General features: G+C 45.8%; 58 protein-coding genes and 1 pseudogene (2 of these 59 cut by a window edge). 27 read left to right on the plus strand and 32 right to left on the minus strand.

What is annotated here, in order from left to right:
* The 3 genes from MD535_RS09640 to MD535_RS09650 all read left to right on the plus strand — a co-directional run.
* Window positions 1–947, plus strand: the 3' end of a protein-coding gene (locus MD535_RS09640; protein ID WP_265674661.1) for a PAS domain-containing hybrid sensor histidine kinase/response regulator. The gene continues 2,482 nt to the left of window position 1, outside the view; the window shows 947 of its 3,429 coding nt (coding positions 2,483–3,429); the start codon falls outside the window, past its left edge; its stop codon occupies window positions 945–947.
* A gap of 163 nt (window positions 948–1,110) precedes the next feature.
* Complete coding sequence (locus tag MD535_RS09645; protein ID WP_265674663.1) at window positions 1,111–1,443, plus strand: DUF3316 domain-containing protein; 333 nt, start codon at window positions 1,111–1,113, stop codon at window positions 1,441–1,443.
* Between the two features lie 155 nt (window positions 1,444–1,598).
* Window positions 1,599–1,934 carry a DUF3316 domain-containing protein gene (locus tag MD535_RS09650; RefSeq protein WP_250618717.1) on the plus strand — a complete coding sequence of 112 codons (336 nt, stop codon included), beginning with the start codon at window positions 1,599–1,601 and terminating at the stop codon, window positions 1,932–1,934.
* Window positions 1,935–2,035: 101 nt separating this feature from the next.
* On the opposite strand, the gene MD535_RS09655 is transcribed toward MD535_RS09650, so the two are convergent.
* Together MD535_RS09655 and MD535_RS09660 are read right to left on the minus strand one after the other, a co-directional pair.
* Window positions 2,036–3,739, minus strand: coding sequence for a sodium:solute symporter family protein (locus tag MD535_RS09655; RefSeq protein WP_265674665.1), 1,704 nt, complete (start codon window positions 3,737–3,739; stop codon window positions 2,036–2,038).
* Between the two features lie 10 nt (window positions 3,740–3,749).
* Complete coding sequence (locus MD535_RS09660; RefSeq protein ID WP_250618715.1) at window positions 3,750–4,016, minus strand: DUF4212 domain-containing protein; 267 nt, start codon at window positions 4,014–4,016, stop codon at window positions 3,750–3,752.
* A gap of 333 nt (window positions 4,017–4,349) precedes the next feature.
* Here MD535_RS09660 and MD535_RS09665 point away from each other — a divergent pair, with 333 nt between their 5' ends.
* Window positions 4,350–6,080 carry a potassium/proton antiporter gene (locus MD535_RS09665; RefSeq protein ID WP_265674666.1) on the plus strand — a complete coding sequence of 577 codons (1,731 nt, stop codon included), beginning with the start codon at window positions 4,350–4,352 and terminating at the stop codon, window positions 6,078–6,080.
* 97 nt (window positions 6,081–6,177) lie between these two features.
* On the opposite strand, the gene MD535_RS09670 is transcribed toward MD535_RS09665, so the two are convergent.
* The 4 genes from MD535_RS09670 to aspA all read right to left on the minus strand — a co-directional run bounded on the left by MD535_RS09670 (window position 6,178) and on the right by aspA (window position 11,765).
* Window positions 6,178–6,807: a response regulator transcription factor gene (locus tag MD535_RS09670; protein WP_265674668.1), complete on the minus strand. Its 630-nt coding sequence runs from the start codon at window positions 6,805–6,807 to the stop codon at window positions 6,178–6,180.
* A 99-nt stretch (window positions 6,808–6,906) separates the two neighbouring features.
* Complete coding sequence (locus MD535_RS09675; protein ID WP_265674903.1) at window positions 6,907–8,694, minus strand: protein-disulfide reductase DsbD; 1,788 nt, start codon at window positions 8,692–8,694, stop codon at window positions 6,907–6,909.
* A 158-nt stretch (window positions 8,695–8,852) separates the two neighbouring features.
* A complete protein-coding gene (locus tag MD535_RS09680; protein ID WP_265674670.1) occupies window positions 8,853–10,163 on the minus strand; it encodes an anaerobic C4-dicarboxylate transporter in 1,311 nt (436 codons plus the stop codon).
* Between the two features lie 150 nt (window positions 10,164–10,313).
* A complete protein-coding gene (gene aspA / locus MD535_RS09685; RefSeq protein WP_265674672.1) occupies window positions 10,314–11,765 on the minus strand; it encodes an aspartate ammonia-lyase in 1,452 nt (483 codons plus the stop codon).
* Between the two features lie 348 nt (window positions 11,766–12,113).
* Between aspA and MD535_RS09690 the strand changes: the two genes are divergently transcribed.
* Genes MD535_RS09690 through mutM form a run of 3 tightly spaced genes read left to right on the plus strand, consistent with a single transcriptional unit; the run spans window position 12,114 to window position 14,046 of the window.
* A complete protein-coding gene (locus MD535_RS09690) occupies window positions 12,114–12,632 on the plus strand; it encodes an FxsA family protein (RefSeq protein ID WP_265674673.1) in 519 nt (172 codons plus the stop codon).
* 6 nt (window positions 12,633–12,638) lie between these two features.
* Window positions 12,639–13,187 carry a hypothetical protein gene (locus MD535_RS09695; protein WP_265674674.1) on the plus strand — a complete coding sequence of 183 codons (549 nt, stop codon included), beginning with the start codon at window positions 12,639–12,641 and terminating at the stop codon, window positions 13,185–13,187.
* A gap of 46 nt (window positions 13,188–13,233) precedes the next feature.
* Complete coding sequence (gene mutM / locus MD535_RS09700) at window positions 13,234–14,046, plus strand: bifunctional DNA-formamidopyrimidine glycosylase/DNA-(apurinic or apyrimidinic site) lyase (RefSeq protein WP_265674675.1); 813 nt, start codon at window positions 13,234–13,236, stop codon at window positions 14,044–14,046.
* Between the two features lie 104 nt (window positions 14,047–14,150).
* On the opposite strand, the gene lpxM is transcribed toward mutM, so the two are convergent.
* From lpxM to coaBC, 4 genes are all read right to left on the minus strand, one after another.
* Complete coding sequence (gene lpxM, locus MD535_RS09705; RefSeq protein ID WP_265674677.1) at window positions 14,151–15,101, minus strand: lauroyl-Kdo(2)-lipid IV(A) myristoyltransferase; 951 nt, start codon at window positions 15,099–15,101, stop codon at window positions 14,151–14,153.
* A gap of 7 nt (window positions 15,102–15,108) precedes the next feature.
* Window positions 15,109–16,050, minus strand: a complete 942-nt coding sequence (lpxL, locus tag MD535_RS09710; protein WP_265674679.1) for an LpxL/LpxP family Kdo(2)-lipid IV(A) lauroyl/palmitoleoyl acyltransferase — start codon at window positions 16,048–16,050, stop codon at window positions 15,109–15,111.
* A 5-nt stretch (window positions 16,051–16,055) separates the two neighbouring features.
* Window positions 16,056–16,646: a nucleoid occlusion factor SlmA gene (gene slmA / locus MD535_RS09715; RefSeq protein WP_250618704.1), complete on the minus strand. Its 591-nt coding sequence runs from the start codon at window positions 16,644–16,646 to the stop codon at window positions 16,056–16,058.
* 257 nt (window positions 16,647–16,903) lie between these two features.
* Window positions 16,904–18,115: a bifunctional phosphopantothenoylcysteine decarboxylase/phosphopantothenate--cysteine ligase CoaBC gene (gene coaBC / locus MD535_RS09720; RefSeq protein ID WP_265674682.1), complete on the minus strand. Its 1,212-nt coding sequence runs from the start codon at window positions 18,113–18,115 to the stop codon at window positions 16,904–16,906.
* Window positions 18,116–18,328: 213 nt separating this feature from the next.
* Here coaBC and radC point away from each other — a divergent pair, with 213 nt between their 5' ends.
* From radC to rpmG, 3 genes are all read left to right on the plus strand, one after another.
* A complete protein-coding gene (gene radC / locus MD535_RS09725; protein ID WP_265674684.1) occupies window positions 18,329–19,003 on the plus strand; it encodes a RadC family protein in 675 nt (224 codons plus the stop codon).
* Window positions 19,004–19,299: 296 nt separating this feature from the next.
* Complete coding sequence (rpmB, locus tag MD535_RS09730) at window positions 19,300–19,536, plus strand: 50S ribosomal protein L28 (protein ID WP_076589033.1); 237 nt, start codon at window positions 19,300–19,302, stop codon at window positions 19,534–19,536.
* Between the two features lie 14 nt (window positions 19,537–19,550).
* Entirely contained in the window at window positions 19,551–19,718 is a 168-nt protein-coding gene (rpmG, locus tag MD535_RS09735) for a 50S ribosomal protein L33 (RefSeq protein ID WP_002535344.1), read from the plus strand.
* 114 nt (window positions 19,719–19,832) lie between these two features.
* On the opposite strand, the gene MD535_RS09740 is transcribed toward rpmG, so the two are convergent.
* The 4 genes from MD535_RS09740 to MD535_RS09755 all read right to left on the minus strand — a co-directional run bounded on the left by MD535_RS09740 (window position 19,833) and on the right by MD535_RS09755 (window position 23,783).
* On the minus strand, window positions 19,833–20,309 hold the full coding sequence (locus tag MD535_RS09740; RefSeq protein WP_265674856.1) for a tRNA (cytidine(34)-2'-O)-methyltransferase: 477 nt from the start codon (window positions 20,307–20,309) through the stop codon (window positions 19,833–19,835).
* 185 nt (window positions 20,310–20,494) lie between these two features.
* Window positions 20,495–21,619 (minus strand): M14 family metallopeptidase, encoded by a 1,125-nt coding sequence (locus tag MD535_RS09745; RefSeq protein ID WP_265674857.1) that lies wholly within the window; start codon window positions 21,617–21,619, stop codon window positions 20,495–20,497.
* A gap of 89 nt (window positions 21,620–21,708) precedes the next feature.
* On the minus strand, window positions 21,709–23,097 hold the full coding sequence (cpxA, locus tag MD535_RS09750; protein ID WP_265674858.1) for an envelope stress sensor histidine kinase CpxA: 1,389 nt from the start codon (window positions 23,095–23,097) through the stop codon (window positions 21,709–21,711).
* 2 nt (window positions 23,098–23,099) lie between these two features.
* Window positions 23,100–23,783, minus strand: coding sequence for a response regulator (locus tag MD535_RS09755; RefSeq protein WP_265674859.1), 684 nt, complete (start codon window positions 23,781–23,783; stop codon window positions 23,100–23,102).
* 183 nt (window positions 23,784–23,966) lie between these two features.
* On the opposite strand from MD535_RS09755, the gene MD535_RS09760 reads away from it, so the two are divergent.
* The 3 genes from MD535_RS09760 (at window position 23,967) to pfkA (ending at window position 26,763) form a co-directional block, all read left to right on the plus strand.
* Entirely contained in the window at window positions 23,967–24,470 is a 504-nt protein-coding gene (locus MD535_RS09760; RefSeq protein WP_265674860.1) for a CpxP family protein, read from the plus strand.
* A 134-nt stretch (window positions 24,471–24,604) separates the two neighbouring features.
* Window positions 24,605–25,513 carry a CDF family cation-efflux transporter FieF gene (gene fieF, locus MD535_RS09765; protein ID WP_265674861.1) on the plus strand — a complete coding sequence of 303 codons (909 nt, stop codon included), beginning with the start codon at window positions 24,605–24,607 and terminating at the stop codon, window positions 25,511–25,513.
* Window positions 25,514–25,800: 287 nt separating this feature from the next.
* Complete coding sequence (gene pfkA, locus MD535_RS09770) at window positions 25,801–26,763, plus strand: 6-phosphofructokinase (RefSeq protein ID WP_265674862.1); 963 nt, start codon at window positions 25,801–25,803, stop codon at window positions 26,761–26,763.
* A gap of 160 nt (window positions 26,764–26,923) precedes the next feature.
* On the opposite strand, the gene tpiA is transcribed toward pfkA, so the two are convergent.
* Window positions 26,924–27,694 (minus strand): triose-phosphate isomerase, encoded by a 771-nt coding sequence (gene tpiA, locus MD535_RS09775; RefSeq protein WP_250618694.1) that lies wholly within the window; start codon window positions 27,692–27,694, stop codon window positions 26,924–26,926.
* A 243-nt stretch (window positions 27,695–27,937) separates the two neighbouring features.
* Here tpiA and MD535_RS09780 point away from each other — a divergent pair, with 243 nt between their 5' ends.
* A complete protein-coding gene (locus MD535_RS09780) occupies window positions 27,938–28,285 on the plus strand; it encodes a 5-carboxymethyl-2-hydroxymuconate Delta-isomerase (RefSeq protein WP_250618693.1) in 348 nt (115 codons plus the stop codon).
* A gap of 14 nt (window positions 28,286–28,299) precedes the next feature.
* Complete coding sequence (locus MD535_RS09785) at window positions 28,300–28,725, plus strand: DUF805 domain-containing protein (protein ID WP_265674863.1); 426 nt, start codon at window positions 28,300–28,302, stop codon at window positions 28,723–28,725.
* An 81-nt stretch (window positions 28,726–28,806) separates the two neighbouring features.
* Here the strand turns inward: MD535_RS09785 and MD535_RS09790 are convergent, their stop codons facing one another.
* The 3 genes from MD535_RS09790 to glpX form a co-directional block, all read right to left on the minus strand.
* A complete protein-coding gene (locus tag MD535_RS09790) occupies window positions 28,807–29,136 on the minus strand; it encodes a DUF3135 domain-containing protein (protein WP_265674864.1) in 330 nt (109 codons plus the stop codon).
* 115 nt (window positions 29,137–29,251) lie between these two features.
* Window positions 29,252–29,869 carry a helix-turn-helix transcriptional regulator gene (locus MD535_RS09795; RefSeq protein ID WP_265674865.1) on the minus strand — a complete coding sequence of 206 codons (618 nt, stop codon included), beginning with the start codon at window positions 29,867–29,869 and terminating at the stop codon, window positions 29,252–29,254.
* A gap of 146 nt (window positions 29,870–30,015) precedes the next feature.
* Window positions 30,016–31,023, minus strand: coding sequence for a class II fructose-bisphosphatase (gene glpX / locus MD535_RS09800; protein ID WP_265674866.1), 1,008 nt, complete (start codon window positions 31,021–31,023; stop codon window positions 30,016–30,018).
* A 336-nt stretch (window positions 31,024–31,359) separates the two neighbouring features.
* On the opposite strand from glpX, the gene zapB reads away from it, so the two are divergent.
* The 3 genes from zapB (at window position 31,360) to MD535_RS09815 (ending at window position 33,506) form a co-directional block, all read left to right on the plus strand.
* Window positions 31,360–31,602: a cell division protein ZapB gene (zapB, locus tag MD535_RS09805; RefSeq protein WP_250618688.1), complete on the plus strand. Its 243-nt coding sequence runs from the start codon at window positions 31,360–31,362 to the stop codon at window positions 31,600–31,602.
* A gap of 151 nt (window positions 31,603–31,753) precedes the next feature.
* A complete protein-coding gene (locus MD535_RS09810; protein ID WP_265674867.1) occupies window positions 31,754–32,398 on the plus strand; it encodes a TetR/AcrR family transcriptional regulator in 645 nt (214 codons plus the stop codon).
* Between the two features lie 118 nt (window positions 32,399–32,516).
* Entirely contained in the window at window positions 32,517–33,506 is a 990-nt protein-coding gene (locus MD535_RS09815; RefSeq protein WP_265674868.1) for a DHH family phosphoesterase, read from the plus strand.
* A 53-nt stretch (window positions 33,507–33,559) separates the two neighbouring features.
* On the opposite strand, the gene MD535_RS09820 is transcribed toward MD535_RS09815, so the two are convergent.
* On the minus strand, window positions 33,560–34,690 hold the full coding sequence (locus tag MD535_RS09820) for a murein hydrolase activator EnvC family protein (protein WP_265674869.1): 1,131 nt from the start codon (window positions 34,688–34,690) through the stop codon (window positions 33,560–33,562).
* Between the two features lie 125 nt (window positions 34,691–34,815).
* Window positions 34,816–36,348: a 2,3-bisphosphoglycerate-independent phosphoglycerate mutase gene (gene gpmM, locus MD535_RS09825; RefSeq protein ID WP_265674870.1), complete on the minus strand. Its 1,533-nt coding sequence runs from the start codon at window positions 36,346–36,348 to the stop codon at window positions 34,816–34,818.
* Between the two features lie 384 nt (window positions 36,349–36,732).
* Here gpmM and MD535_RS09830 point away from each other — a divergent pair, with 384 nt between their 5' ends.
* The 4 genes from MD535_RS09830 to cysE all read left to right on the plus strand — a co-directional run bounded on the left by MD535_RS09830 (window position 36,733) and on the right by cysE (window position 39,937).
* Entirely contained in the window at window positions 36,733–37,167 is a 435-nt protein-coding gene (locus tag MD535_RS09830; RefSeq protein WP_265674871.1) for a rhodanese-like domain-containing protein, read from the plus strand.
* 161 nt (window positions 37,168–37,328) lie between these two features.
* Complete coding sequence (secB, locus tag MD535_RS09835; protein WP_265674872.1) at window positions 37,329–37,796, plus strand: protein-export chaperone SecB; 468 nt, start codon at window positions 37,329–37,331, stop codon at window positions 37,794–37,796.
* A gap of 168 nt (window positions 37,797–37,964) precedes the next feature.
* Window positions 37,965–38,987: an NAD(P)H-dependent glycerol-3-phosphate dehydrogenase gene (gene gpsA, locus MD535_RS09840; RefSeq protein WP_265674873.1), complete on the plus strand. Its 1,023-nt coding sequence runs from the start codon at window positions 37,965–37,967 to the stop codon at window positions 38,985–38,987.
* A gap of 128 nt (window positions 38,988–39,115) precedes the next feature.
* Entirely contained in the window at window positions 39,116–39,937 is an 822-nt protein-coding gene (gene cysE / locus MD535_RS09845) for a serine O-acetyltransferase (protein ID WP_265674874.1), read from the plus strand.
* A gap of 50 nt (window positions 39,938–39,987) precedes the next feature.
* Here the strand turns inward: cysE and MD535_RS09850 are convergent, their stop codons facing one another.
* Window positions 39,988–41,325 carry an MATE family efflux transporter gene (locus MD535_RS09850; RefSeq protein ID WP_265674875.1) on the minus strand — a complete coding sequence of 446 codons (1,338 nt, stop codon included), beginning with the start codon at window positions 41,323–41,325 and terminating at the stop codon, window positions 39,988–39,990.
* Window positions 41,326–41,558: 233 nt separating this feature from the next.
* Between MD535_RS09850 and MD535_RS09855 the strand changes: the two genes are divergently transcribed.
* From MD535_RS09855 to MD535_RS09865, 3 genes are all read left to right on the plus strand, one after another.
* Window positions 41,559–41,849 (plus strand): co-chaperone GroES, encoded by a 291-nt coding sequence (locus MD535_RS09855; RefSeq protein WP_102471149.1) that lies wholly within the window; start codon window positions 41,559–41,561, stop codon window positions 41,847–41,849.
* Window positions 41,850–41,918: 69 nt separating this feature from the next.
* Entirely contained in the window at window positions 41,919–43,556 is a 1,638-nt protein-coding gene (groL, locus tag MD535_RS09860; protein WP_250618679.1) for a chaperonin GroEL, read from the plus strand.
* A 186-nt stretch (window positions 43,557–43,742) separates the two neighbouring features.
* On the plus strand, window positions 43,743–44,309 hold the full coding sequence (locus MD535_RS09865; RefSeq protein ID WP_265674876.1) for a VC2662 family protein: 567 nt from the start codon (window positions 43,743–43,745) through the stop codon (window positions 44,307–44,309).
* A 100-nt stretch (window positions 44,310–44,409) separates the two neighbouring features.
* Here MD535_RS09865 and MD535_RS09870 read toward each other — a convergent pair.
* Window positions 44,410–44,884 (minus strand): annotated as a pseudogene (locus MD535_RS09870) (MgtC/SapB family protein).
* 80 nt (window positions 44,885–44,964) lie between these two features.
* Window positions 44,965–45,987, minus strand: coding sequence for an EF-P beta-lysylation protein EpmB (epmB, locus tag MD535_RS09875; RefSeq protein WP_265674877.1), 1,023 nt, complete (start codon window positions 45,985–45,987; stop codon window positions 44,965–44,967).
* A 34-nt stretch (window positions 45,988–46,021) separates the two neighbouring features.
* Between epmB and efp the strand changes: the two genes are divergently transcribed.
* The gene (efp, locus tag MD535_RS09880; RefSeq protein WP_250618675.1) at window positions 46,022–46,588 is read left to right on the plus strand and encodes an elongation factor P; all 567 of its coding nucleotides are present in this window, start codon (window positions 46,022–46,024) and stop codon (window positions 46,586–46,588) included.
* An 83-nt stretch (window positions 46,589–46,671) separates the two neighbouring features.
* Here the strand turns inward: efp and MD535_RS09885 are convergent, their stop codons facing one another.
* The 5 genes from MD535_RS09885 to frdA form a co-directional block, all read right to left on the minus strand.
* Window positions 46,672–47,367, minus strand: a complete 696-nt coding sequence (locus tag MD535_RS09885) for a VV20781 family protein (protein WP_265674878.1) — start codon at window positions 47,365–47,367, stop codon at window positions 46,672–46,674.
* Window positions 47,368–47,519: 152 nt separating this feature from the next.
* Window positions 47,520–47,882 carry a fumarate reductase subunit FrdD gene (gene frdD / locus MD535_RS09890; protein ID WP_265674879.1) on the minus strand — a complete coding sequence of 121 codons (363 nt, stop codon included), beginning with the start codon at window positions 47,880–47,882 and terminating at the stop codon, window positions 47,520–47,522.
* A gap of 10 nt (window positions 47,883–47,892) precedes the next feature.
* Entirely contained in the window at window positions 47,893–48,276 is a 384-nt protein-coding gene (frdC, locus tag MD535_RS09895) for a fumarate reductase subunit FrdC (protein WP_250618672.1), read from the minus strand.
* Between the two features lie 2 nt (window positions 48,277–48,278).
* A complete protein-coding gene (locus MD535_RS09900) occupies window positions 48,279–49,037 on the minus strand; it encodes a succinate dehydrogenase/fumarate reductase iron-sulfur subunit (RefSeq protein ID WP_250618671.1) in 759 nt (252 codons plus the stop codon).
* The gene (gene frdA / locus MD535_RS09905) at window positions 49,037–50,854 is read right to left on the minus strand and encodes a fumarate reductase (quinol) flavoprotein subunit (protein WP_265674880.1); all 1,818 of its coding nucleotides are present in this window, start codon (window positions 50,852–50,854) and stop codon (window positions 49,037–49,039) included. The genes MD535_RS09900 and frdA overlap by 1 nt, the downstream gene beginning before the upstream one ends.
* Before the next feature lie 248 nt (window positions 50,855–51,102).
* Here frdA and epmA point away from each other — a divergent pair, with 248 nt between their 5' ends.
* Window positions 51,103–52,074 carry an elongation factor P--(R)-beta-lysine ligase gene (epmA, locus tag MD535_RS09910; protein ID WP_265674904.1) on the plus strand — a complete coding sequence of 324 codons (972 nt, stop codon included), beginning with the start codon at window positions 51,103–51,105 and terminating at the stop codon, window positions 52,072–52,074.
* A gap of 25 nt (window positions 52,075–52,099) precedes the next feature.
* On the opposite strand, the gene MD535_RS09915 is transcribed toward epmA, so the two are convergent.
* The 4 genes from MD535_RS09915 to rsgA form a co-directional block, all read right to left on the minus strand.
* Window positions 52,100–52,993, minus strand: a complete 894-nt coding sequence (locus MD535_RS09915) for a DMT family transporter (RefSeq protein ID WP_265674881.1) — start codon at window positions 52,991–52,993, stop codon at window positions 52,100–52,102.
* Window positions 52,994–53,127: 134 nt separating this feature from the next.
* On the minus strand, window positions 53,128–54,543 hold the full coding sequence (locus MD535_RS09920; RefSeq protein WP_265674882.1) for an SLC13 family permease: 1,416 nt from the start codon (window positions 54,541–54,543) through the stop codon (window positions 53,128–53,130).
* A 226-nt stretch (window positions 54,544–54,769) separates the two neighbouring features.
* Complete coding sequence (gene asd / locus MD535_RS09925) at window positions 54,770–55,642, minus strand: archaetidylserine decarboxylase (protein ID WP_265674883.1); 873 nt, start codon at window positions 55,640–55,642, stop codon at window positions 54,770–54,772.
* Window positions 55,643–55,794: 152 nt separating this feature from the next.
* Window positions 55,795–56,801 carry the 3' portion of a small ribosomal subunit biogenesis GTPase RsgA gene (gene rsgA, locus MD535_RS09930; protein ID WP_265674884.1) on the minus strand. The gene runs 52 nt beyond the window's last position, so the window shows 1,007 of its 1,059 coding nt (coding positions 53–1,059); the start codon falls outside the window, past its right edge; the stop codon is at window positions 55,795–55,797.

The raw sequence follows: 56,801 nt of genomic DNA on the forward strand, positions 1-56,801 counted from the left end.
CGCACATTGAAAGTGCGCTCGGCGCCGCAGAAGAGTTGATAGGTGATTTATTAGATATCTCTCGTTTGGAGTCGGGGAAGTTGCAAACGAAGGTGCGTGGCTTTGAGCTTTCAGAAGTCTTTGAGACATTAAAAGCTGAGTTCAGTGCCATTTCTGTTGGCCAGAATATTCGTTTTTCGGTGGTGTCATCGGGTTTGATTGTTAAGTCGGATCCGAAATTATTGCGTCGAGTACTGCAGAACTTTCTTACCAATGCTTTTCGCTATAACCCCGAGGGGAAAGTGGTGTTGGGCGCGAGACGAGTCAATGGTCGAGTGAGAATTGATGTCTGGGATGATGGTATTGGCATTCCAGAAGATAAACAGAAAGAAATTTTTGACGAGTTTTCTCGCGTTGATCAGGCTCGAGCTGATCAAGGGCTAGGGTTAGGGCTTGCTATTTCTAGGGGGATAGCCCGAGTTCTTAACCATCAGATTTCTATGCAGTCATGGCAAGATAAGGGCAGTGTATTCTCGATAACGTTAGATAAAGCGAGTGATGTTGAGCCGGTATTAAAGCCTGTGACAACGGCGCCACATGCTGCACTTCAGCATCTTAAAGTGCTTTGTGTTGATAACGAACAAGACATTCTTGTGGGTATGGAGAGCTTATTAGCGCGCTGGGGGTGTGATGTTAGAACCGCGCTCGATTTGGTCGGTAGCCTCAAACATCTGGAAGATGATTGGTTACCGGATGTGATTTTCTCGGACTATCGTTTAGACAATGGCCGTACAGGCTTAGAGGTGTTACAGCAATGTCGTCTGCGGTTAGGAGACTCATTTAAAGGCGTGATTATTAGCGCCGATCGTACTGAAACTATGCTTGAAGGCATTAAATCTAATGGCTTTAGCTTTTTGCCAAAACCGGTTAAACCCCTCAAATTAAGGGCGATGCTCAATCGTACCTAGTCAGATGAAAGTGATGGAAAGCATTAATGTCATGATTGTGTTGTTAAGTTTTCCATTGCTTTACCTTATATAACGCTTCCTTTACATAGCTTGACAGACGCTTTACATCAGGTGAGTTACGCTAGAGTCCTCTTCAAACACGTCAGTTAGAAAAGGTGAATATATGAAAAAGCGATTAGTTGTAGCGTGTGTTGCGCTTATGTCTGGAAGTGTATTCGCAGGAAGCGATATTGGTAATAGCAAGTTGGAAACCGAAGCATTTTCCAGCAAGCAGAAAGCCTATGAGGCTGGCTACCAGTTGGTTGATGAACTTAATGAGATGTCTAGTGGTGCTTTGGCGCATCAATTCAAGCTGAATGCTCACAGTGACAACATCCAAGATGTTGAATTAAAAAACACTGAAATATTAGTTCAAGAATTCTCCGAAAAACAAGGAACTATAAAGTATCGCGCTCAGGTGAATGTCAGTTATCAATATGACGCGAAAGATAGTTAGTCCTGTTCAGGTCTTATCTTAGGAAAAGGCAATATAATAGAGTGGCAAAAACAGGTTTATTCTCAATATCACCAAGATTAAACGAGAATACGAACTGTTATTTGACGCACTATCTTTATCTCTAATGAGAATTTAGTAAGTAATGAGGTGTCATCATGAATAAACTAGCATTAATTACCGCGTCTTTGGTTCTATCATCTACAGCAATGGCGACCACAACATCACTGGTTGGTGATGTCGACTTACATTCAGAAGGCTTTAGCACTAAACAGCAAGCTTATGATGCAGGCTTTCAGATGGTGAATGATTTGAAAGCGATGCCTTCGACGGATTTAGTTTATAAGTTGAGAGTGCATGAAGGCGATTTATTGCGAAACAGTGTCCAAGTTGACGATGCGCAGATCACCGTGCAGGAATATGCAGAAAATCGCGGTGAAATTAAGTACCGAGCGATTATCGATGTTGAGTATTCGTATAAAGAGCGCTCATAGCGGTTTACTTACCGTTTAGGTGACGGCCTGCGAGTCGCGTAAAAAAGACCAATGCGTACGCATTGGTCTTTTCTTCTTTAGCCAACGAGTAAACGTTGTTATTAGTGGTCGTGGGCCTCACCAGCACCTTTCGGGTAACGGATAGACTCAACCATTTCTTGTACATCTTCAGGTACTTCAGCCGTGAACTTGTTCACTACGATAGAGACAACAAAGTTTAGACACATACCCAGTGTACCGATGCCTTCTGGGCTGATACCAAACCACCAGTTTTCTGGTGTGCTTGCGGCTGGGTTGATGAACTTGAAGTAAATGATGTAGCTTGCTGTGAAGGCAATACCTGACAACATACCGGCAATTGCGCCTTCCTTGTTCATCTTCTTGTAGAAGATACCTAGGATGATGGCAGGGAAGAAGGATGCTGCGGCTAAGCCGAAGGCAAACGCTACTACCTGTGCTACAAAGCCTGGTGGATTAATACCTAAGTAACCTGCACCTACAATCGCGACCATGGCTGCTAGACGAGCAGCTAATAGCTCCTGCTTGTCGGTCATGTTTGGCCTGAAGCCTTTCTTCAACAAGTCATGTGAAATTGACGTTGAGATGACCAATAACAAACCTGCGGCTGTTGATAGTGCGGCTGCTAGACCACCGGCTGCAAGTAGTGCTACAACCCAGTTTGGTAGTTTCGCGAGCTCTGGAGAAGCCAGAACGATGATGTCACGGTTAATCTTCATCTCGTTGCGTTCATCGCCCGAGTAGAACATTTTGCCATCGCCGTTCTTATCTTCCCAACCCACTAGGCCAGTACTTTCCCAGTTTTGATACCAACTTGGTGCTTCTGCTGCTGGTACCCCTTTCATATCAGGGCCATTAATCGTCTCAATCATATTGACTCGAGCGAAAGCGGCAACGCCTGGTGCAGTTGTATAAAGCAAAGAGATGAACAGTAGCGCCCAACCTGCTGAGATACGTGCATCACGTACGCGAGGTACAGTGAAGAAACGAATGATTACATGTGGCAGACCCGCAGTACCGACCATTAGAGCTGCACAGATGAAGAAGACATCGACCATGCTCTTGTTGCCTTCGGTATAGGCGGTGAACCCAAGCTCTTCAGTCAAGCCATCGAGCTTATCAAGTAAATAAACGTCTGTACCTGAGAGCGTTGACCCCATACCCACTTGTGGAAGTGGATTACCTGTCATCATGATAGAGGTAAAGATTGCTGGCACAAGGAAGGCGAAAATGAGGACACAGAATTGAGCTACCTGCGTATAAGTGATGCCTTTCATACCACCCAATACGGCATAGAAGAACACAATGCCCATACCAATGATGATGCCTAAGTTAATGTCTACTTCTAGGAAGCGGGAGAATACTACGCCCACCCCACGCATTTGACCTGCGACATAGGTAAATGAGACGAAGATGGCACAAAATACCGCAACCATACGCGCGGTTTTCGAGTAGTAACGTTCACCGATGAAATCAGGAACGGTAAACTGCCCGAATTTACGCAGATAAGGCGCTAAACATAGTGCGAGTAGTACATAACCACCTGTCCAACCCATCAAGTACACCGCACCGTCGTAGCCAACGAATGAGATGATACCTGCCATAGAAATGAACGAGGCTGCAGACATCCAGTCTGCTGCGGTAGCCATACCATTTGCGACGGGGTGAACACCACCACCAGCCACGTAAAATTCACTGGTCGAGCCTGCTCGAGCCCAGATTGCGATGCCGATATACAGTGCGAATGTAATACCGACGAGAATAAACGTCCAAGTTTGAATATCCATGTTCTAGCCTCTAGTCTTCCTGTACGTTGTATTTTTTGTCGAGCGCATTCATGCGAGCAACGTAAATAAATATCAGCGCCACGAAGGTGTATATCGAACCTTGTTGAGCAAACCAAAATCCTAGCTTGAAACCGCCAAATTGAATGGTGTTAAGGGCATCAACAAATAGAATGCCTGCGCCGTAAGATACGACGAACCAGATGGCGAGCAGCGTCCCCATGATTCCCAAGTTTTCCTTCCAGTAGGCTTGCGCATGTTCCGATGATTCGAACGCCATGGCTATCTCCTTATTAAGTGGTGTTAACGTAATGTTACGTTTAATAAGGTAGCAGGGTCGTAGCAAGAACTCTGTGCAACTTTAGTCGATCGAAAATAAGAAAGAAATGCATGAATAACAGATGGTTGACGTTATGGTTTGTTAAAAGTGTGATGTTAAATTGCTGTTAAATTAGCCAAAGGTCTAATATTTAACAGTATCAACAAGCCGAGAAAGTGACATTAAGTACACATTAATACACATGTGCTTAGCAAATTAGCTGAGTTGATACCTCACAATTGTGTTTTAATTGTCATGTTGGCAATAAGTTACATAAATCACGGAGAGTAATGAGTGGATGCAGATTCAATTAACAGCCTGTTTTTGACTGGAGCAGTACTTGTCGCATTAAGTGTGCTGTTTAGTCAGGTATCCGCAAAGCTGGGCGTACCGATCCTAGTGATGTTTTTAGGTGTCGGTATGTTGGCGGGAGAGGATGGTCCTGGGGGCATTTACTTCGATGATTATTCCATTACTTATTTAGTGAGTAACTTAGCATTAGCGGTTATTTTGCTTGATGGCGGCATGCGCACCCGCGTTGCCAGCTTTAGAGTGGCTTTTTGGCCTTCAATCACCATGGCAACGCTGGGCGTTGCTTGCACCACAACCTTGACCGGTTTGATGGCTATGTGGCTGTTTGACTTAGAGTTGCTGCAAGGCATTTTGGTGGGGGCCATTGTCGGCTCTACCGACGCCGCCGCTGTATTTTCTTTATTAAAAGGACGCCAACTCAATGAGCGTGTTGGCGCAACACTAGAAATTGAATCCGGAACTAACGATCCCATGGCGGTATTTTTAACCGTCACGCTTATTGCTGTGCTTGGTAGCTCAGGCATGGATTTGGGCGCGGCCTTCCTTATCAAAAGTTTTCTGATGCAATTTGGTATTGGGATTATTGTTGGTTTAGCGGGGGGCTGGTTACTGTGGAAGCTTGTTAACCGTACGCAATTGCACGAAGGGTTATATTCAATACTGGTGATTAGTGGTGGTGTGGCGTTACTGGCATTAGCCAATCACCTTGGTGGCAGTGGTATTTTGTCCATCTATCTTGTCGGGCTATTGCTGGGCAATAAGCCGACACGTTCACGTCACTCAATACTTAGTGTACTGGATGGTATGACTTGGTTAAGTCAGATTGTGATGTTTGTGGTGTTGGGTCTATTGGTAACCCCATCGAGCTTGGTCGACATTATGGTGCCGGGCTTTGCTTTAGCCTTTGGTATGATTTTCTTTGCGCGACCGATATCGGTTTGGCTAGGTTTATCTCTATTTAAGAGTTTCGGCGCTCGTGAAAAATGGTTTATTTCTTGGATTGGTTTACGTGGTGCGGTTCCCATCATTTTGGCTGTGTATCCGATGATGGCAGGTTTACCTAATGCTCAGCTCTATTTCAATATTGCTTTCTTTGTCGTATTGGTGTCACTGGTGGTGCAAGGTGGCACATTAATGAAAGCGGCAGCGTTAGCCAAAGTGGAACTCCCTCCTAAACCAGAACCTATCTCTCGCTCTGGCGTGGAAATTTTTCCGGCTAGTGAATGGGAGATGTTCATTTACAAGCTGAAGCCAGAAAAATGGTGTGTCGGTGAGCCGCTACGTAAATTAAAAATGCCAGAAGGAACTCGAATTGCCGCATTGTTCCGAGATAATCAGCTGCTGCATCCATCGGGCAGTACCGAGTTGCGAGCGAGTGATACTTTATGTGTATTAGCGCAAGATCAAAATTTAGATGCATTGAGTCTATTGTTTAGTGAAGCGCCAGAAGATGAAAGCCTTGCTCGGTTCTTTGGTGATTTTTTCCTTGATGCCACCGCGAAGCTGTCTGATGTGTCGACATTTTATGGGTTTGAATTCGAGGATATCGATGCGGATATGACGCTAAAAACGTTAGTTGAAAAAGAACTAGGTACTCAGCCCGTTTTGGGGGATAGCTTTGAGTGGCATGGACTGCAATGGGTGGTTGCTGCCATAGACGAAAATGAAGTGACGAAATTAGGACTTTGTTTGCCAGACGCACCTGACGAGTAGCGGTATTGTTTGAGTATCACTCTCGCACCTAAAACAAACGCTGGTGGATGACGTGTAAAGGGCCCCGACAAATCGATAATGATTGGTCGGGGCTTTTTTATTCGCTCGCCTCATTGAGTAAAATGACGGCTTGGGTTCGATTCTTTACGCCAAGCTTTCTGAAAATTGCCGTCATATGCGCTTTTATGGTGGCCTCTGAAACATTCAAATCATAGGCGATTTGTTTATTAAGCAAACCGTCTGACAGCATGCCCAACACCTTGTATTGTTGCGGTGTTAGTGTCGCAATTTTCTCTGCGAGGTCACTATAAGTCGCGTCATCAGACATTAGCTCGATAGGAAAATAGGGTTCACCGTCAAGTACTTGATTTAGAGCGCCGATGAGGACTTTCATATCGCTTGATTTAGGGATGAACCCAAACGCCCCATGCATTTTTACTTGCGAGACGATACTGGCTTCTTCGCTTGCTGAAATGACCACTATGGGGATGTCCGGGTGGTCGGCTCTAAGCTGAATTAGCCCTGACATGCCATTTGCGCCAGGCATTTTTAAGTCGAGTAAAATGAGATCCGGCTCTTCGCTTTTTTCAAGTAAGCCAAGTAGAGAAGACAATGAATCCGCTTCTAGCAGGTTGGCACCACTTATCGCCATATGCACTGATTGGAAAAGTGCATTTCTAAACAGCGGATGATCGTCAGCGATAATGATGGTGTACGTCGGTTCCATGTCATCTCAACTTTTTAATAAAATGTTAATACTATTATTGATTCTCTTGCGCCAGCAAACAATTAGCTCAATGCAAAACTCTGATGAGAATCGAGTTTTTTACTGAGTTAATTGGTTTTTTCTCAAGTGTTGCAAGAAATCTTCAGCTGGCACAAACCCTGTCAACCTTGCATTGGGTTGCGCTTGCCCTTGAGCGTCCCAAAATTCAATGGTCGGCAACCCTAAAACATTCATGGCTTTGAGCAGTTCAATATCTTGGGGTTGGTTTTTGGTGACATCCGCTTGCAGTAGCACAAAGTTATCTAATACCGACTCTACGGCAGGATCGTGGAAGGTGTACTTTTCAAACTCTTTACACGCGACGCACCAATCAGCATAGAAATCGAGCATGACAGGTTTGCCCGCTAGTTTTGCTTGTTCGAGTGCTTGATTGAGCTCGTTGATATTATTGACGCGCGTAAAGGTAATTTGTGCTTCATTCTGAACCGTGTCACCAAACCAATATTGCAAGGTGGGTTGAGCGGAGGCGAAGAGGCCAAGGATTGCAATAATGCCAACAAAGCTTTGCTTCCAACCACCAAACGTTAGCGAGTTTTTCTGATGGTATAGCCAGCCAAAGCCGATCACACCTAAACTAGACCATAGTATGGTTGCCCACAGCTCCGGTAGAATTCGTTCAAGTAAGAAAATCGGAGCAGCGAGTAAGACAAACCCAAACAACACTTTAACGCGGTCCATCCATCCGCCCGCTTTAGGTAGCAGTTTATTACCAAACACGGCAGCTGCGATCAGCGGAATACCCATTCCTAGTGCCAGCGCATAGAGAGCGACGCCACCAATTAGAAGATCACCACTTTGTGCGACGTAAAGTAAAGCGCCTGACAGAGGGGCGGTTGTGCACGGTGAGCAGACGAGCCCTGAGATGGCGCCCATTAAGAACACACCGAGTAAATTGCCTCCCTGCTGTTGATTACTCAGGCCGTTTAACCAAGTTTGAACTTTCGATGGTAATTGTATGGTATACAGGCCGAACATCGAGAGTGCGAGCGCGATAAAGAGCACACTAAGACCAATTAGGACATAAGGGTGTTGCATCGCGGCTTGAAATTGCATGCCAGCCGAAGCGACGACTAAGCCAAGCAAGGTATAGGTAAGCGCCATGCCTTGAACGTAGACAAAAGAAAGGCCGAGCGCTTGTTTTTGAGTACGTTTCCCTCCACCTAAGACAATACTGGTTAGTATCGGATACATAGGGAGCACGCAGGGCGTAAACGCGAGCCCAACACCGAGTAATAAAAACAGCGCTGGCGTCCACCAGACCTGTGAGAGTTTGCTGGTTAGGTCATTGTCTAATGCTGGCGCAGATATTGCGGACTCTGCGGGTGTCTTATTGATGACTTGAGTTGAGTTTGTTGCTGTAGCAGCATCATCGAAAGTAAATGGGGCAATATCAATGATACGAGTTTCCGGAGGGTAACAAAAGCCAGCTTTGGCACAACCTTGGTATTGAACAATCAGTTTGCCATCGGGTTGGTATGATTCCAGCGGCACCTGAATAAATAGCGGTTCAGTGTAAATGTTAACCTTGCCAAAAAACTCATCTTGGTAGGGCGTGCCATCTTCCATTTCAATGGTGCCAATAGTGATGTTATCACCACTGATCAGGATTCTATCTTGGTATAGGTAATAGTCGTCTTTGACCTGCCAGTCGATAAAAACACGTTGTCCTTGCTGATAATAATTAAGTGGAAATGCCTCATCTACCGGAACAAAGGTATTGTTTGATTTAGGTGTAAAGGCTAAATCGGAACCTTGTCCAAATTGTGCAAAGCTTGACCATGAGAAGGTCATAAGAGAGAGCAATACGAGCTTAACGAATATTCTTATCATAAGGCGTTACTTGTGAGTTCACGTTTGAGTTATCGAAAATTACTGAAAGTTATCTTAACCTAAGACAGGCAGATAGGAAGTTTTGTTTCAAGCAAGGATAAAAAAAGAGCAACGTAATGCGTTGCTCTTTTAAATGGAGGTAATGTCGGGAGTGCTTAGCCGATGAGTAGACCACCAAAAGCAAACCCAAGCGCGACAGCGGTACTAATCGTTGCGACACCTGGGATGAAAAACGGGTGGTTAAATACGTATTGACCAATACGTGTAGAGCCCGTGTCATCCATTTCTACCGCAGCCAGCAGCGTAGGGTAGGTTGGCAATACAAATAGTGCGCTCACCGCAGCAAAAGAAGCCACAGCGGTAAGTGGAGCAACACCAATCGCGAGTGCTGCTGGCATCAACGCGACGGTTGTTGCACCTTGAGAGTAAAGCAGCATCGAAGCAAAGAATAAGACTAGCGCTAGCATCCATGGGTAGTCTTGTAATAAGGCCCCTGCAAAGTCTTTAATTTCATCGACATGGGCATTGACGAATGTTGAACCTAACCACGCAACACCTAACACACAAACACACGCCGTCATACCGGAGCGGAATGTCGCCGCCGCAGGAATTTGCGAAGCATCGATCTTAGTAAATAACGTGATAGCGCCAGCGGCAGCCAACATGATGGTCATAATTGCTTCATTACGACCTAGTGCTGGATTTTCAATCAAACCTACTGAGCCGGAGATAGCCGCGGCATAACAAACCACAAATATGATGGCGGCTAAGAAAATATAGGTAGCCGTCTTTGCTGTCGGCAGAATATCGCGCTTTTGGGTCGTGTTGAGCTTAATCAGACCTTGAGCAAGGCGCTCTTGATAAACCGGATCATCTTTCAGTTCACTGCCCATGAAGTTGGCAACAAACGCACCGACCATACAGGCGATGAACGTTGTTGGGATACAAACCGCGAGCAGGGTTAGGTAATCGACGCCCATTGGTGCCAGCATGGCGGCAAATGCTACGACTGCGGCAGAGATCGGTGAAGCGGTGATGGCGATTTGCGACGCAACAACAGCAATTGACAGCGGGCGAGAAGGACGAACACCTTGGCCTTTTGCTACCTCAGCGATAACTGGCAATGTAGAGAAAGCGGTGTGACCCGTACCCGCGAGCAGTGTCATGAGGAAGGTGACGATGGGAGCGTAAAAGGTAATACGCTCGGGGTGTTTTCGTAAGAAGTTTTCTGCAATTTGTACTAACCAGTCCATACCGCCGGCCACTTGCATCGCCGCGATTGCGGTAATAACAGACATGATGATCAAGATAACATCAACGGGGATGTATGATTGGCTTGTAGGGACACCTAAAATGAGAGAAAGAGCGATGACACCAGCGCCCCCTGCTAAACCAATACCAATACCGCCGATACGTGCGCCCAAATAAATGAACAGTAGTACGACGGCGAGTTCTATAGCAACCATAGTAATTCCTCGAGTTATCGTTCGCTTAATCAATCCCAACAAGCATAGGCGGAAAGCGAACGGTTGTTTTGCGTTAAATCTGCATTGTTGAATGCGATGTGTTCGTAATAACCAGTAAAAAGGCCCCCTATAGGGAGCCTTAAGTAAACGTTATTCGTAGCGCTTGGCTTTATACTGAGGTTTCATCAGGTTGTCTACCGAGAAAATATCATCAAGCTCTTCTTCCGATAGAAGACCACGCTCAAGTACCACTTCTTTAACACTTTTACCGGTTTCTGCGCAGATTTTTCCGACGATATCGCCCTCGTGGTGACCGATGTAAGGGTTCAGATACGTTACGATACCAATTGAGTTATACACATAACTTTCACAGACTTCTTTATTCACCGTGATGCCATCAACACACTTGTCTCGTAAGTTTACACAGGCATTTTTTAGGATCTCTAAGGATTCAAACATGCTCTGTGCAATGACTGGTTCCATCACGTTGAGTTGCAGTTGTCCACCTTCAGCAGCAAACGAAATGGTATTGTCATTACCAAGGACTTTAAAGCACACTTGGTTTACCACCTCTGGAACAACTGGGTTTACTTTTGCTGGCATGATTGATGAACCAGCCTGCAGCTCTGGTAGGTTTAACTCGTTTAAGCCTGAGCGAGGGCCAGAAGAGAGCAGGCGAAGGTCATTACAGATTTTAGATAGCTTAACAGCTAAGCGTTTTAGGGCGCTGTGCGTCATTACGTAGGCACCACAGTCTGACGTTGCTTCAATCAAATCTTCTGCAGGTACACACTCAAGTCCGGTAACGCTGGATAGGTGCTTAACGGCTAATTCCTGATAACCCGGTGCTGCGTTAAGACCAGTACCAATTGCGGTTGCGCCCAGGTTAACCTCGAGCAAAAGCTTAGAGGTATAGTCAAGATTTTTAATTTCTTCGTTAAGCGTTACCGCCCAGGCGTGGAACTCTTGGCCCACCGTCATCGGCACAGCATCTTGTAGTTGAGTACGGCCCATTTTTAAGATACCAGAGAACTCTTGGCTCTTAGATTCGAATGCCCCTTTTAGGTATTCGATTGAGTCCATGAGTTTTTTCACGCTGTTGAAGACCGCGATACGGAAGCCCGTTGGGTAGGCGCAGTTGGTTGACTGACTTTTGTTTACGTGGTCGTTAGGGTTAATGAACTCGTATTGGCCTTTTTCTTTGCCCATTAATTCAAGGGCAACGTTAGCAATCACTTCATTAGTGTTCATGTTAACCGATGTACCCGCACCACCTTGGAAAACATCCGACGGGAATTGGTCCATGCATTTACCTGTTTCTAAGATCACATCACAGGCTTGAATAATGTACTGCGCCACATCTTTAGGTAAGACGCCTAGCTCACGGTTAGCCAGCGTTGCTGCCTTTTTCGTCATTACCATGCCGCGCACAAAATCAGGCACATCAGAGATAGTGGCATTGGAGATATTGAAGTTTTCAATCGCGCGTAGAGTATGAATGCCGTAATAAGCATCCGCTGGAACATGACGTTGACCTAATAGATCTTCTTCGATGCGAGTGGCTTTAGCCGCTGTGTTTGGAGCGAGGGTGGAAGTAGCCATACTTGGATCCTTAGATAATTGTTCTGCTTAGATTACAGGGTCTTTGCCATATCTGTTTTAAAGAATCCATTCGCCAGAATAATTGGCTGGTTATTACGTCCTGATTTATAGGAAACATATTACTCAAAGTGGCACATAAAAATAGTAGCTGGATCACCTTTTTAACCTAATTATTGCAGAAATCTTATCGATTGATGTGGGATGAGATGCGCATCAAATAATTATTTACCTACGCTTGGGTACATACCTTGTAAAACTATTTCTTTGGCAATACTAAGCAATGTGAGCGAATTATTTGTGGTTTGCTTCAATGTGGGCGTAAACTGACAGCAAACCAAGGAGGACACAGTGTTTCCGATATTATTATTACTCTTTATTTGTGTGCCAATTATTGAAATTGGCTTGTTTATTCAAGTGGGTGGCTTCTTAGGGCTATGGCCGACCATTGGCTTAGTTTTAATCACGGCTTTTGTTGGGGCGACATTAGTTCGTAGCCAAGGGCTACAAACGTTGATGTCGGTACAAACGCGCCTTCAGAAAGGTGAGATGCCAGCCCAGCAAATCGTGGAAGGCGTTATGCTTGCTGTGTCTGGTGTGCTGTTACTGACGCCAGGCTTCATGACGGATGCGATGGGAATGTTGGTGTTATTACCCGCCCCTCGTGCGGCCATTGCAAAATACTTGATGAGCAAAGTAGTGGTTAACACCATGCAAGGCGGTTTCCATCAAGGTCACGGTTCCCAAGGTGGCTTTCAGTCCCACGATCCGTTTCAGCGCGGTCCATTTGATGGTCAAGGGCAAGATAGCAATACGTTTGAAGGTGAATTCGAACGCAAAGATGACAACGATAGAAACAAGTTGAACTGACCGCTTATGTTAACTCGCTTTAAGCTGACTCGGCGACGTTGGAACAACGTTTTAATGATCGCCATTATTCTCTTTATGGGAGTGATGGCGGCACCAACGCTTATTAAGCAGTACCTTATCTCGCCGCAACCCCAGGCGTCCTCTCAAGAGCCGTCCTCTCAAGGGCAATGGTTGCCAGGGATGATTTTAAATCCTAACGATCGCGTCATCGAAATAAACGCGGCGGGGCTACAGCTCTATTTAGAGGGTGGGTCATCCTCGCTGGAGCAAGCTCAGTGGCTTGCTATCCCTGAGCGCTTTAATGACCAGGCGAATCAGTTGGTACTTAACTGGCAAGGGATCCGTGGCACGGTTGTTGATGAGCCTACTTTACAGCGCCTGAAACCTGCCCTTGAAAACCCAGTCACCATTGAAGTGTGGTATCAAGAAGCAGAGGAACCACAACGAGTTACGGCTTATCGACTGGATCAGTTTTGGTTAATGACTACGTATCAGCAAGAATGGGTCGCGGTAAGCTTTGATGAAGGTGATCTTCTACCACTTTACGCGAAGTAATAGCATGCGACGTAATAGCGAACAACAGAAATAAATAGAGGAATTTATGCCTGAGTTGCCAGAAGTAGAGGTTTCCCGCCTTGGTATTAGTCCGCATCTACTGAATCAAACTATTCAAGAAATCGTTGTTCGCAAGCGTCAGTTGCGCTGGATGATCCCGGAGGATATTCACCAGTTACATGGTGAAGCGATTTTAAATATTCGCCGTCGAGCCAAGTATTTGTTGATTGATACCGCGAAAGGTAGCGCCATTATTCATTTGGGGATGTCGGGGAGCTTACGAGTACTCGCTCATCCCCCATCTCCAGAAAAACATGATCACGTCGATTTAGTATTAAGCAATGGTAAAGTCATGCGTTATAACGATCCTCGTCGTTTTGGCGCATGGTTATGGTGCGCGCCTGGCGAGTCTCATGAGCTTTTGGACAATTGCGGACCAGAGCCACTAACCGATGATTTTTCTGCGCAGTGGATGATGGAGCGGGCTAAAAATAAGCGTGTGGCTGTGAAGACGTTTATCATGACCAATGCCAATGTGGTCGGTGTTGGTAATATTTATGCCAGTGAATCTTTGTTTAGCGCGGGTATCCATCCATTAACGGCGACTCATCGCTTGAAAATGTCCGATTGGCAACGACTTGTCAAAGAGATAAAAGCGATATTAGCCCAAGCCATTGCACAAGGTGGTACCACTCTAAAAGATTTCTCCCAAACAGACGGTAAGCCTGGGTACTTTGCTCAAGAGTTACTGGTTTATGGTCGTGCTGGTGAGCCTTGCAAGCGGTGTGGCGAGGAGATTAAAGAGCAAAAGATAGGTCAGAGAAACACCTTCTATTGTGAGCTCTGTCAGCCAGAGTGATGATGTGTGATATAGGGTGCCGAGAGGACTTGAACGCATGAGTATTTGATAAGACGAGACAAATAAAAAAGGGCTTACCGTTGATGACGGCAAGCCCTTTTTTGTTATTGGTAGATCCTAGAACCGTCTCTTTGGGTTTCCAGGAGATACAAATTCCACATGTATTGCTCTGGCCTTTCTTTAAGTAGATCTTCGATCGCCTTATTCATGGCGCGAGCATCTGATTCTTCATCACCTGTAGGGAAGCCTTCAATCGCCGGAAGGATGTGAACTTCATACTGGCTGGTTTTGTCGTTATAGGCGGGTAATACTGGCACTACTTTCGCTCGCGATAGCCGAGACATTTTACCAAAGCCTTTTAGCGTCGCTTTCTCTGTTGCAAAGAAAGGAACAAAAACCGAGTTTTGAGGACCATGGTCTTCGTCAGGCAGCCAATAGCCAATGTAGCCATCCTTGATAGAACGCACGAACGGTTTAACGCCAGCACTACGCGCAAAGATTCTTCCGCCATACTGCATGCGCTGTACGTGCATGAGCCAGTCGCCAATAGGGTTATTTTGTGGCTTCATAATGGTGGTGACTTTATGCCCTTGAGCAGCCAGCATGACAGCAGGGTAATCAACGGCCCACGCGTGTGGTGCCAATATGATGACGTTTTCTCCGGCATCAAGAAGGGGCAGTAAATTTTCTTCGCCGATCATCACACCACGACTTTGATTATGCTTAGTCGAACGCACCAAGAACTCAGAGTAACCCAATAAGTATTGCGCAGCCTTGGCAAAGGTTTCATCCACAATCGCTTGGATTTCTTGCTGCGACTTTTCTGGAAAGCACTTCTCTAGGTTAATACGGGCACGGCGTATGACTCGACCGTTCTTTTTAACAATGAATGTGGATAAGTAGCGAGCGAAGCGGTCGCGAGGTTTAGCCGGAATAAACGCCAGCAACGCCGCGAGCAGGACCCCTAACCATGTTCCCCAATGTTTAGGGTGTAGGAAAGACCATTGAAAACGCGGGTCATAGAGGTGCTTCTCAGTATTATTTTGGTTGCTCATAGCACCCCTATAGATAGCGAGAGTTAGTGAGTGAATGATCGGGAAGAGACTTAAAGCGTTTGTGCATCCATAACCATTGTTCTGGCGCTCGCAAGATAATCTCTTCAACATAGTGGTTCATGTAGGCTGCTGCGGCGACATCGTCTTTTCGGGGGTATTGATCTTCGATAGATTGACCTGCAATGATTTCATACTTGCCATCGGAATTTCGAAAGCCAGAGCCCGGAACAATGGCGCAGCGACTGGTGTGAGCCAATATGCTGGTACCTGTTGTTGTACAAGTTTCTTGCACCGCGAAAAAAGGCACAAATACCGATTTATTGTGACCATAATCTTGGTCTGGAAGATAAAAGAGACGATGACCTTGGCGCATAACCTTGATCATTTTCTTCAAATCGGTGCGGTAAATCAGTTGATTGCCGTTTCGTGTTCGTCCGCGATACTGAATGAATTCATAGGCAGGGTTGCTGTGTGGGCGATAAGCGCCATAGCCAGGTAACCCTAAAACGGCAAAAGCGCGGGCGGTAATTTCTAAATTAAGGGCGTGCACACAGCACAGCAGCACCCCTTTATTATTCGCTTCATGTTGTTTAAGAGCCGTGATGTCCTTGACGACGAGTAAGCGCTGAAAACGCCAAGTCGGCCAAAACCAAGTGATCCCCGTTTCAATTAACGCCATACCGGAGTTTTTGAAATTCTCTTCAATAAACTCATCCATCTCTTGCTGTGTTTTATCTGGAAAGGCTAACTCGAGGTTACGACGCGCAATATCGGCGCGCTTGCCGCCAAATCTCATACCAAATTTACCGATACCACGACCTAACCTAAAGAGTAAGGAGTAGGGCAGTACATTGACGATGAGGGCGAGTAAACCAAATCCGAACCAGACACCCCAGTGTTTTGGGTGCAATAAGGATAGAGTGAAATCGGGTTTCTTATCTATTTTCATAAGGGTTACTGTAATTGCAATTTTAGGAGTGCCCAATATTCATCAAAGGTTGCTGTTGGTGAATACTTAAAATCAGAGCGAACGAATCGGTTCAGGCTGCCTTCAACTTGACCAAGTAATTGCGCGGCGAGAATCTTATCATCAACAGGAAAGCTTTTTCCTTCGCGAATTTTGCGCTCACGCAAGATTTGACGTAAAGATGTCTCAATTCTTTCGTAGAGCTGATTGATACGATCGCGTAATCGTTCATTCTCAAACATCAGGGCATGACCGGAAAGTATACGGCTGAGTCCTGGGTTACGCTCGGAAAAAACCAAAATGAGCTGTAAAACGAGTTGAATACGGGTAAGGGTATCTTTTTCTTCGTCTAGGATGCGGTTAATGCGAGACATGAGCGATTCTTCAATGAACTCAATTAATCCCTCAAACATACGAGCCTTGCTTGGGAAATGACGATAGAGCGCCGCTTCAGACACACCTACTTGCTTAGCAAGTTTAGCGGTAGTGATGCGAGAGGTGCCTTCGTTTGACTCTAGCATTTGAGCTAGAGCTTGCAGGATTTCCTCTTTTCTATTCGACTTTCTCGTAACGGACATAAATCCTATTCCTTTTTGATTACAGCTTTGCCAATTGATCACAAAAAACCTTAAGTAGACGAAATAGTGTACCTAAGGTCATTTTATCCACGTAGGTTTAGATGCTAAATGATTGAGCTAGGTAACAATCTCTGTTCAATTCTCAAGCGTTATCTGATTGCAGAAATCACGCGCGCATCTGGCATAAACCGACGGGGTCAGCATGGGTTTTCGATTCAATGTGTCTTGCTAAGCTAACTATTCTAAATCGTGTATTGCTAATTCGTGCTCGACATTTGATCGGCAATCGTCAGTACAATGCTATGGCTGAGCGCGAGCTTGGTTGCGCAGCCTAGCGTGTGTTGACCACCATTCCAGTACACGGTAATCGTATTTGTGTCGCTATTAAAGCCTTGTCCTTCCACAGATACATCATTTGCACAAATCATATCCAGATTCTTACGTTTGAGCTTATCTAACGCGTACGCTTCGACATCTTGAGTTTCTGCGGCAAACCCAACGGTGAATGGTCGAGAGACTGATAACGCGGCAACGGCGGCGATGATATCAGGGTTTTTCACCATCGTAATTTGCATATCATTATTATCGGCAGTCTTCTTGATTTTCTGAGCGGCAATATCAACAGGTCGGTAGTCAGCAACGGCAGCGCATCCGATAAAGATATCGTGGCTGGTGGCTTGTGCCATGGCGGCTTGGTGCATGTCTTCAGCACTGACCACATTTATACGCTTAACACCATGTGGCGTTGTTATTGATACGGGGCCGGCAATAAGGGTGACGTCTGCGCCGAGCTGCTGGGCGGCTGAGGCTAATGCGAATCCCATTTTTCCAGAGCTATGGTTGGAAATATAGCGAACGGGGTCAATCGCTTCGCGGGTTGGACCTGCCGTTATTACAACAGATTTACCCGCTAAAGGTTTAGGGCTAAAAAATTGCTCGCATTGCTCGACGAGCTGCATTGGTTCTAGCATGCGACCTGGACCCACATCGCCACAGGCTTGTTCACCCGCAGCAGGACCCCAAATCATCATATTGCGACGAGCAAGTGTCGCGATGTTTTCTTGGGTCGCGACATTAAGATACATCTGTTGATTCATGGCTGGAGAGACGGCAATCGGAGCGTCAGTCGCCAAGACTAAAGTCGTCAGTAAATCATTCCCCATGCCAGCAGACATTCTGGCGATCAGATCAGCCGTCGCAGGGGCTAATAAAACCAAGTCAGCCCACTTTGCGAGTTCAATATGTCCCATTGATGCTTCGGCGGCTGGATCCAGCAAACTATAAGAGACAGGGCGACCAGAGACAGCTTGCATGGTGAGCGGAGTAATAAATTCTTTGGCTGCGTTTGTCATGACTACCTGAACTTGAGCACCTCGCTCAATGAGTCGACGAGTCAGCTCGGCACATTTATAAGCAGCGATACCGCCACTGATCCCAAGTAGTATTTTTTTTCCCGCCAACGTTTGCATAACTAGCTCCTTAAATTTAGCTGCGGCTAAGATAGCAAATGCGTCCGAATCTCGCTACTTTCAAGCATTTCTCACTCCTTGTTCAATATAAAGAAACATCATTATTACATCGAAATCGCGCTTATCTCGCGTCTGGGTCCTACCGGACTATCTTTCTAACGATGATTAGGAAATAACCGACATCTTCATTTATAGAATAAACAGGTGTCAGTTATGGGGCTCAAATCGTTGCCGCCGGAGTCACTTCCAAGAGAAAAGCTGCTTAAGCAGGGCAGTTCAGCGTTAACCGATGCTGAACTGCTTGCTATCTTTTTGCGAACCGGCATTAAGGGCACCAATGTGATTCAGTTATCTGACTCACTCATTAAGCGCTTTGGTTCATTGCGGGCGCTCTTTTCATCGTCTGCGGAAGACTTTTGTCAGCATAAAGGGTTGGGCGTTGCCAAGTATGTTCAATTGCAAGCGGTATTGGAAATGAGCAAGCGGTATCTGTCAGAGCAGATAGAGCGCGGCGATGCGTTGCAAAGTGCTGAACATACCAAGCATTATTTGACGTCCATGCTTCGAGATCGCCAGCGGGAAGCCTTCTACGTGCTGTTTTTGGATAATCAGCATCGCGTCATTGCTGATGAAGTGATGTTTGAGGGGACCATTAATGCCGCGTCAGTGTATCCGAGGGAGGTGGTTAAACGTGCACTTGCCCATAATGCTGCTGCGGTGATACTTGCCCATAACCATCCTTCTGGCATTGCTGAGCCTAGTCAAGCCGATCGGCGAATCACAAGAAGATTATCTGATGCATTGGGTTTAGTGGATATTAGAGTGTTAGACCATTTTGTGGTGGGAGAGGGGGAAGTGGTATCATTTGCGGAAAGAGGCTGGATTTGACCAGATTGGCGATGAAATTAACTTTTTATTGTAATATCTGTGAGACGGGTCTTTTGTTTTGATATTTTTCTGCTATTATTCGCGCACTAAAAGTATCATCTAACGCCAGCTCGCAGCAAAAAGATCAACAAATCCTAAAAAAGGATCTGTTCGGGTCTTGAGCAATGCATTGCAAGTTAGTATAATGCGCGACCTTTGATAGCCTTGTATGGGTATTCCATAATGGTAAGGCCTCTTGTATTTGAGGTTCGGCCACCAAGGTTGATATCGAGCTGAAACGATTTGGAGAGACATTCATGTCCCGAGTATGCCAAGTAACTGGTAAGCGTCCTGTAACGGGTAACAACCGTTCACACGCACGAAATGCTACTAAGCGTCGTTTTCTGCCGAACCTACAAACTCATCGTTTCTGGGTAGAAAGCGAAAAACGCTTTGTTAAACTACGTCTAACCGCTAAAGGTATGCGTATCATTGATAAGAAAGGCATCGATGCTGTTCTTGTTGACGTACGTGCCCGTGGCGAGAACGTTTAAGAGGAATTACGCAAATGGCTAAAGGCATTCGTGAGAAAATTCGTCTAGTATCTTCTGCAGGTACTGGTCACTTCTACACTACTGACAAAAACAAGCGTAACATGCCAGGTAAATTTGAGATCAAGAAATTTGATCCAGTTGTTCGCCAGCACGTTATGTACAAAGAAGCTAAAATCAAGTAATTGATTGGTTTCAATTTGTCATGTAATGAAAACCCAGCTTTTAGCTGGGTTTTTTATTGTCTGTAAGAAAGGCAACACCAGCGTGGTGCGTAGTCGTTACCTTTGTGTCAGCAATTAGCTTGCACCTTGAAAATCAAACTGACGCCATGCTTCGTAAGCGATAATCGCTACCGCATTGGATAAGTTTAGGCTTCGTGCATCAGGCATCATTGGGATGCGAATGCGCTGTTCCATAGGTAGGCTATCGATAAGATCTGCGGGCAACCCGCGAGTTTCTGGACCAAATAACAGCACGTCCCCTTTTTTAAAGTTAGCATCGGTATGATGTCCCGTCGTTTTTGTCGTACAGGCAAATATACGATGCTCAGGATTATGCTCATCTAAGTAAGCAATAAACGCGGCATAGTCTTTGTGTCGTTTTACGCGGGCTAAGTCATGGTAGTCCAAGCCTGCACGTCTTACTTTCTTCTCTTCAAGATCGAAGCCTAACGGTTCGATGAGATGTAAATTGGCTCCACAGTTGGCGCTCAGGCGGATTATATTACCAGTATTAGGGGCGATTTCTGGCTCGTAGAGTGCGATATCAAACATAACGTGACTGCTCACAATTTCTAAATATGGCGAGAGTATACCTTATGTGGTTGGCAATGTGTTCAAGGGCGGTGTATGAGAGTTCGCTGAATAAACAAAGTCGCTAAGGAGTGCTGAAAGCCCTATGCCAGTGGAGATGCACTGAGCATAGGGACATAGGGAGTTATTCGACTGAATTTAGCTCGTTAGATGCTGTCGCTCACTGCAAGGGTTGCAGCAAGCATATCGTGGCCAAAGATAACGCTGCGCTCTGGTGACCAGCCATAAAGAGGGTCAGGATAGCTATTGTTGTCCTTAAATGGCATTTCAATCGTGTACGATAAGCAGTGGAATTGCTCGGCTACCCAATTAGAGCCGACAGTCAGGTTCGCTTTGCCTGGTTCGTCTTTGTCGTAACCGATGTCATCTTGGAATTCCGGTGTTATCGTTAATAATGCTTGTTTGAAAGTGGCCTCTAGTTTGGCAAACGCGGCGTCGTAGCTAGGGATACCTTCAGAACCGGCAGCAAAATTATAAGGGATGGCTTCGTCACCATGGATATCGAGGAACATATCTACGCCAGTTTCTAGCATACGTTCACGAACCAAGAAGACTTCTGGACTCTGCTCCATTGAAGGGGTTTGCCACTCACGGTTGAGGTTAACCCCTGCTGCGTTAGTCCTTAGGTGTCCACGAATACTGCCATCTGGGTTCATATTCGGGACGACATACAGAACGGCTTTTTCTAGTAACGCTCGGCTCACAGTATCACTGTCATCAAGTAAGCGCTGGATCATACCTTCAATGAACCATTCCGCCATGCTTTCCCCAGGATGCTGACGGGCAATGACCCAGATTTTCTTTTTGCCTTCTTCTGGTTCACCAAAGGTCAGCAGGCTCATGTCGTTATTGTCTAACGTATGACCAAGCGTTTCTAGCGAGCAGTGGTGCGCACTTTGCGCCATATGCAGTAGATCTTGATGGCGGTCATAGGTGTATGGAGCAAAATAAGCAAAATAAATAGAGCCATGCTCAGGAATGACGTTGAATGAGAGCGTGTCGCCATCAAAGTCGGCGGGAATACGAAACCACTCTTCGCGATCATAAGACGCCACCACATCATAGCCTTTCCAGCCTTCAGGGTAGGCAGACTTAGCCAGATCAATCAGCTTAACGGTATGCGACTGCTCTGGTGTCGTTTCAAGGCGGAAGTGAAACCATTGATAGAATTCAGATTGGTTGTCATTGTTGATGCGCAGTTGAATGTCATCTTTGTGGTCAGCATTGACAACACATATGTTGCCACTATCGAAGTTACTAAAAATTTTCATTGGTTCTGATACCTTTTAGGCTAATCACTATCGGCGAGGCTATCACAAAGATAGCAGAATCTATATCGCTTGATGCCGCTATTTTTGTTTTAGGCCAGAGGCAGTTCTACACGCATTTTAAGCCCACCTAATGCGCTGCGAGAAGCCTCGATTTGACCGCTGTGTTGCAGTATGGCGCTTTGTGTAATGGCTAACCCAAGTCCCGTTCCCCCAGAGTCGCGGTCGCGCGCGGTAGAGACTCGATAGAAAGGTCGAAAAATATCGTTCAATTCATCTTCTGGAACGCCAGGTCCGTCATCTTCAACGGTGATCAGCAGACTCTCGGTATGTTGCTGAATATCGACATTAATCACGGTGTCGCCATAGCGAATCGCATTACGAATAATATTCTCAATGGCGCTCATCAGCAGTTTAGGGTTTCCGCATACGTAGGCTTCTGGAATAGCAGAAAACGTCAGGGCTTTATTCATTTGTTCAGCCTCAAACTGCGCATCATCTAATATGGCTTCCCATAGGCTACTTGCGGGTTGATTTTCCCGAACAATATGGCTGTCGGTATTCATTCTAGAAAGCTCGAGCAACTCGCAAATCATTTGTTCTAGACGTTGTGCTTCAGTATCTATTCTCGAAAGCTCCGAGCTTTCTCCCTGTTTACGAGTAGCCAAGGCTGTTGCCATGCGTAGGCGAGTTAAGGGAGAGCGTAATTCATGAGAGATATCAGACAATAACCGTTGCTGGCCTGAAATCATCTGGTTTACGGCTGCCACCATTTGGTTAAAGCTGGTCCCGGCTTGTTTAAATTCAGAAGTGCCTTTTTCTAAGCTAGGATCTGGCTTGAACTCCCCTTTCGCCACCCGTTTGGCCGCGCGCTCTAAGCGTCTGGCTGGTTGTGTCAGTGCCCATGCCAGCCACAGTAATAATGGTGTACTCACCGCCATAACAACGAGCAGCAGTTGGAATGGCTTATCAAACATTCGTAGTAGGAAGGGTGGTGGCTGGTTCCACTTTAAGCCAATGAATAATTGCAACTTTTGTTCGGCAAGAGTGACAGGCACTGGGCCGGCAAGCATATATTTACCATAGAGCTTTTGCATTGGCTTTTGTGGTGATTCTACCGAAGTGATGAAATTCTTCAGCGCTTTTATTTTAAAGTCTTCATGACGTTGAGTGCTTAAAATATTACCGTCCATATCTGCGAGAAATAGCCGAGGGCCATTAGTATTTCGGTGGCTGTTGGTTCGCGTGGGCGGTTTATCAAAGCGATAGATGATTTTGCCTAGGTTGTTTTGGCCATCGAAGCGGTTTTCGAGGTTATCACGTAATTTGTATAGCCGTTCTAGATGTTCCCCTTGAACTTCTCGAGCGACTCGAGGATCAAGGTGAGGTAATGAGAGAACGGCGATAAGTACCAACAACATGGTAAACCAGAAAATGGCAAAAATACGGCCATATAAACTGGTAAAATTAGGCAGCTTCATCGTTACTCCTTAACAAACAGGTAGCCTCGGCCACGCAGTGTTTTAATTCTAGGCTTACCATCTTGTTTTTCTGGTAATTTCTTTCTTAAGTTGGAGACGTGCATATCAACCGCACGGTCAAAAGCGGACAATCGTTTTCCTAAGACATCTAGACTGAGTGCCTCTTTTGTCAGGGTTTCACCGGGCTTTAAAACGAAGTAATGCAGCAGTGCAAATTCGGTACTAGTGAGCTCTATTGCTTGGCCTTGGCATGTGGCTTCTTGCTTGCCGGGGAAGACCTCAATGTCGTCGAAGCGCACGCAATCACGGCTCGGTTCTGCTTGGATGGATTGTGTTCGGCGCAAAATAGCCTTAATGCGTGCTAAAAGCTCTCGATCGCTAAAAGGTTTAGGAAGGTAATCATCGGCACCAAGTTCCAGACCAATCACCCGATCTATCTCTTCGCCTTTCGCTGTTAGCATTAGCACCGGTGTCTGCCATTGTTCTCGTAGTTTTTTCAACGTGTCCATACCATTGAGGCGCGGCATCATGACGTCCATTAATACAAGATCGATGTCGTGGTTCATCGCTTCCAATCCGGCTAAGCCGTCATTGGCCTCACTAACCTGAAACCCTTCAAAGCTTAATATGTCTTTTAACAGGCTTGTGAGTTCGGTGTCATCATCAATAATCAGAATATTCATCATGGGGCATCTCTTAAAAACTAACTGCGTGGTAATAATAATGCGTTAATTATTGTAAATATCTATCTTTACGATTCTTTACGCTCTACGTGCGTTGCTTTACGTACTAAGTTCTATTCTATACTCAAGCGCTGCAAAGCAAACGGATGCAAACGCAGCTATCTTCAAAAAACAAAGGTATTGATTATGAAATTAGCAAAAAAACTTGTTCTTGTAGCTGCGGTCCTTCCCCTTACTTTCGCAACCGCGAGTGCTTTAGCGTATGGCGGCAAAGGCGGCCATCATGGTAAAGGTGGTGAAGGTCAGTGTGGTGGTTTTGACCGTAAAGTGTTTAGCCAGCTTGATTTGACGGATGCGCAGAAAGAGCAAATGAAAGAGATGCGTCAATCCATGAAGTCAGAAATGAAGACGAAATTCAGCGAGAATGCAGCGACTAAAGCCTCAGAAATGCAGACCCGTCATCAAAAAATGCAAGACGTCGTCCTTGCTGATACGTTTGATGCTGCCGCAGCCAACGAACTTGCTTCTGAAATGGTCGCTACGCAAACCGAGCGTCGCGTTAAAATGATGGAAAAGCAACATGAGATGCTCAGCATCTTGACGCCAGAGCAAAAAGCTAAGCTTAAAGAAGTACAGCAAGAGCGCATGCAAAAGTGCGTAAGCAAAATGGAATCAAGAGCGGCAAAGTAACGCGATTTCTACTAATGGACTTCACTTAGCTTCGCTGTGGATATATTTTAAAAGTGGCCAATTGGCCACTTTTTCTATTTTTGTCACTAATAATAAGTATACTTGCGTCATGTTGAGCTAAAACGTCACGGAAGATGAAAAACAGTTACGCAAAACTCGTCACAATGGCAGCCTGGGCTGCAACCATCATTGCAACCCTTCTATTGATTACCAAAATTATCGTGTGGTGGACAACAGGCTCCGTGAGCTTGTTAGCTTCCGTGATTGATTCCTTATTGGATATAGCAGCCTCAGCCGTCAACTTAGTTGTCGTGCGGTATGCGCTTCAACCCGCAGATAAAGAGCATACTTTTGGTCACGGTAAGGCGGAGTCTCTCGCGGCGTTGGCGCAAGCGATGTTTATTTCCGGTTCAGCTTGCTTCCTTATCCTTAACGGGATTGACCATTTTTTCAGGCCAACCGAACTTCGCTCGCCAGAGTTAGGTATTTATGTCAGCCTCTTTGCTTTAGTAGTGACATCTGGGTTAGTGGCTTTTCAGCGCTACGTGGTTAAGAAAACAGGCAGTCAGGCCATCGCTGCTGATTCGTTACATTATCAAACTGATATTTATATGAATGCCGCTATCATGTTGGCACTTGGCCTGAGCTGGTATGGTATTGGTCAAGCTGACTCTGTGTTTGCGATCGGTATCGGTGTGTTTATTTTGGTTAGTGCGTTTAAAATGGCGTACACGGCGGTGCAATCGCTATTAGACCGACAGCTTCCCGAGGAAGAGTTACAACAAATCCGACAAGTGTGTACTGAGGTAGAAGGGGTGTTGGGTGTCCATCAGCTACGAACGCGTATGTCAGGCCCCGTTCGTTTTATTCAGTTACATCTTGAATTACATGATTTAATGCCATTGATCGAAGCGCATCGGATTGCCGATGAAGTTGAAGAAAGATTGATGTCTGCGTTTCCCGAAGCGGATGTCCTTATTCATCAGGACCCTTATTCTGTGGTCATTAAAGACGAAAAACAGCAGTTGGAAGCGGATTGGTAGAGTGGGGCTGAAGAGTGATAGATTGCCGTTGTGGCATAACGAAAATTGATTGTCTATTGTTAGAGCTCGTGATAAAAAAGTGCGATTCTGATGTGAATCAACACAATTTAGCCTATAAACTGTAATACTCTTACATAAGTAATAAAGTTACGTCGTCAATGTTTTGGGGAACAAGACGATTTTACGTAGCGGAAGCCATGTAAACGTAGCGAAAACAATAAGAATTCCGTATGTCGCGAAGTGCGCCATACTTAAATTGAAATTAGATTGCTAAATCGAGGGTGAGCATGATTAAGAAAATCGGTGTTTTGACAAGTGGTGGTGATGCACCAGGTATGAATGCTGCAGTGCGCGGTGTGGTTCGTACGGCTTTGTCAGAAGGCGTAGAAGTATACGGTGTTTACGACGGTTATTTAGGTCTTTATGAAGATCGCATTAAGAAACTAGATCGCTCTAGTGTTTCTGATGTTATTAACCGTGGCGGTACATTTCTAGGTTCTGCACGTTTCCCAGAATTTAAAGAAGTCGAAGTTCGCGAAAAAGCGATTGAAAACTTGAAGAAGCACGGTATTGAAGCGCTAGTGGTTGTTGGTGGCGATGGCTCTTACATGGGGGCGAAAAAACTGACTGAAATGGGTTATCCATGTATCGGTCTACCTGGCACCATTGATAATGATATTGCGGGTACAGATTACACGATTGGTTATCTGACAGCACTTAACACGGTTATTGACGCGATTGACCGTCTACGTGATACATCGTCTTCTCACCAACGCATCTCTATCGTAGAAATCATGGGGCGTCACTGTGGTGATTTGACTCTGATGTCTGCTATTGCAGGTGGCTGTGAGTACATTATTACACCTGAAACGGGTCTTGATAAAGAGCAGCTGATTAGCAATATTAAAGACGGTATTGCCAAAGGTAAGAAACATGCCATTATCGCGCTAACAGAGCTTATGATGGACGCGAATGATCTTGCTAAAGAAATCGAAGACGCGACAGGTCGTGAGACTCGTGCAACGGTTCTTGGTCATATTCAGCGTGGCGGTCGTCCTACAGCGTTTGACCGAGTACTCGCATCTCGCATGGGTAACTACGCGGTACACCTATTGATGGAAGGTCATGGTGGACGTTGTGTAGGGATCCAGAAAGAGGTTCTTGTTCATCACGATATTATTGATGCGATCGAGAACATGAAGCGCCCTGTACGCGATGATTTGTACAAGGTTGCTGAAGAGTTGTTCTAATCGATAGCTCACCAAAGAGTCATGTTCACTTCAATTTTTGGTGTGAACATGCTGTTGGAGAGTAATGATTGGACACAAAAAAAACCGCTGATTACTCAGCGGTTTTTTTTGTGTCTATCAATAGGTGATGTCGATGACGCTCACCTATTGAATAACAAACTTACGCTTTTGCTTTTGCCGCTGCTTTCGCGATAGCTGCAAAGCTTTTCGCGTCTAGTGCTGCGCCGCCAACTAGAGCACCATCGATGTCTGGTTGTGCAAAGTAAGCTTCAGCATTTTCTGGCTTAACAGAACCGCCGTATTGGATAACAACGTTCTTCGCCACTTCTTCGCTTTTTGCTGCGATGTGTGCACGGATAGAAGCGTGGATGCGTTGAGCATCATCAGCTGTTGCTGCTTTACCTGTACCGATAGCCCAGATTGGTTCGTACGCGATGATAGCACCGTTAAGCGCTTCAACACCTGAGTTGTTGATTACAGCATCGATTTGACGAGCACATACCGCTTCAGTTTCACCCGCTTCGTTTTGAGCTTCAGACTCACCGATACAGAAAACAGGTGTTAGACCATTTTCTTTTAGGAATGCGAATTTTTGAGCAATGAACTCGTCAGATTCGTTGTGGTATTGACGACGCTCAGAGTGGCCAATGATGATGTGAGTTGCGCCAAAATCTTTCAGCATTTCTGGAGACATATCACCAGTGAAAGCACCACTGTTGTTCACGTCAGTGTTTTGAGCACCAAGGATAATTGCGCTACCCGCGTCAGTTAGCGTACGCTCTGCAAGGTCAACGTAAAGTGCTGGTGGAGCAACGGCTACATCAACGCCAGTTACGCCTTCAAGTTCCGCATTAAGTGCAGTAAGCAGATCCGTGACCATTGCTTTGCTGCCATTGAGTTTCCAGTTACCCATAACTACAGGTTGACGCATAAGATTTTCTCCAAAATCAATGTTTTTAAAAGTACGAATGTAAAAAACAAACGTGAATACGAAAGAATATAACAGATTAATTCATGTAGATCATGATTCGAGTCATGACTTTCTCGCTTTCATGAATCGTAGTGAGTATGGCCATCATCGTGACTTGGTAAACAGAATAATAGATTAGTTCTCGGAATTTTCCTTTTAGCTTGCTATACCTTGTCGCTTAGTTCTCAATTCAAAGGAAAGATGATGCCAAATCTGGTAATGGAATATTCAAACACAGCGGATCAGCGCTTGAATATACAAGGCTTACTGGAGGACTTGCATCAAGTTACGCTACACTGTGGCTTGTTTGAAATGGACTCAGTTAAGTCTCGCTCTCTACGCTGTCATAATTGGCTTATTGGAGAACATGGTGACAGTGAAGATTTTGTACATATTAGCTTCGAGCTCCTATCGGGGCGAACGGAAGAGCAAAAGCGAGAGCTGTCGAGGAAGTTAATGGATGTCCTTAAACAACAAGCTGGGCATTTGAAGAGCTTAACGGTGAACATACGGGATATGGATAAGTCGTGTTTCCAAAAAATCAGTCAGTAAAGTGAGAATAGGTCATGTCGTTTAAATCACTGCTATTTTCGTCTCAAGGGCGAGTTGGGCGCAAAACGTTTTGGGTATGGAACGTTTGTTATTATTTGAGTATTGTGGGCTTTGCACAGGGTATGAACGTGCTAGCGCCTGGGGCTATCCATATTTTGTTACCCGCATTCTTGTTGGTTATCTTGATCCCCGATTTGCTGATCACCGCAAAGCGATGGCATGACCGTAATAAGTCGAGTTGGTGGTTGTTACTGAATATTCCTTTGGTGATAGGGCGCTTAAGTCTCCCCACTCTAGATCCTGCTACCGCAGCGCAACCTTCATTACTGCAAAACATGATTTCTTTAGCGGCGATTGGCTGTGGATTGTGGATCTTAGTTGAATGCGGATTCTTAAAAGGCACGTCGGGCGATAACCAGTTCGGTAAAGATCCTGTCTAAATACCGCGCTGGTTTAAATACCCATACAGTTTAATTACCCATACTCTTTAAATACTAAGAAGGAAGCATTCGCTTCCTTTTTTATCGCCAGTCTTCTTTCTTGTTGAACGGTAAAATGGTGGCTTTCGGTTGCTTTTTACTCAATTCACCATTGAGTGCCTGTGAGAACTTTACAAATTGTCGGAGCAGCTCTTGTCGTAATAGTACGTTGGCATGAATAGGGTTGCTAGCGCGTCTAAGCACTCGTTCAATGTGAGATTGTTGAGCTTGCAGTCGAGGCTGCATCTGTGTTGAACAAGACTCAATAAGCTCCTGACACAGGTTTTGACGTAAGCGACTGAGTTGTTCGGGATTGTGCTTTGCCATTGCGGCAAGTTCATCGAAAGAAGGTAGAGTAAGTGGATCAGCCATGATTCATCCTCATCTAGCATTGCTCCATGCATGTACAATGAGGTTAGGAGTTATTGATCAAAGTCACAGTTTAAATGTGAGTTGTCTCAATAATAAGACACAGGGCTCTGGGAGCTTATCGCTGAGTGAAACGATAGACGCAGCGTCGAGCACCAGAAACAATATGCTCATCACGTTCGACACGAGTATTTTCACCAACAAGAGACTGGAAGACATTGAGTTCGGATTGGCACAGGGCTTTGCATCGGCTCGCGGCTTTACAAATAGGGCAGTGATTTTCAATGAGAATAAAGCTGGAATGGTCTTTTTGATATTCTGCCATATAACCATCTTTCTCACGTAATTCGGTGAGTTTGATGATTTTACTTTCGAGATCGCTGAGTCCTATCAACTGCTCAGCGTAGTTAGCAAGGGTGATTAATTCACGCTCTTTTGCCACTTTTTCTAGCCCTTCGGAGCCGAAAACTGTCTCAATAGCATCAATGAATTGAACGGTAAGATCGGCGTGTCTATCGGAGAAGTTCGCATGACCTTTGTCTGTTAAAGACCAGTGACGGTTGGGGCGTCCGACTTTGACTTTCACATCTTCAATGTGCAGCAAACCGTCACTTTCAAGTGATTGAAGGTGTTGCCTAGCGCCCATTGTGGTGATGTTGAGTCGTTGTGCAACGTGCTTTGCTGTGACCGCACCTTCGCGCTTGATGATATCAATGATGTGGTCAGTTGCTTTCATGTCGTTGTCCGGTCGTTCAGGTGCAGTGAGAATCAATAACTGACGCTATTATGGCCGATAAGCTTTATAAAGCAAATTATTTACTATCAAGTGGATGGCAACAAAAAGCGCTGTCGTTGCAGCGCTTTTTTGTTACCCCATCGACACTACAGAATAATGCCTCTGATCTCAGGGTCTTTTCGCTCTAGGTAGTGGATAGACTTAATACGACGAATAGTACGACAACGGCCACGAATCAACAGTGTCTCAGTTGTAGCAATGTTACCTTGGCGTGTAATGCCTTCTAGAAGATCACCTTTAGTGATACCAGTCGCGGAGAAAACAACATTGTCACTACGAGCCATATCTTCCATTCGTAGTAAGACATTGGCTTCAACGCCCATCTCTTTACAGCGTTCTAACTCAAGCTCACCCGCTTTACGGTTTTCTTCGTTGTCGCCTTTGACCTCATGACGAGGAAGTAGGCGTGCGTGCATATCACCATCAAGTGCGCGAATAACTGCAGCCGATACCACGCCTTCAGGTGCGCCACCAATACAGTACATCACATCCACTTCACTGTCTGGCATACAGGTTAGAATCGACGCAGCCACATCACCATCAGGCACGGCAAAGACGCGAACACCCATAGCTTGCATTTCAGCAATAACGTTATCGTGTCTTGGTTTCGCGAGCGTGGTCACAACCAATGTGTCTAAAGGTTTACCGAGTGCAGCAGCAATATTGGTTAAATTATCGGTGAGTGACAGGTTTAGATCGATAGCCCCTTTAGCGCCAGGGCCGACAACCAGTTTCTCCATGTACATGTCAGGGGCTTTTAAAAAGCTGCCTTTTTCTCCAGCAGCAAGCACAGCCAAGGCATTTGACTGTCCCATTGCTGTCATGCGCGTACCTTCAATTGGATCTACCGCGATGTCAACGGCGTCGCCACCAATGCCAACCTGTTCACCAATGTACAGCATTGGTGCATCATCAATCTCACCTTCACCGATAACGATTTCACCACTGATGTCGGTTTTGTTCAGTAAGGTACGCATCACCTCAACGGCAGCCCCATCCGCAGCGTTTTTATCGCCACGCCCTAACCATTTATAACCAGCCAGAGCGGCACCTTCGGTAACTCGTGAAAAAGCCATCGCTAAATCGCGCTTCATATTGACTCCAATAGATGAAAGTTGACAAAAGAATTTACGGCGCGAATTTTAACATACCAAGAAGGAAACGTTTGCTTTTTTGTTTGATACTGCGCAAACCTGAGGGCGGTTAGTGGGTTATTTATCAAAATCGTCGTAGGAGACCTTGAATAATAAGGCTTAGTTGCGATCAGTCGGTATGGTTTAATTACCTCTTTTGTTAGTTTACGTCGTTTTTTTGACCGAATAGTGAAAAATCTGCAATATAGGGCGTGTCTATCTTCTCGAGGCTGAGTAGAATGGGGCAACGTAGAATGAAGCTATTTCATTACATAGAATTTAACAAGGTAGGCCGAGATGTCTTTTGAAGTACTGGAACAACTAGAAGCAAAAATTCAAACTGCAGTTGACACTATCGCTCTTCTTCAAATGGAAGTTGAAGAGTTGAAGGAAGAGAAAGTTCAACTGACTAGTCAAGCTGACGAGCTGCGTAGCAGCCGCGAAGAACTTGAGCAAAAGGCTGAAGTGATGCAGCGTGAGCATACGCAATGGCAAGAACGCATCCGTAACCTTCTTGGTAAAATGGACGAAGTAGAATAAATCGTCAGTCCCTTAGATTTGTGAAAAGCACTCCTTGTGAGTGCTTTTTTTGTATTCAGTTGGTCGAACCAGTCAGACTATTGCGATCTCACACTTTCGCTCACAAGTTGAACACGTATACTAGCGCAAAACAGGCAAAGGATAATTGAGAATGAAAACGCGTGATAAAATAGTGCATGCCGCCCTAGAGTTATTCAATTCAGACGGTGAACGTAATGTGACGACCAACCATATCGCTGCTTATATCGAAATCAGTCCTGGTAACCTGTATTACCACTTCAGCAACAAGCAAGAAATTGTGCGAGATATTTTTACGCTTTATTCTCAGGAGTTGATCGAGCGATTTACGCCCGTCCAGGGGCAGCAAGAAAGCTTAGCGTTGCTGAAGCATTACCTTAATTCGATTTTCACCCTTATGTGGAAGTACCGTTTTTTCTACGCGAACCTGCCTGAGATCTTACAGCGAGACGCAAAACTGCACGAAGAGTACATTGTGGTGCAAGAGAGGCTGCAAGGAAATTTAGTGAATATACTTCGTGCTTTTGTTGACCTTGAATTACTTTGCTTGAACGAAAAAGAACTCAAATCCATGGTGACGACATTACATATGATGGCTGTGGGGTGGCTGAGTTACCAATCCGCGATGTCTCCCAAGACTACGATCACCGAAGAGGTGATTCAGCAAGGGATGCTGCATATGATTAATGTAGTGAAACCAGTAGCGACACCGAAAGGTCAAGAGCAGCTCTCGTTGCTTGAAGATGGCGTGAAAATGATGGGTGGAGCGAATACCTAGTGATCGGCAACACGTCATTCACTCATGTCATATAGCCAATTCGTATTTCAATAAACCCTGCTGTCACAGTAGGGTTTATTGTTATTTAGAGCCAATATTTCAGATGAAAGGATGCAAGATGCACTACGACGTTTTTAATGGTGATGCGGATGGAATATTGTCGTTGTTACAACTGAGGTTATCAGATCCTAGACCCAGTGAGCTCATCTCCGGTATTAAACGTGATATTGCGTTGCTTGAGCGCGTCTCGCTCCAAAAGGCCAGTTCTGTAACCGTGCTTGATATCTCGATGGATAAAAATAGAGCTGCACTCAATGCACTGCTCACCCACCAGATCCCCGTCACCTATATTGACCACCATAAGGCGACAGAGCCACCAGAATCGGCGTATTTGACCAGCCATATCAATCTAGATGCGAATACCTGTACAGCCTTAATCGTCAATGACCAACTTGCAGACCAACACCGATTATGGGCGATCACGGCAGCGTATGGAGATAATATGATTGCCAGTGCGGAGTCATTGGCAGACAAAGAAAATCTCAACGATGTTGATAGGCGTTTCTTGCGCCAATTAGGCACTTTGGTTAACTATAATGGCTATGGAGAAAAGTTGGAGGATTTACACATTCCTCCGGTGGATTTATATAAGCAGCTATTACGCTATCGTACCCCTTTTGAATGCAGAGACGATACCCATTCCCCTTATTACTCCTTGTTAGCGGCATTTGAAAAAGATCAGTCGGCGCTGAGTCAAGCGACGACGTTATTTGATTCTGCCTCACTCCAAGTCGTGTCGTTACCTGCCACGGCGGCGGCAAGACGTATGTCAGGGACGTATATTAATGACCTTGCCAACCTCAACCCTTCGCGTGCGCATATTACTTTAGTCGAGCGAGATCTAAGAGGGGAGGATGATCAGGTTTGTTATACGGTGTCAGTGCGCGCGCCATTGAACAATAAGCAAGGCGCCGCTGCGATTTGTAGTCAATTTGATACTGGGGGCGGGAGAGAAGCCGCGGGTGGAATCAACCAGCTACCGCGAGCTTGTATTCAGCGACTTATTGATACGGTGCTCGCTTATTATCAAGTAAAAGAAGGGCAGTAAAAGAACGTCTGCCACGGACTATCAGTAAGGTTTGCCGGAACGACGCTACCGAACTAGCGTTTTAGCCAGCTTTTCGGGTTTTGAACTTTACTGTTGCGGCGAATCTCAAAATAGAGCGAGGCTCTGGATTGCCCACCTGTATCACCAGCCAGTGCGATGGTTTCTCCAGCGGCGACTTTGTCCCCTTCTTTTTTGAGTAGTGTTTGGTTGTAACCATAGAGTGTCATGTCACCTTTGCCGTGATCAAGCAATACAACTAGCCCATAGCCTCGTAAATAATCAGCAAAGACGACCGTGCCCGAATAAACCGACTTGATGGGTGTGCCGTATTTAGCTGAAATAACCATGCCTTTCCAGTTCGCTTGACCGGTTTGCTTGGTGCCAAAGTTATGTAAAACGCTGCCTTTGATTGGCCAGGGCAATTTGCCTTTTTGTCTGGCGAGTCCATCCATTGGCACTTGATTACGTTTGGCAGCCTTGGCGATCTCGGCTTTTAAGCGGGTCTCATTACGCTGCAATTCAGTTAAGTAGGTTTTATCACCGGAGATGCTTTTCTTAATCTTGCTGAGGGTGCTTTTTCGGCTACGTTGATTTTTCGCCAATGCATCGCGTTTGTCTTTTTGTTGCTGAAGCAGTTGCGCGATTTGGTTACGTTCTAATTCAAGGGCTCTTTCACTTTCAACAAGTTGTTGTTCCGTGGTGGAGAGTTGTTCTAATGTGTCGGCCCGAGCGGCAGCAAGATGTTGATAGTATTGACTGATGCGATCGTCATTGGAGTCGTTATTAAACATACTAGAGGTATTACGGTTTTGTTTGGTGATGTAATACGTCTGGACGAGCTCGGCTAATATTTTTTGCTGAATCTTTTTTTGTTCAGTGAGAGCAATAACACGCTGATGCAGGTTATCAATATTTTGGTTAGCGGTGGCCAATTGTGAGGTGGTAGATTGGATAGTCTTTTCAATGTTCGAGATACCAATTTCTTGCTCACGTAACGCCTTTTGCAGCTTATCTAACTCTTTTTGTTGTTGGCTTAACCCCTGCTGTTGACGCTTTATCTCGCTTTTTACTCCAGAAAGCTCATTTTGGCTTGCCGCGCTGTTTAGCGGTGTAATCGTAGCTGTAACCCCAATTATGAGAGTCGTAAGAACAACAAGGAAGGGCGTCTTGTGATTAGAGTGCATGTCGTATCCGCTGAGAGAAGAGGGCAAGTCCGTCTTAGGTCACTACTTTATTGAAAAGCGATAATAGGTGCAAGCATACAAAAACGCCGACGCATAAGCATCGGCGTTTTATCAGACTTGTGTCATTACTTTACAAGAATGTCGCCTGACATTTCAGCAGGAATGCTTATGCCTGTCATGGATAGCATGGTTGGTGCTAGGTCTGACAGTTTACCGCCTTCTTTGAACTCGATGTCCTTGTTACCAATATAGATAAGAGGAACTGGAAGGTTGGTATGAGCCGTGTGGGTGCCACCAGTGACTGGGTCAACCATCATTTCCGCATTACCATGGTCGGCAGTGATCAGCATTTGACCATCCACTTCTTTGATGGCTTCAACGATTTTCGCAACGCTTGCATCCAAAGCTTCAATCGCTTGTTCTGCGGCTTCGTAAACGCCAGTGTGACCAACCATATCTGCGTTTGGATAGTTACAGATGATAGTGTCGTATTTGCCTGACTTAATAGCAGCAACCATTTTCTCAGTCAGCTCTTCAGAGCTCATTTCTGGTTGTAGGTCATACGTCGCTACTTTTGGAGAAGCAACAAGCTGACGCTCTTCGCCGTCAAATTCGTTCTCAACACCACCATTGAAGAAGAAAGTCACGTGTGCGTACTTTTCTGTTTCAGAGATACGTAGCTGAGTCTTACCTTCTTTAGATAGCCACTCACCGTAGGTGTTTTCTAGCGATGCTGGTGGGAATGCGCAAAGCAGAGGAATATCGGCTGCGTATTGCGTTAGCATAACAAAGTCTACTGCTGGGAATACTTTACGCTCAAAGCCTTCAAAGGCAGGAACGAATGCACGCGTGATTTCACGAGCACGGTCAGCACGGTAGTTCATAAAGATAACTGCATCGCCATCAAGGATAGCCGCAGACTCTTGACCTTCAGCGCGTAGCTCAGTTGGCGCAACAAACTCATCGTTTTCTTCACGAGCGTAAGCCGCTTCTAAACCAGCAACCGCCGAGTCAAACGTGTAGGCACCTTCTGCTTGAGTAAGCAGGTCGTAGGCTTTTTCAACGCGATCCCAGTTGTTATCACGATCCATTGCGTAGTAACGACCAACAAGAGAAGCTACACGGCCTTTACCAAGCTCAGAAAACAGTGCTTCAAAGCGTTTGAGTGAACCTTCAGCACTGCGTGGTGGCGTATCACGACCATCTAGGAAGCAGTGTAGGTAGATTTTTTCAGCGCCACGCTCAGCCGCCATTTTAACAGCAGCGTAAATGTGGTCTTCGTGAGAGTGAACACCACCTGGAGACATTAGACCCATTAGGTGAACCGCTTTACCCGCCGCGATGGCTTTATCCATTGCAGCGGCTAGGATTTCGTTTTGACCAAATTCGCCATCAGCGATAGATTTAGTAATACGAGTGAGGTCTTGGTAGACCACTCGGCCAGCACCAATGTTGGTGTGACCCACTTCAGAGTTACCCATTTGACCATCTGGAAGACCGACGTCCATACCAGAAGCTGAAATAAGTGTACGTGGATTGTTTGCCCACAAGCCGTCCATTACTGGAGTTTTTGCGTTATTGATTGCGTTGCTTGCGTTATCTTCACGGTATCCCCAACCGTCAAGAATGACTAGAGCCATAGGCTTCTTAGCTGACATAGTTATAACCTCGTCGAATCTAAAATAACTTTACTGAAAACAAATTAGCGTAATTTTACTACACTTTTTAACCAAAACAGTAGTGGCAGATCAAATATTGTTTGTGATTACCGTAGCTTGTTTTCAGTTTTTTGAAAGTTAATTGCACACATTTGCTGTTGTAGTGAGGTAATCATAGATGCTAAACGTCATTGATTCCTTAAATGCTCAGCTATTAATAGCGCAGATGTGGTGATGTTGACCAATTGCTTTGCGCTATTGCTGCAATAGCGAAAGAGGGATCTCAATTATTTATTCGAAACAAGTTCCCCCCTCGCCAGAGGGCGGCGAAGCCGTTATACTCCTCGTCTGAATTTCATCTTCAACTAATTAAGAGCGCAAGCTATGCAAGAGTACTTAGATTTTTTACAACAAAATATGATCATGGCCGTGGTTTGGGCCGCCCTTTTTGTAGCTCTGATTGCTAACTTCGTGAAGTCTGCCAATGCCGCGTACAAAGAAGTTTCTGCAGCTCAGGTGACTCAAATGATGAACCATGACAGTGCACTCGTAGTGGATATTCGTTCAAAAGACGATTTCAAACGTGGTCACATTACGGATGCTGTCAACGTACTTCCTTCCGATATTAAAGCAGAATCAACGCCTAGCCTTGAAAACAAAAAATCAGACCCAATCATTGTGGTATGTAAGACGGGTCAAACGGCACAAGAGAGTGCAAACTTGCTCGCGAAGTCAGGTTTTGAACAGGTATATGTGCTGAAAGGCGGCCTGTCAGCTTGGAGCGAAGCAAACCTGCCGCTGATTAAAGGTAAGAAGTAACCCTAGTCATTGAGCGTTTTCGCGGCATTTCTTGCGTAGGGATGTGATAAATGCCACGGAATTAGCGGCTCGCCTAGTCATAAAACATTGGCTCGGCTAGTCTGCCAGACAACTCAAAAACGGTTTCGTTAATTTTAGACGTATTATAAAGGATATTCATCATGGCTGAAGCAGCACCTCAAGAAGCACAACAGAATTTCACAATTCAACGTATCTTCCTAAAAGATCTTTCTTTTGAAGCGCCAAACTCACCGGACATGTTTCAAAAAGAATGGAACCCAGATGTTAAGCTAGACCTAGACACGCAAAGCCGTGAACTAGGAGAAGGCGTTTACGAAGTGGTACTTCGTCTAACGGTGACGGTTAAGAATGCAGAAGACACAGCATTCCTTTGTGAAGTTCAGCAAGGTGGTATTTTCACAGCTGAGCAAATGGAAGCGGGCCAACTGGCACATTGCCTTGGCGCTTTCTGCCCGAACATTTTGTTCCCTTATGCTCGTGAAACTATCTCTAGCCTAACGATGAAAGGTACGTTCCCACAACTGAACCTAGCACCAGTTAACTTTGATGCATTGTTCATGAACTACCTTCAGCAGCAAGCTCAATCAGAAGAGCAAGCAGAAGCGTAATTCGCTGTTCGGCGCAGGGCGGTCGCTTTGCAAGAACTCGCAACCTTTTTGAAAATGCACAGCGCCTAGCGATGTGCATTTTTTATTTTCACGGTTAAGCTTTAGAAATGAAACTTTTTAGAGACTAAACGTTTAGCTGTGGCTTTCAAACTATGACGTGGTGGTGTTATGAGTAACGCATACGGGAAAGATATTTCAATGACAGTTATTGGCGCGGGATCCTACGGGACATCGCTAGCCATCTCTCTGGCACGAAACGGTGCAAACGTAGTCATCTGGGGGCACGATCCTGAACATATGGCTCGTCTAGAGGCCGATCGAGCGAACCATGACTTTTTGCCAGGAATAGACTTTCCTGAGTCACTCATTGTTGAATCCGATCTTCAAAAAGCGGTGCAAGCCAGCCAAGATTTACTGATTGTTGTTCCGAGCCATGTATTTGGTGTTGTGCTAGAGAGCATGAAGCCGCACTTACGTGACGACAGTCGTATTTGTTGGGCAACCAAAGGGCTAGAGCCGGAAAGTGGTCGTCTTCTAAAAGACGTTGCTAGCGATATTATTGGTGATAGCTACCCTTTAGCGGTACTTTCTGGCCCGACGTTCGCAAAAGAATTGGCGGCTGGAATGCCAACGGCTATTGCTGTTGCGTCGACGAATACGCAGTTTGTGACTGAGCTGCAAGACAAGATCCACTGCAGTAAAACATTCCGTGTTTATGCTAATGATGATTTTATCGGTATGCAATTAGGCGGCGCCGTTAAAAATGTGATTGCGATTGGCGCTGGTATGTCGGATGGAATCGGTTTTGGAGCCAATGCGCGAACGGCATTGATTACTCGAGGTTTAGCTGAAATGACTCGCTTAGGTGTCGCAATCGGCGCGAAGTCGGATACCTTTATGGGTATGGCTGGCCTTGGCGATTTAGTGCTGACGTGTACCGATAACCAGTCTCGTAACCGTCGCTTTGGTTTAGCGTTAGGTCAGGGTAAAGATGTCGATTCTGCACAAACTGAAATTGGTCAAGTGGTTGAAGGTTATCGTAATACCAAAGAGGTTTGGTTGCTGTCACAAAGAGTGGGTGTTGAGATGCCAATTGTTGACCAAATCTATCAAGTATTGTATCAAGGAAAGGATGCGATGCTCGCTGCGCAAGATCTACTAGCAAGAGATAAAAAAGCAGAGAAGCAATAAGCGTTGTAAAATAAGCGCTGAAGCGTATGCGTTGTTGCTTTATGTGTAGCGTCTCTATTAACGTGACGCGAGATGAGGAAGTCGCGACGCACGGCTTTTAAGGCTAGAGACTACTCTTAGGATAGAACATGAAACACTGTGAAAAACAAAAAGTATGGCAGTGCATTATAAAAGAAGCGCGTAAGCAGTCGGAAGAAGAGCCGATGCTGGCAAGCTTTTATCATGCCACAATCATTAATCACGAAAGTCTAGGGGCGGCATTGAGCTATATTCTTGCGAATAAGCTTAAGACCGCGTCTATGCCAGCGATGGCGGTACGTGAAGTGGTAGAGCAAGCCTTTGCGGCAGACCCTTCAATTACTGATGCTGCAGCTTGTGATATTTGTGCCACAGTGAATCGTGACCCTGCCGTCTCTATGTATTCGATGCCGCTTTTGTATCTAAAGGGATTTCATGCCCTACAGGGCTATCGTGTCGCCAACTGGTTGTGGAAGCAAGGGCGAGTGGCATTAGCCACGTATTTACAAAATCAGATCTCAGTGGCGTGCCAAGTGGACATTCATCCAGCGGCACGTATCGGTAAAGGTATCATGCTCGATCACGCAACCGGTATTGTTGTCGGTGAAACGGCGGTGGTCGAAAACGACGTATCGATACTTCAAGATGTGACCTTAGGTGGCACAGGGAAAGAGGGCGGTGACCGTCACCCTAAAATTCGCGAGGGCGTGATGATAGGCGCAGGTGCTAAGATCCTGGGTAATATCGAAGTGGGGGTGGGTGCAAAAATTGGTTCGTGTTCCGTCGTACTGCAAGCCGTGCCTGCTCACACCACTGTGGCTGGGGTGCCAGCGAAAATTGTCGGTAAGCCGAAAACGGATATGCCGTCTTTGGATATGGACCAACAATTTAACGGTAAATCACAAACTTTTGTCGGTGGTGATGGTATCTAAACCTGAGTCAATTCAGCGATATCTAAATAGAACGGCTCAGAGGTAAAAGCTCAGTGTGAACACTGGGCTTTTCGTATTTTTACTGCGTACAAATAAGCCAGCACTCCGCCCACAACGTTACCCACCGCCACGCCAATAAAGAGCCCTTCTAACGAATACCAGTGATTGCCAATCGCAGCCGCGGGGAGTGTGAATATGAACAAACGCATGGCACTCCACATAAAGGCCTTATTCGGTAAGTGAAGCGCATTGAGTCCGCTGCCTAGCATCATGATAATCCCCTGAAACCCATAGCTAAATGGAACCACGAGCAAGTAATGCCAAAGGATTTCCCGTACCGCCGCTTCTTGAGAAAACATGGCGGAAATCGGAATACTGAGTGGCACCATCATAATAAATACCATCAGCTGAAATAGGATTGAAAAGCGCATGCTGAGGAATAATCCTGAGAAACTGCGCTCCGGTTGTTTGGCACCAAAGTTCTGCGACATAAAAGGGGTTAAGGCTGAGCTTAAAGAAATGAGCACCAGAATGAGTAAAGACTCTACCCGCTGCGCTGCGCCATAAGCGGCGATGGCAGCCGTGCCGTGAACGGAGAGCATCTTCATTAAGATCGCGCCAGAAATAGGCGACATCGCCGTGGATAACGCAGACGGTGTACCAATTTTTAAAATAGCTGCCCAGTCTTTTAGTAGCGCAGCGGGGTTAATTTTCCCCAGCAGTTTTTCGCGTTTAGTTAGGACGAAAAGCGAACCCAGTAAAGCGCCAAACCAAGCAAAACCACTCGCAATGGCAGCGCCCTGAATACCGAGTTCAGGGAACGGACCTAGGCCAAAGATAAACAGCGGATCCAAAATGCCGTTTAATACCCCAGAAAGCATCATAATTTTAGCCGGCGTTTTAGTATCGCCTGTGGCGCGAATGGCGCTATTGCCTGCCATAGGGATAACCAGTAGCGGGATGGTGAAGTACCAAATCACCATGTATTGATCGATGAGTGGAATGATATCCTCGCTGGCCCCTAGCATGCGAAACAGCGGGTCAATGGTAAAGAGCCCCAGCGTAGAGGCAAGGGTGACCAAGATCACCGCAAGAATGAGACCATGAGTGGTAAATTGCGCGGCGTTGCGAGTATTACCTTGTCCCAGCAGTCGACCGATAATGGTAGAAAGGCCCACACCGATCCCCATCGTAATGCAGTTCACTCCAAAGGTGACAGGAAACGTAAAACTGACCGCAGCGAGTGATTGGGTACCTAATAGAGCAATAAAAAAGGTATCAACGAGGTTGAAAGCCAAGATCGCTATCATGCCAAACACCATGGGAACCGTCATTTGTTTGAGCACTGTGGGGATGGGGGCAGAGAGCAGCCCATGCTTATCTTGCATAGAATTCATCGCTGATGAAACAGGGGCTTAGGATACAGGAATTCGCTAAATCGTGCGAGAACCCCCTCAATCCTTATGTATTGTTGGTGGGAAAGCTCAATTTCGTTATTTTTGTCACAAAATTTTGTCTCCTGCCCCTTGGGATCAACCCAATCGTCCCCAACATAATTATCACAAGCCGAATTAAGGCATTCTCAAAGCTAACATATTAATTAATTCAGGAGACACGACCGATGAATATCCGTCCTCTACACGACCGCGTGATCGTTGAGCGCAAAGAAGTTGAATCTAAATCTGCTGGTGGCATCGTTCTTACGGGGTCTGCTGCAGAAAAATCAACACGTGGTACGGTGCTGGCTGTAGGTAATGGCCGCATTCTAGAAAACGGGTCAGTTCAAGCATTGGACGTTAAAGTGGGTGACACGGTTATCTTCGCTGAAGGCTACGGCACGAAAACTGAAAAAATCGATGGCAAAGAAGTCTTGATCATGTCTGAAAATGACATCATGGCTATCGTAGAATAATTAAGTAGACGTTGAGTAATTTTTTACTCTAAACAAGCTATCCACTGAATTTAGATAAGGAAATAAACAATGGCTGCTAAAGACGTTAAGTTTGGCAACGACGCACGAATCAAAATGCTAGAAGGTGTTAATGTTCTAGCTGACGCGGTAAAAGTAACACTGGGTCCTAAAGGCCGTAACGTGGTACTAGACAAATCTTTTGGTGCACCAACAATTACTAAAGATGGTGTCTCTGTTGCGCGTGAAATTGAACTGGAAGACAAATTCCAGAACATGGGCGCACAAATGGTGAAAGAAGTCGCTTCTCAAGCGAATGATGCGGCGGGTGACGGAACAACAACTGCAACCGTACTGGCTCAATCTATCATCTCTGAAGGTCTAAAAGCCGTTGCTGCGGGTATGAACCCAATGGATCTTAAGCGTGGTATCGACAAAGCGGTGGTTGCTGCAGTTGAAGAACTAAAGGCGTTATCTGTTGAATGTAAAGATACCAAAGCCATCGCTCAGGTGGGTACTATCTCAGCAAACTCTGACGCGACAGTGGGTAACATTATTGCTGAAGCGATGGAAAAAGTAGGCCGTGATGGCGTTATTACCGTTGAAGAAGGTCAGGCGCTACAAGATGAGCTAGACGTAGTAGAAGGTATGCAATTTGATCGCGGTTACCTATCTCCTTACTTCATCAACAACCAAGAAGCTGGCAGTGTTGATCTAGAGAGCCCGTTCATTCTTCTTATCGACAAGAAAGTATCGAACATCCGTGAGCTGCTACCAACACTAGAAGCGGTTGCTAAAGCATCTCGTCCACTGCTTATCATTGCAGAAGACGTAGAAGGTGAAGCACTAGCAACGTTAGTAGTGAACAACATGCGCGGCATCGTGAAAGTGGCTGCTGTTAAAGCGCCTGGTTTCGGTGACCGTCGTAAGTCTATGCTACAAGATATCGCTATTCTAACGGGCGGTACGGTTATTTCTGAAGAAATCGGCCTAGACCTTGAGAAAGTAACATTAGAAGATCTAGGTCAAGCCAAGCGCGTGACGATCACTAAAGAAAACTCAACCATCATTGATGGCGCGGGCGATGAAGCGATGATTCAAGGTCGCGTAACACAGATTCGTCAGCAAGTTGAAGACGCAACTTCTGATTACGACAAAGAAAAACTTCAAGAGCGCGTAGCGAAATTGGCTGGCGGTGTAGCGGTGATTAAAGTCGGCGCTGCAACAGAAGTTGAAATGAAAGAGAAGAAAGACCGTGTTGAAGATGCACTTCATGCAACACGTGCTGCTGTTGAAGAGGGTGTGGTTGCTGGTGGTGGTGTTGCACTTATCCGCGCGGCATCGAAAGTGGCAGGCCTTGAAGGCGACAATGAAGAGCAAACAGTGGGTATCCGCGTAGCACTTCGCGCAATGGAAGCGCCAATTCGTCAAATCACTGCAAACGCAGGTGACGAAGAGTCAGTGGTAGCTAACAACGTGAAAGCGGGCGAAGGTAACTACGGTTACAACGCGGCAACAGGTGAATACGGCGATATGATTGCAATGGGTATCCTTGACCCAACAAAAGTAACGCGTAGTGCACTACAATTTGCCGCATCGGTTGCGGGTCTTATGATCACAACAGAAGCAATGGTGACTGACGCACCTCAAAAAGACGCACCAGCGATGCCTGATATGGGCGGAATGGGTGGCATGCCTGGTATGATGTAAGTGTAAGACATTGCCGACAGAGCCAGAGGGAAACCTCTGGCTTTTTTGTATCTGCTTCAATAATCAACGATTGAGTGGTTAATATGTTACGGGTTATGACAATTTACTGACATGCGCTATAGTTAGCGGCAATAGCATCGTCTATAGTTATTGAAGACGAATGATAATGTCAGTGGAGACAAAATAATGAAAAAAGTCGTATCAGCCCTTGCAGTGGCAGCAGCACTCTCTATTTCCCCAATGGCGCTAGCAGATAGCACGCCAGTTATGTTTTCATCTTTAAACGGATTTAATGCGCCAGACGCCAATGCGGTTGGTGGTGTACGTTTATCTGTTCTTCACGGTCAAGTGAATGAAGTAAAAGGTGTCGACTTTTCTGTATTGGGTATGTCTGAAACTCAGCGTACAACCGGTGTAAACTTTGGTCTATTCTTTGGTGCTTCTAAAGTCACTCAAGAAATGAAAGGCGCATCACTTGGTATTTTCAACTGGAATACAGGTTCAACAACGGGTGTTAACCTTGGCATGGTCAACGTCACTAACGACGTAAAAGGCCTTAACTGGAGTGCGGTAAACTACTCGGAAGGTAACACAATGGCTGATATCGGTATTGCCAGTTTCTCAAAGAAATCTAACTTCCAATTGGGTATCTTTAACAAAACGAATACTATCGACGGTGTTCAGATTGGTTTGATTAACTGTGCCGACAACGGTTTCTTCAAGTGCTTCCCAATTATTAACTTCGCTAAATAGCCTCGATTAACTTTGTGTAATGACATGAAGTTGATTGGCAAAGCGTGAGGTAAAAGCCCCGAATACTCGATGTTTTTGGGGCTTTTTTATGCCTATATTTTTACTTTCTACGTTTAGAGCGTCGTTGAAAGGTTTGGTGGACACCGCGGCGTAAGCTTTGAAAGCTACTTTCTGCCTTATCGACTCCAAGTAGTATGGTGAGTGCCAGTAAAGTAAGGATGATAGAGGCCTTGTAATGCCCCAGTCCAATCATCATGCCCAGCCCGGCAAGTAGCCAGATGACGGCCGCTGAAGTCACACCATGAATCTTACCATTTTCAGACATCATGACCCCAGCGCCTAAAAAGCCGACACCAGTAATGATTTGTCCTAATACTCGGGCTTGATCAAGAGTGTTTGGGGATAATGAAATGGCCATTGACATAAAGAGATAGGTGCCAGATAGCACTAAAATAGACGTGCGGATCCCGACGGGTTTGCCTCGTGTTTGCCTTTCAAGACCAATCAGTGTGCCATTCTCATGCCAGTGCCTGCCATGAGAATGGCCCCAAATCCAAAAGTGCTGCTAATTCCACAAATATGCCCCCCAAAAAAAGCAGTATCTGTTTATTAGACCGGGCAGGCGAACAAATAAATTTTATCGAGACGAAAAACGTTACTCAAGGTGAAGATCGAGAGGTGTTTTGCTGGTTCTGCCTCCTTCTTCACGAGTGAGTTTTGGTACTAAATAGCCGGAGACACGCTCGATCAACCCATGCATGAGCTGTTTTGCTTGATGATCGTCGACAAAGTAATGCGCTGCGCCTTGCACTTTATCAAGCACGTGCAGGTAGTAGGGCAGTATTCCGCTATTAAATAGGGCATGACTCAGCGCAACTTGGCTTTCAACACTGTCATTGATGCCTTTTAGTAACACGCTTTGATTAAGTACTGTGACGCCCGCTCGCTTGATGTGCTGTATTGCCAGTGATAGGGCGGGATTAATTTCGTTAGCATGGTTGATGTGTGTAACCAGAACGGTATTTAATCGAGTCTGTTGTAGCATCTCACACAGTGATTCTGTGATGCGATCCGGAATTACCACTGGCAAACGAGAGTGAATACGCAGTGTGTTAATGTGCGGGATAGATTCTATATGCGTGATAAGCCATTCGATATCTTTGTCCTTCGCCATTAATGGATCACCCCCCGAGAGAATGACTTCGTTGATGTCTGGTTGGTTGGCAATATAGTCCAGCGCTAACTGCCAGTTTGCTTTGTTGCCTTTATTATCTTCATAAGGGAAGTGACGTCGGAAGCAATAGCGGCAGTTAACCGCACAGCCACCTTTGACTATCATTAAGGCGCGACTTTGGTACTTATGTAGTAATCCGGGAACCACGGAACCTTGTTCTTCTAGCGGATCTTCTGAATACCCAGCATGGACGTCGAACTCTTGGCTTAATGGCAGTACTTGTTGTAAGAGCGGGTCGTATGGGTTGCCTTTTTCCATTCGTTCGACAAAGCTTTGAGGGACACGCATCGGAAATAGTTTCCTTGCACGTAGGCCGCTTTCCCATGGCGCCGTATCAATTTCTAGTTGTTTAAGCAACTGATACGGGTCTGAGATCGCATTGGATAGCTGTTTGAGCCAGTTTTGCTCAACAGAAACAAGATTTCGGGTTATGATAGGCGACATTAAATTTTAACTCGAAGAATACTAAGAGGATACAATGGCTACTGTTAGCACTAATGAATTTAAAGGCGGTTTGAAATTAATGCTGGATAACGAGCCTTGCGTGATTCTAGAAAATGAATACGTGAAGCCAGGTAAAGGTCAAGCATTTAACCGTGTTAAAATTCGTAAACTACTGTCTGGTAAGGTGTTAGAGAAAACATTTAAGTCAGGCGAGAGCTTTGAAGTCGCTGACGTCATGGATATCGATCTAGATTACCTATACTCAGACGGTGAATTCTACCACTTTATGAACAATGAAACATTCGAACAAATCGCTGCAGACGTAAAAGCGGTGGGTGACAATGCGAAATGGTTGGTAGAAAACAACCCTTGTATGATTACACTTTGGAACGGCACGCCGATTTCTGTTACGCCAGCTAACTTTGTTGAGCTAGAAGTAACAGAAACCGATCCTGGTCTAAAAGGTGATACACAAGGTACAGGCGGTAAGCCTGCGACATTAACAACGGGTGCCGTTGTACGTGTTCCGCTATTTATTCAAATCGGTGAAGTGGTAAAAGTTGACACTCGTACTGCAGAATATGTAGGCCGTGTTAAGTAATATTGCTTTCGAGATTAAAAAGGTCGCTTAGGCGACCTTTTTTTATGTTTGAAATCCAGTTTATGTTTAAGACATAGAGGGCGTTATTCCTGCGGACGCCAACTTAATGCACTGGCAACCGTACCGAGCGCAAGGGTATTCATTTCTGTATTGGGTAAGTTGGCCAGTGTTTGAAGTGTTATCGCACCATTGGTTTGCGCGGCAGCAATCTCTTGGCTGCCTCTGCTAAAGCTATAGCCAAGCGGATTATCGACACTCATCAGTAGACCTTCACCTTCGTGAATCGACTCAACGTTAAAGTGGGTACTGCCGAGTCGAATGAAGCCGATTTCTTTCTTCGCCGTTGATAGGCTGATCGCTTCAGACTTTCTTGCCATCTCATACTCACCAATCGCTTGACCCGCTTCACTGATCTGACAAATGTACGGCCCGTTACCACCAAACGAAAAGCTGCCGAGATCGACGCTGGTGCCACCGCCACTACAAACAAGTGTCCAAGTTTCCCCGCTGTCAGTGCGAGTGATTTCTGCAACCATGTCCCCTTCTTTACTATTAATGGTATTAAACCAAGAACTCGTGGACGCACTACGTGAGTATTTTCCGTGATAGAGACCCGCTATATCAAATGAACCTTCGGGACCGAATCCCCAAAATGTGCCATCGGTTTTTAGTGTGAGCTCTGGTTGTGCAGAAACCGCGTCTGATTTTTTCATATCAACGGTGCTACCACACCCAAAAAGAGCACTGGAAATAACCAGTGCGCAAATAGACTTTTTCATTGTTACATCTCTTTTTTATTATAAATCGGCGCGGATTGTATAGGGGGAGGAAATGAAGGAATGTAAGAGATTGTCTGAATGGATGATGGCTCACACACTGGTAGATAATAAAAAGGGTAGCGAATTCGCTACCCTTTTCGGCATTTTGAACGTTAAATCATAAAGATAAAGATCACTGCTAATGCACTAATAAGACCTGCAAAGAAATAGCACGCAATTTTGCCTGCCACACCAGCGTGAATTTTTAGATCATGCATACCATGGTGAAGGCGGTGCATCGCATGCCACATTGGTAAGGCTAATGTGGCGATGACAAAGAGTGCACCGATAAAGCTAGTGGCAAAGCCTGCAACTCGCTCATAGCTTAATGCTTGCGCGTCGATGATGCCCATTGGCACAAGAATGCCAAGGACAAGAATAGTAACAGGAGTAATCATGGCAAACCATGAGCCGCCTGCACCAAATAGTCCCCACCATACGGGCTCGTCTGAACGTTTAGGGTTTTGGTTAATCACAGTGGTCTCCTTAGACGATAATCAGCACAATGAGAGAAATTGCTGCAACGGCCGCCCATTGCGCCAGCACGATGGTTTTCTTTTCTACCGCTTTGCCTTTTAGTTTAATCGGCATAACTTGCGGCATCATGCTAAAAAAGGTTTGAGCGTGGAATAAGCTGCCTGCGAGCGCAACAATGTTGATGGCAATCACAATTGGATTGGCCATAAATGCTAACCAACCTTGCCAAGCCTCTGGTCCCTTAACGAGTGCGCCTAAGCCAAAGGTTAGGAAAATCGTAAATAGAATCAGTGGCAATACCGTGGCTTCACGCAACATGTAGAAACGGTAGAAAGGATGATTTTTCCACCAAGTGCGTTTTATTTCGCGAACATAAGGTTTTCTATTGCTCATGGTTATGCCTCCACATTCTTTGGTGAGCCATCAGGCTTGAGCATGGCAATAACAAAGTCTTTTGAAGATTCAATTTTACCTTGGTTTACCGCCGCCGCTGGGTCGACATTTTTAGGGCAAACATCTGAGCAATAGCCAACAAAGGTACAACCCCATGCGCCATTTTCGCCGTTGATGAGTGCCATACGTTCGCTCTTGCCATTGTCACGGCTGTCGAGGTTATAGCGATGTGCCAGAGTCAGGGCGGCAGGGCCAATAAACTCAGGGTTTAAACCAAACTGTGGGCAAGCTGCGTAGCAAAGTCCACAGTTAATACAGCCAGCAAATTGCTTATATTTCGCCATTTGTTCTGGTGTTTGCAGGTTTGCACCATCTTCAGGGGTACGGTCGTTACCAATGATATAAGGTTTAATCGCTTCTAAGCGCTCAATAAAGGGCGTCATATCGACAATTAAGTCTTTCTCGATTGGAAAATTGGCGAGCGGCTCGATTTTCACGCCACCGGTGTAGTCTCGTAAGAAGCTTTTACACGCTAACTTAGGGACACCATTGACCATGATGCCACAAGAACCACAAATCGCCATGCGACAAGACCAACGGTAGGAGAGGTCTTTATCTAGGTTATCTTTGATGTAACCAATAGCATCAAGAACTGACATGGTTTCATCAAACGGGACATCAAACATTTGCATGCGAGGCTCAGAGTCTTTCTCCGGGTCGTAACGCATGATTTCTACTTTCTGAATGCGATTTGCGGACATTATGCTTGCTCCTCTGCATTGTTTTCTTGAGCGGCTTTTGCTTCTGCAGCGGCAGCTTTCTCTGCAGCTTCACCGTAAAGACGGGCTTTAGGTTGGGATTTGGTGATTTTTACATCGCTGTAATCGATGCTTGGTGCGTTGTCTTCTTGGAAGAAAGCGAGAGAGTGTTTTAGGAATTTTTCATCATCACGCTCTGTGCAGCCATCGTCTAAACGTTGGTGCGCACCACGGGATTCTTTACGCAGAATGGCGGAGTGCACCATGGCTTCAGCAACTTCAAGACCGTAACCCACTTCGATGGCGTACAGTAAGTCTGTGTTGAAGACTTTCCCTTTATCTTTAATACCAATGTTTTTATAACGTTGCTTAAGCTCAGCAATCTTTTCAAGTGTGGCTTGCATTAAGTCTTCTTGACGGTAAATACCACAACCCGCTTCCATGGTATGACCCATTTCTGTGCGGATGTCGGCCCAGTTTTCGTCGCCATTTTGGTTGAGTAGGGCGGCAATGCGCGCTTCAACGGCTTCCACTTGTTTCGCAATTGCTGCGTCATCCCAGCCTTTAAAGGTTTGTGCACGTTCAACCGCTTGTTCGCCGGCAACACGACCAAATACAACAAACTCAGCCAGTGAGTTGGAGCCTAGTCGGTTAGCGCCGTGAAGGCCAACAGATGCACATTCACCGACTGCGAATAGACCTTGTATACGCGTTTCACATTGACCATTGGTCTCGATACCACCCATGGTGTAATGGACGGTTGGTCTAATTGGGATTGGCTCTTTGGCTGGATCAACGTTGACGTAAGCTTTGGCAAGTTCACAGATAAACGGTAGACGTTCTTGTAAGTACTCTTCGCCAAGGTGACGCAAGTCTAGGTGAACCACATCACCCAGTGGGTGTTTGATGGTATTGCCTTTTTGCTGCTCATGCCAAAATGCTTGAGAAACTTTGTCACGAGGACCCAGTTCCATGTATTTGTTTTTCGGCTCGCCGACTGGTGTCTCTGGGCCCATGCCGTAATCTTGTAGGTAACGGTAGCCATTCTTGTTGACGATAATCCCCCCTTCACCACGACAACCTTCGGTCATCAGGATACCAGTGCCAGGAAGCCCTGTTGGGTGGTATTGCACGAATTCCATATCACGTAGTGGCACACCATGACGATACGCCATTGCCATACCATCGCCAGTCACAATGCCGCCGTTCGTGTTACAGTGATAAACACGACCAGCGCCACCCGTTGCGAGTACAACAGACTTCGCTTTAATGGTCACGAGTTCGCCTTCCGACATATGAATGGCGATCAGACCTTGCACTTCGCCTTCGACAACAAGAAGATCAACCACAAAGTACTCATCAAATCGTTTGATTTGGTCATACTTCATTGAGGTTTGGAATAGCGTATGCAGCATATGGAAGCCAGTTTTATCCGCAGCAAACCAGGTTCGTTCCACCTTCATGCCACCAAAACGACGAACATTGACCTCGCCATTTTCTTTACGGCTCCACGGGCAGCCCCATTGCTCCATTTGGATCATTTCTTTGGTTGCGCTTTTTACGAAATACTCAACAACATCCTGTTCACAAAGCCAGTCACCACCACCAACGGTATCGTTGAAGTGATTGTCTAGGCTATCTTCATCCTTGATTACAGCGGCAGAGCCACCCTCAGCCGCGACCGTGTGCGATCGCATCGGGTAAACTTTCGAGATAAGAGCAACTTCCATGTCAGGATTTGCTTCAGCGGCTGCAATAGCAGTTCGAAGACCAGCGCCACCAGCGCCGATGACTGCGATATCTGTGGTAATTGTCTTCACAGTTATCCTCCAGTGTGAGAGCGAGTTGAACTCGCGGTTGATAATTAGCGCTTAAATAAGCAGATAAAAACTAAGGGCTATAGTAGATAAGGCGCCGGGCAAAAAAATTGATTGAGTTAGGTTTTTTCATCGGAAATGCAAAGAGAGGCATAGTATTTATATGATGTGTGATTAACGTCACTTATAATTGTGGGGTATCTTTGAATTTGTACAATTATCAATAACTACAGCTAATGAGTTTGATTATGATTTACAACGACTGGCAACCTACAGCATCAATACCTTTGCTAAAAAAACGCGCAGAGATTATTCGCAATATACGTCAATTTTTCTTATCAAAAGGTGTCATGGAAGTGGACACGCCAGCCATGAGTCATGCCACGGTGACAGATGTACACCTGCAAACGTTTGATACCGAATTTGTTGGACCTGGTTACGCAGATGGTAGGCGCTTGTATTTCATGACGAGCCCTGAATTTCATATGAAACGATTGCTGGCGGCGGGGAGTGGCTGTATCTATCAGATAGCGAAGGCGTTTCGCAATGAAGAGAGCGGTCGTTACCACAATCCCGAGTTTACCATGTTGGAGTGGTACCGCGTTGGGTTTGATCATCACCAGCTAATGGATGAAATGGATGAACTATTGATGTTGGTATTAAAGGGAGAGAAAGCGGAGCGAATGACGTATCAACAAGCGTTTATTCAGGCACTGGCCGTCTGTCCGCTCACCGCTTCCATGTCAGAGCTTCGGGTTGCAGCTGGGACGTTAGGCTTGTCTGATATTGCAGACAGTGAAGAAGACCGAGATACCTTATTGCAACTGCTATTTAGTATGGGAGTGGAAACTAAAATTGGCTTGAACTCTCCTGCTTTTGTTTACGATTTTCCTGCTTCACAAGCGGCATTAGCAAAAGTTAACGCGAATGATCCTAGGGTGGCCGATCGCTTTGAGGTGTATTTTAAGGGCATCGAACTTGCCAATGGCTTCCATGAGCTCGATAACCCACAAGAGCAGCTTGCGCGTTTTGAACAAGACAATCAGAAGAGGGTTACAATGGGGTTACCTGTCCAGCCTATTGACCACCACCTGATTGCCGCTCTAGAGGCGGGGCTACCACCATGCGCAGGTGTGGCGTTGGGGATTGACCGGCTGATTATGCTGGCCATAGGCGCTGAACATATCGATCAAGTGACGGCTTTTCCATTTCCGATCGCGTAATTGTTTTCCGTTCCATGCTTAATCACTAACTGACGAGTATTCCTGTACCCGTGACGGCGAGTAACGCACCTAACCAAGCGTAGCGGTTAGGTCGTTGCTTGGTGTATAGCCATAGTAGTGGCAATACCATGATGGGGGTTGTCGAAGAAAGTAGCGCTACCATACCGACATTACCCGTTTGTAGGGCAAACAGGATGAGAGTCATACCCACTGCCATGGCAAGAAAGCCGTTTAGAGCGGTAATACCAAAGATGGGCAGGGTGATTGGGTTGATACTTTTTGCCAGTCTTGCCCCAGTTAGCCAAAATAAGCTATGGGCAATAAAGGCGGTAATCATACGAATCGCGGACGCAGCAATAGGGTCGATAGTAGTTTGCATCACGGGTTTGGCGATAATCCCCCCCAGCGCCTGACACAGTGCCGCGGTAATACCGAGTGCGACACCAATCCAAACCTTTCCTCGAATTTCCTCGAAGCGATTTGCTGATGGCTTGGCTTGCTTACGGCCAAAAAAGATCGCGGTTGCGACCCCTGAAAATACGAGTGCTGAGCCCATCAGCTCCATGGAATTCATGGTTTCAGAAAAAAGAAAGTAACCGAGTATGGCGGAAAAAACGGCGTGACAAGAGAAGAGTAACCCAGCCTGGCGTGGCCCCATTCGATTTAAGCAAGCAAATAGCGCGGTATCACCAATAAAGATCCCGATAAGCCCCGATAGCGCCATCGGGGTGATATGGGTGTAGGACACGCTTCCCCAGCCATTCGTAAGCAATGCCATGGTAGTGAGTATGCCGGCAGTACATCCCATTCTCCACCGGCTATAGGCAAAAGAGCCAAGGTGGCGTGCTGGTGTCACGGAAATAATGCTAGACACCGCCCACAAAAAGGCGGCAATAAGTGCAAACCACTCAAACCCCATGAGTTTCCCTATTCAATTAGAAATCCTATCGCTAAACAGGTTGTACTATGCGGCTTAGTAAAGCGCAATGAAATCCACCAGATAGAGTGGATTTCATTGCGACGTTGGTACTTGCTTAAGTGTGGCCTAGCGTACTAGGTTAGGATCCATGCGGCGGTATAGACAATGAGTAAACCAACCACGCCAAGGATCAGCCCCATCTTTGCCATGTCTTTGCTTTCAATCAGACCGGTAGAGTAGGCAAGAGAATTAGGAGGCGTGGAGACAGGAAGAATCATCCCTAACGACGCTGAAAATGCGACAACGACGAGCAGACCTTGTAAACCACCAATAGTGGCTAGGCTTTCCATCGAGGCACCAATAGCAGCAGCGATAGGCATCAGTAAGTTTGCTGTGGCAGTATTCGACATGAAATTAGCCATTAGCCAACAGACGACAGAAAGTGTTAGCACTACAGCCATTGGCGAAAGTGATTCATAGTCAATCGCGTGAGCAAGGGCGACGGCGAGCCCGGTTTTATCTAAGCCAATGCCAATCGCGATACCACCAGCAACGAGCCAAAGCACATCCCAGTTAATGAGCTTGAGCTCTTCTTTACCCATGATTCCCGTCAGCGTAAACACCGCAAGTGGAATGATGGAAACCACATAGGTATTCATGCCATGTAACTTAGTCGTCATCCAAAGCAAAATGGTGGTGGCGAAGGTGGCGTATACCACGATGGCTCGCCAGTTTTTTTGGAATGTCCCGTTTAGCTTTAGTACCATTTTGTCTTGTGAGGATGGGAAAAAGCGTTGTAACAAAAACCAAGCAATGGTCAGTTGAATGATGACAAAAGGCAGCCCCATCATCATCCATTGCAGGAAGTCGATGGTGTTTTCTCCTGTGAGGTATTGCAATGCTATTGCATTGGGCGGGGTTCCTATTGGTGTTGCTATCCCCCCCGTATTCGCCGCAATAGGAATGCATAACACTAACGCTTTGATGCCAATGTCGCCTTTGGGCGCAGAAGCAACAATAGGTCCAAGCAAGGCTAGCATCATCACTGTGGTGGCGGTATTGGACATAAACATCGAAAAAACTGCAGTGATTAACATTAACCCCAACATGATAAATTTCGGCTGTTGGCCAAAAGGCTTAAGTAAGACCCGGGCGAGGTTGTTGTCGAGTTCGTATTTAGACGCGGCAATCGCTAAGGCAAAACCACCCATAAATAAAATAATAATAGGCGATGAAAAAGCGCTAAAGATGTCGGTGTATTTCATCAACTCACCTAAGTCGTGGCCTGCTGGTGGCGTGCGAAATAGGTGCAATCCTTTATCTGAAATCATGACCAGTTCTAAGGCAATGATAAGAATTGAGGTGGCAAAAACAGGAACAGGCTCTAGCACCCAGAGTAGTGCAGCGAGTAAGAAAATAGCGAGTAGTCGATGTTGAATAAGCGTGAGATCGTCGATGGGAATGGCATCAATCGGCATCATTAACACACCAAGGGGAACCATAAAGCAGATCAGGAGCCGGATCAAAACCCCGTTATTTATCTTGGGCATAGGCAATATTATCTCAAATCAAAAATTCGTCTATTAAATAGATTAAAAGATAATCACCTTGGGGTCTTCGACTAAGGTTAGAGTTTTGAAATCATGGAGGATTTTTTGGTGAGATTATTGTTTTACGTCAACGATTAGAGCTAGATGAGGCGATTAAGATAGCCGAGATTGAAGCGATAAAAAACGGCGCAAATTTGCACCGTTTCTTTTCGCTAACGTAAGCAAACTAGCTGTCGTGACGTTCGGCCACATGAGCATAAGGTGTGCCCATAACGGTAGGGGTGGTGTTCGCCATTGTCTCATCAAAGCGGATGCGATTACGGGCAAACAAGTTAATGACCGTTGAGCCTAGCTTAAAGCGACCCATTTCTTCTCCCTTTTTCAATACAACAGACTTATTACCTTCAGCAGGGTAGTCCCAAGTATGAACGGAGCTGCCAGTTGGCGGTGTTACGGTACCAGCCCATATAAGTTCAATGCTGCCGACGATCGTTGCACCGACAAGAACCTGCGCCATTGGGCCGAATTCAGTATCAAAGATACATACCACTCGTTCGTTACGAGCAAACAGATTAGGCACATTCTCCGCGGTAAGCGGATTGACTGAAAATAGGTCGCCAGGGACATAAATCATTTGGCGTAATGTACCATCGCACGGCATGTGTACACGGTGGTAGTCGCGGGGAGAGAGATAAAGCGTTGCAAATTCGCCATCGGCAAACTCTTTAGCGAGGTCTTCACTTCCACCCAATAGCTCTTGTGCTGTGTAGTGATGGTTTTTAGCTTGGATTAGCTTACCATCTTCAATAGGACCAAATTGGCTCACACACGCATCTGCGGGGTGGGTGATGACAGACTCACCTTCTGCAATTGGTCGAGTACCTGGTTTGAGTTCACGAACGAAAAATTCGTTAAAAGTCTCGAAGTGAGCTGGATCTGAGTACAAAGCTTCATCTAAATTGACGTTATATTGTTTTACAAACCAACGAATGATAGCTGTCGTTAGACCACCAGCTTTTGCTGATGCTAGTTTACCGACTAAACGGGTTAAACCGTGTTTTGGTAGCCAATATTGAAGTCCAACTTTAATCTTATCCATTGCTTACTATTCCAACATTAATTGTGTATTTCGAATTCAGGGCGCGAGATATTAATGTAAATCTCACGAAATGTCAGTACTTAGTCCAATTCCAGTGCTGACGTTGTGCGTGACGGCAAACTCGCGGCATAAAGGCAAGCGTAGAGTTTTAATCAACCCAGATCCGCTTTCTTATTGCGCGAGTATTGTCGATTGGCTTTGTTCTCACCCATGCTCTCCAAAATTCGGTGATAGTTGTCAAAGCGGCCTTTATCGATGCTGCCGTTTTCAACCGCTTCACGAAGAATGCAGCCAGGATCATCTAAGTGTTTGCAATCTCTAAACTTACAACCACCTAGGTAAGGACGAAACTCGACAAAAGCTTCAGTGATTTCATGAGATTCTAAGTGCCAAAGTCCAAACTCACGAACCCCTGGAGAGTCGATAAGATCGCCCCCTGATGGGAAGTGGTAGAGTCGAGCGGCTGTCGTCGTATGCTGACCTAATCCTGAGTTTTCAGAAATGGCCCCCTCTTCAATTTCTAATTCGGGCATGAGAGCATTGACTAAGCTTGATTTGCCTACTCCAGATTGCCCAACAAAGATGTTCACTTTATCTTTGAGGTAGCTTTCCAGTTCTTGGATCCCTTCGCCGGTTTCTTTGCTGACAAAGGCAACGTCATAGCCAATACGCTTGTAAGCGTTTAAGGAGGCATAAATATCCGCTTTGTCTTCTTCTGAAATCAGGTCAACTTTGTTTAGAACCAATAGCGGAGCAATTTGCAACGTTTCCGATGCCACCAAGTAGCGATCGATGATGTTAAACGATAAATCCGGCGCAATGGCCGAAACAATCACCATTTGGTCAACGTTGGCTGCAACGGGCTTTAGGCCGTCGTAATAGTCTGGGCGTGTGAGTATTGAGCTGCGTGGCTCGACGGCCTCGACAACACCCGAAATACCATGCATAGATTCAATGCCTACACGCCATTTTACATGATCGCCAGAGACGAGAGACTCAATGCCACGTCGTAAATTACAACGGTGAACTTCTTGAGTTTCAAGATCTTCAATGTCGGCATGTTGACCAAAGCGAGTAATCACTAAACCTTGTTTGACCGCTCCTAGCATGGTTTCATCCCATTGAACGGTTTCTTCTTGTTTAAGTTTTTTGCTTTGGT

This window comes from Vibrio qingdaonensis (genome assembly GCF_026191675.1).
Classification (GTDB): Bacteria; Pseudomonadota; Gammaproteobacteria; order Enterobacterales; family Vibrionaceae; genus Vibrio; species Vibrio qingdaonensis.

What these genes read in the sequence shown, in the direction of transcription:
- cpxA (WP_265674858.1), bottom strand. Translation starts at nt 23,097, where the DNA reads ATGAAGCTGCCTAATTTTACCAGTTTATATGGCCGTATTTTTGCCATT.
- MD535_RS09900 (WP_250618671.1), bottom strand. Translation starts at nt 49,037, where the DNA reads ATGTCCGCAAATCGCATTCAGAAAGTAGAAATCATGCGTTACGACCCG.
- mutM (WP_265674675.1), top strand. Translation starts at nt 13,234, where the DNA reads ATGCCTGAGTTGCCAGAAGTAGAGGTTTCCCGCCTTGGTATTAGTCCG.
- MD535_RS09745 (WP_265674857.1), bottom strand. Translation starts at nt 21,619, where the DNA reads ATGAAAATTTTTAGTAACTTCGATAGTGGCAACATATGTGTTGTCAAT.
- MD535_RS09660 (WP_250618715.1), bottom strand. Translation starts at nt 4,016, where the DNA reads ATGGCGTTCGAATCATCGGAACATGCGCAAGCCTACTGGAAGGAAAAC.
- MD535_RS09760 (WP_265674860.1), top strand. Translation starts at nt 23,967, where the DNA reads ATGAAATTAGCAAAAAAACTTGTTCTTGTAGCTGCGGTCCTTCCCCTT.
- lpxL (WP_265674679.1), bottom strand. Translation starts at nt 16,050, where the DNA reads ATGAAAATAGATAAGAAACCCGATTTCACTCTATCCTTATTGCACCCA.
- asd (WP_265674883.1), bottom strand. Translation starts at nt 55,642, where the DNA reads ATGGATAAGATTAAAGTTGGACTTCAATATTGGCTACCAAAACACGGT.
- MD535_RS09915 (WP_265674881.1), bottom strand. Translation starts at nt 52,993, where the DNA reads ATGGGGTTTGAGTGGTTTGCACTTATTGCCGCCTTTTTGTGGGCGGTG.
- groL (WP_250618679.1), top strand. Translation starts at nt 41,919, where the DNA reads ATGGCTGCTAAAGACGTTAAGTTTGGCAACGACGCACGAATCAAAATG.
- tpiA (WP_250618694.1), bottom strand. Translation starts at nt 27,694, where the DNA reads ATGCGTCAACCTGTAGTTATGGGTAACTGGAAACTCAATGGCAGCAAA.
- MD535_RS09865 (WP_265674876.1), top strand. Translation starts at nt 43,743, where the DNA reads ATGAAAAAAGTCGTATCAGCCCTTGCAGTGGCAGCAGCACTCTCTATT.
- coaBC (WP_265674682.1), bottom strand. Translation starts at nt 18,115, where the DNA reads ATGCAAACGTTGGCGGGAAAAAAAATACTACTTGGGATCAGTGGCGGT.
- MD535_RS09780 (WP_250618693.1), top strand. Translation starts at nt 27,938, where the DNA reads ATGCCAAATCTGGTAATGGAATATTCAAACACAGCGGATCAGCGCTTG.
- rpmG (WP_002535344.1), top strand. Translation starts at nt 19,551, where the DNA reads ATGGCTAAAGGCATTCGTGAGAAAATTCGTCTAGTATCTTCTGCAGGT.
- MD535_RS09850 (WP_265674875.1), bottom strand. Translation starts at nt 41,325, where the DNA reads ATGCAAGATAAGCATGGGCTGCTCTCTGCCCCCATCCCCACAGTGCTC.
- MD535_RS09810 (WP_265674867.1), top strand. Translation starts at nt 31,754, where the DNA reads ATGAAAACGCGTGATAAAATAGTGCATGCCGCCCTAGAGTTATTCAAT.
- gpmM (WP_265674870.1), bottom strand. Translation starts at nt 36,348, where the DNA reads ATGTCAGCTAAGAAGCCTATGGCTCTAGTCATTCTTGACGGTTGGGGA.
- radC (WP_265674684.1), top strand. Translation starts at nt 18,329, where the DNA reads ATGGGGCTCAAATCGTTGCCGCCGGAGTCACTTCCAAGAGAAAAGCTG.
- aspA (WP_265674672.1), bottom strand. Translation starts at nt 11,765, where the DNA reads ATGGCTACTTCCACCCTCGCTCCAAACACAGCGGCTAAAGCCACTCGC.
- MD535_RS09740 (WP_265674856.1), bottom strand. Translation starts at nt 20,309, where the DNA reads ATGTTTGATATCGCACTCTACGAGCCAGAAATCGCCCCTAATACTGGT.
- glpX (WP_265674866.1), bottom strand. Translation starts at nt 31,023, where the DNA reads ATGAAGCGCGATTTAGCGATGGCTTTTTCACGAGTTACCGAAGGTGCC.
- fieF (WP_265674861.1), top strand. Translation starts at nt 24,605, where the DNA reads ATGAAAAACAGTTACGCAAAACTCGTCACAATGGCAGCCTGGGCTGCA.
- MD535_RS09885 (WP_265674878.1), bottom strand. Translation starts at nt 47,367, where the DNA reads ATGAAAAAGTCTATTTGCGCACTGGTTATTTCCAGTGCTCTTTTTGGG.
- MD535_RS09790 (WP_265674864.1), bottom strand. Translation starts at nt 29,136, where the DNA reads ATGGCTGATCCACTTACTCTACCTTCTTTCGATGAACTTGCCGCAATG.
- MD535_RS09920 (WP_265674882.1), bottom strand. Translation starts at nt 54,543, where the DNA reads ATGCCCAAGATAAATAACGGGGTTTTGATCCGGCTCCTGATCTGCTTT.
- epmB (WP_265674877.1), bottom strand. Translation starts at nt 45,987, where the DNA reads ATGTCGCCTATCATAACCCGAAATCTTGTTTCTGTTGAGCAAAACTGG.
- zapB (WP_250618688.1), top strand. Translation starts at nt 31,360, where the DNA reads ATGTCTTTTGAAGTACTGGAACAACTAGAAGCAAAAATTCAAACTGCA.
- MD535_RS09815 (WP_265674868.1), top strand. Translation starts at nt 32,517, where the DNA reads ATGCACTACGACGTTTTTAATGGTGATGCGGATGGAATATTGTCGTTG.
- MD535_RS09680 (WP_265674670.1), bottom strand. Translation starts at nt 10,163, where the DNA reads ATGGTTGCTATAGAACTCGCCGTCGTACTACTGTTCATTTATTTGGGC.
- frdC (WP_250618672.1), bottom strand. Translation starts at nt 48,276, where the DNA reads ATGAGCAATAGAAAACCTTATGTTCGCGAAATAAAACGCACTTGGTGG.
- lpxM (WP_265674677.1), bottom strand. Translation starts at nt 15,101, where the DNA reads ATGAGCAACCAAAATAATACTGAGAAGCACCTCTATGACCCGCGTTTT.
- MD535_RS09830 (WP_265674871.1), top strand. Translation starts at nt 36,733, where the DNA reads ATGCAAGAGTACTTAGATTTTTTACAACAAAATATGATCATGGCCGTG.
- MD535_RS09795 (WP_265674865.1), bottom strand. Translation starts at nt 29,869, where the DNA reads ATGAAAGCAACTGACCACATCATTGATATCATCAAGCGCGAAGGTGCG.
- slmA (WP_250618704.1), bottom strand. Translation starts at nt 16,646, where the DNA reads ATGTCCGTTACGAGAAAGTCGAATAGAAAAGAGGAAATCCTGCAAGCT.
- cysE (WP_265674874.1), top strand. Translation starts at nt 39,116, where the DNA reads ATGAAACACTGTGAAAAACAAAAAGTATGGCAGTGCATTATAAAAGAA.
- gpsA (WP_265674873.1), top strand. Translation starts at nt 37,965, where the DNA reads ATGAGTAACGCATACGGGAAAGATATTTCAATGACAGTTATTGGCGCG.
- MD535_RS09695 (WP_265674674.1), top strand. Translation starts at nt 12,639, where the DNA reads ATGTTAACTCGCTTTAAGCTGACTCGGCGACGTTGGAACAACGTTTTA.
- MD535_RS09650 (WP_250618717.1), top strand. Translation starts at nt 1,599, where the DNA reads ATGAATAAACTAGCATTAATTACCGCGTCTTTGGTTCTATCATCTACA.
- MD535_RS09755 (WP_265674859.1), bottom strand. Translation starts at nt 23,783, where the DNA reads ATGATGAATATTCTGATTATTGATGATGACACCGAACTCACAAGCCTG.
- rpmB (WP_076589033.1), top strand. Translation starts at nt 19,300, where the DNA reads ATGTCCCGAGTATGCCAAGTAACTGGTAAGCGTCCTGTAACGGGTAAC.
- efp (WP_250618675.1), top strand. Translation starts at nt 46,022, where the DNA reads ATGGCTACTGTTAGCACTAATGAATTTAAAGGCGGTTTGAAATTAATG.
- MD535_RS09645 (WP_265674663.1), top strand. Translation starts at nt 1,111, where the DNA reads ATGAAAAAGCGATTAGTTGTAGCGTGTGTTGCGCTTATGTCTGGAAGT.
- MD535_RS09785 (WP_265674863.1), top strand. Translation starts at nt 28,300, where the DNA reads ATGTCGTTTAAATCACTGCTATTTTCGTCTCAAGGGCGAGTTGGGCGC.
- MD535_RS09820 (WP_265674869.1), bottom strand. Translation starts at nt 34,690, where the DNA reads ATGCACTCTAATCACAAGACGCCCTTCCTTGTTGTTCTTACGACTCTC.
- MD535_RS09855 (WP_102471149.1), top strand. Translation starts at nt 41,559, where the DNA reads ATGAATATCCGTCCTCTACACGACCGCGTGATCGTTGAGCGCAAAGAA.
- MD535_RS09655 (WP_265674665.1), bottom strand. Translation starts at nt 3,739, where the DNA reads ATGGATATTCAAACTTGGACGTTTATTCTCGTCGGTATTACATTCGCA.
- secB (WP_265674872.1), top strand. Translation starts at nt 37,329, where the DNA reads ATGGCTGAAGCAGCACCTCAAGAAGCACAACAGAATTTCACAATTCAA.
- MD535_RS09670 (WP_265674668.1), bottom strand. Translation starts at nt 6,807, where the DNA reads ATGGAACCGACGTACACCATCATTATCGCTGACGATCATCCGCTGTTT.
- pfkA (WP_265674862.1), top strand. Translation starts at nt 25,801, where the DNA reads ATGATTAAGAAAATCGGTGTTTTGACAAGTGGTGGTGATGCACCAGGT.